This is a genomic window from Flavobacterium restrictum (genome assembly GCF_007097245.1).
GTDB classification, from domain to species: domain Bacteria; phylum Bacteroidota; class Bacteroidia; order Flavobacteriales; family Flavobacteriaceae; genus Flavobacterium; species Flavobacterium restrictum.
In genome coordinates, this window is record NZ_VJZT01000003.1 from 258,181 (window position 1) to 315,851 (window position 57,671).

A 57,671-nucleotide genomic window follows, 5' to 3' on the forward strand; every position below is an offset into this window, starting at 1 on the left:
CACGTTCATAAAAATAGATTGAAAGGAAATACTAGGGTTGAAAGGTTAGGAATTACAACAATTCATAATTCATAATTCACAATTCATAATAAATTGGGGGATTAGCTCAGCTGGCTAGAGCGCCTGCCTTGCACGCAGGAGGTCAACGGTTCGACTCCGTTATTCTCCACAAACGCTATTAGCCATTGGCTTTTAGTATTTAGCAAAAAGCCAAAGCCAAGTGCCAAAAGCCAATAGCTAAAATAAAGTTCATTGACATATTGAGATAAGAAATAATAAAAAGTAGAAAGCATTGTTTTTAGCCATTGGCTATTAGCAATTAGCTTGGAAGCTAGAGGCGAATAGCCAATAGCCAAGAGCTGTACAATAAGCAAAATAAGGGCGTATGGGGGATGCCTTGGCTCTCAGAGGCGATGAAAGGCGTGATAAGCTGCGAAAAGCTACGGGGACGGGCACACACCGATTGATCCGTAGATACCTGAATGGGGCAACCCACTATGTTGAAGACATAGTACACCGATAGGTGGGCAAACCCGCTGAACTGAAACATCTAAGTAGGCGGAGGAGAAGAAAACAAAAGTGATTCCGTAAGTAGTGGCGAGCGAACGCGGATTAGCCCAAACCAGAGTTGTTACGGCAATTTTGGGGTTGTAGGACCACGACATTTTATGCACAAAGAATTAGAATCTACTGGAAAGTAGAGCCAAAGAGAGTGATAGCCTCGTATAAGTAATAAGTGTAATAGATAGTGGTATCCTGAGTAGGGCGGGACACGAGAAATCCTGTCTGAATTTGGCGGGACCATCCGCTAAGGCTAAATACTCCTGAGAGACCGATAGTGAACCAGTACCGTGAGGGAAAGGTGAAAAGAACCGTGAATAACGGAGTGAAATAGATCCTGAAACCATACGCTTACAAGCGGTCGGAGCCCTTTCGTGGGGTGACGGCGTGCCTTTTGCATAATGAGCCTACGAGTTAACGTTGCTGGCAAGGTTAAGTGGTTAAGCCACGGATCCGTAGCGAAAGCGAGTCTGAATAGGGCGCTTTAGTCAGTAGTGTTAGACGCGAAACCGTGTGATCTACCCATGGGCAGGATGAAGCGCTGGTAACACAGTGTGGAGGTCCGAACCGGTTGACGTTGAAAAGTCTTCGGATGACCTGTGGGTAGGGGTGAAAGGCCAATCAAACTCGGAAATAGCTCGTACTCCCCGAAATGCATTTAGGTGCAGCGTCGTGGTTTAGTTATATAGAGGTAGAGCTACTGATTGGATGCGGGGGCTTCACCGCCTACCAATTCCTGACAAACTCCGAATGCTATATAATATACACGACAGTGAGGGCTTGGGTGCTAAGGTCCAAGTCCGAGAGGGAAAGAACCCAGACCATCAGCTAAGGTCCCCAAATATATGTTAAGTTGAAAGAACGAGGTTTGTCTGCCCAGACAGCTAGGATGTTGGCTTGGAAGCAGCCATTCATTTAAAGAGTGCGTAACAGCTCACTAGTCGAGCGGACGAGCATGGATAATAATCGGGCATAAACATATTACCGAAGCTATGGATTTTGTATTTATTTACAAAGTGGTAGGGGAGCATTCTATCAGGGTAGAAGGTTTTTCGTAAGGAGAGCTGGACTGGATAGAAAAGAAAATGTAGGCATAAGTAACGATAATGCGGGCGAGAAACCCGCACACCGAAAGACTAAGGTTTCCACAGCTATGCTAATCAGCTGTGGGTTAGTCGGGACCTAAGGCGAACCCGAAAGGGACAGTCGATGGACAACGGGTTAATATTCCCGTACTAGTTATAATTGTGATGGGGTGACGGAGTGATGAAAGCGCCGCGAACTGACGGAATAGTTCGTTGAAGTACCTACCTATAAGACCCGCAGGCAAATCCACGGGTTTTGGGGAAATACGATAGTACTCGGAGACTTCGGTTAAAGAGATAGTGCGCCTAAGGGCTTCCAAGAAAAACCTCTAAACTTCAGATTATAAGTACCCGTACCGCAAACCGACACAGGTAGTCGAGGAGAGAATCCTAAGGTGCTCGAGAGATTCATGGCTAAGGAATTAGGCAAAATAGACCCGTAACTTCGGGAGAAGGGTCGCCAGCAGCAATGCTGGCCGCAGTGAAGAGGTCCAGGCGACTGTTTATCAAAAACACAGGGCTCTGCAAAATCGTAAGATGAAGTATAGGGCCTGACACCTGCCCGGTGCTGGAAGGTTAAGTGGAGATGTTATGGGCAACCAGAAGCATTGAAATGAAGCCCCAGTAAACGGCGGCCGTAACTATAACGGTCCTAAGGTAGCGAAATTCCTTGTCGGGTAAGTTCCGACCTGCACGAATGGTGTAACGATCTGGACACTGTCTCAGCCATGAGCTCGGTGAAATTGTAGTAACGGTGAAGATGCCGTTTACCCGCAGTGGGACGAAAAGACCCTGTGCACCTTTACTATAGCTTAGTATTGACCTTGGATAAATGATGTGTAGGATAGGTTGGAGACTGTGAAGTGGCGTCGCTAGGCGTTGTGGAGTCATTGTTGAAATACAACCCTTTGTTTATCTGAGGCCTAACCCCATTTTGTGGGGGACATTGCTTGGTGGGTAGTTTGACTGGGGTGGTCGCCTCCAAAAGAGTAACGGAGGCTTCTAAAGGTTCCCTCAGTACGCTTGGTAACCGTGCGTAGAGTGCAATGGCATAAGGGAGCTTGACTGAGAGACATACAGGTCGATCAGGTACGAAAGTAGAGCATAGTGATCCGGTGGTTCCGCATGGAAGGGCCATCGCTCAAAGGATAAAAGGTACGCCGGGGATAACAGGCTGATCTCCCCCAAGAGCTCATATCGACGGGGGGGTTTGGCACCTCGATGTCGGCTCGTCACATCCTGGGGCTGGAGAAGGTCCCAAGGGTTGGGCTGTTCGCCCATTAAAGTGGCACGCGAGCTGGGTTCAGAACGTCGTGAGACAGTTCGGTCTCTATCTACTGTGGGCGCAAGAAATTTGAGTGGATCTGATTCTAGTACGAGAGGACCGAATTGGACAAACCTCTGGTGTATCTGTTGTTCCGCCAGGAGCATGGCAGAGTAGCTACGTTTGGAAGGGATAAGCGCTGAAAGCATATAAGCGCGAAACCCACCACAAGATGAGATTTCTTTTAAGGATCGTGGGAGATGACCACGTTGATAGGCTATAGATGTAAAGGCAGTAATGTCATAGTCGAGTAGTACTAATAATCCGTAAGCTTATGTACACCCTTTTCCCCACATTACGGTGTGGGGGAGAAACTTTCTAGATCCTTACAGGATGACAATTTATATTCTTTATCTCAATATGTTAAGATATTATTGCAATTACGAGTTCGAAATTACGAATTACGACTTGCAAATGATTGCCCAAAGCAATTATAACCTCTTAAGGTGGTTATTGCGGCGGGGCTCACCTCTTCCCATCCCGAACAGAGTAGTTAAGCCCGCCTGCGCAGATGGTACTGCAGTTATGTGGGAGAGTATGTCGTCGCCTTTCTTTAGAAAAACCCCTCATCAAATGATGAGGGTTTTTTTGTTTTATAGCTATGACTGGCAACCGGATCGTTGTGTACTTCGTATCAATCCCAAAACCTGTGGAGCGATAAAAATTAAGCATAAATAGTAGTTAATCTAAAAAGGAAGAATTCTATATTTCTGACTCCTCTAAATTGAGATCTAAATGCTTTTATTTTAGTATTGAATGATTACTTACGATGTATTTGTACTCCTGTCATCAAAATAATTTAATATGGTTTGGGGATGATTCATTATGGTTGTACAAGAAATGACGACTTCTAGCCAGTAATGGAATAAGAGTATCCCTATTGGTAAAGACTTTGGATTTGAAACCTTTGATTGTTTTTCTTGACTTTTTCCATAGCTTCATTTTCCTGATCTATTGCTTTCCACTGGTATTTGGTTCTTATTTTTTTAAACACTGCTGTAGCTGTTTTTAAACGTGAATTTAGTAAAGAAGTATTACGAATTCCAAAATTAAATAAAACTAATCAGTAAAACGATTGGTAACATGAGTTGCGTTTGGTAAATATTTCTTGGCAATTAGTCACATATTTTCTGCCATATTTAGAGTGATTTGTGTGACTAGTTTTTTTTTAAAAGAGGCTTTTTCAATGATTGCAATTACCGTTTCGGTGTAAGTTGTAACCATTGCTACTTTAGCTCTTTTTCTATCTTTGGCAACTTTGTTTGTTAAAATGGTATATTCCATTGTATAAGGAGGTTTTGTCTATTGATGAACATTTTCAATATTTCTAGAGGAAAGCTGCCATTTTTTTGCCTATTTTTTTAATACCAAATTTTAAAATCGCCTAAAAATCCTTGTATTGATTTTGTAAATTTTTACTGCTAATACCATAGAATGAGCTTATGGCATTGCAATCATTTTCTTGGAATGCATTGATTTTTTAAATAAATAAGTTCTTTATTTTAGTATTTGGTTTGTAAAATTAAATCAGACAGTGATTAGATTAATTATTTATTATTCAATTGTATAGTTTTTTGTATCTATTTCGCTTAATGAAAAATAACCTAGCGGATAATTGGTTGTCGTCGTGGTATTAATTATATTTCCTCGAACAGTTGCTGGTGGAGATTGAAATGGACTCCCGCCTGTATTTCCTGCAATGCTGACTAATACGCTCATGTAATTAAAGTATTGTTTAGATATCCCAAAATGGGTGATTTCGAGTTTATCGCCTGCTTTTAAATTGTCATTCTGCGAAATACTGAAAAATTCATTGCCATCAAAAAAAGCATCTTCATCCGTATAATAATTAGATTTTAACTGATTAGAATAGACATATTTGTACAAATAATAGTTAGCCTCACTAGCGGGGTCATTATAAAAAGCTTTGATTTCTATGTCTTTACCTGTAAAACCACCTTGATTATTTTGTACAATTTTGGTTATTGGTGTTACTGCTTTTAATGTTTCGGTAGCGGTGTAGGTTTCGTTTTTATTGATGATAGTTAAGGTGTAAGTTTCGTTAAGTACAGGCTTAAAATTAGAACATACGTATTCGCCCGTTTTTGGAATTTCTACAAATGTAAAAACGGTATTACTACTGTTGGTAACCCGAACGATTGCTCCAGAAACTTTTGGAACTTCCGTGCTATAAAAATCTGTTGTGGTGGTTAATTTAATCTTCTGTTTGCTTCCAGAAGTACCTTTTTGCCAGTTGATAGCTGCCTCAACCACTAGTTTTGGTGCGGCTGTATCTAAATCCAAAGGAATTACTTCTTCGCAACTAAAGAGCATTAAGGCAAGTATACTGATGAGTAATACTGTTATTTTTTTCATGTAAATTAAAATTTAAAATTATAACTAACTGCGGGTACAATACCAAAAATGGATGTTTTTACAGCTTCGTTACTGCCGGTATCTACATTTTGTCTGAAATTGATTGAAGCTGCGTTTTTACGATTATAAATGTTGTAAATACTAAAAACCCATTCGCCTTTGCAGTTTCGATTTGCATTTTTTCGAGGCGTTAATGTGGCAGCAATGTCAAGGTGGTGGTAAGTGGGAAGGCGATTTTCGTTTCGCAAACCATAACTAGGAACTGTTATTCCCAAGTACTCGTATTGTCCCTCTGGATAGGTTACTGGCTGCCCCGTTTGAAGGGCAAAATTAGCACCAAAAGACCATTTTTCGTTCAACGTATAGGAACTGGTAATAGCAATATTGTGCAATTTATCGTAAACGGAATTGTACCATTGTCCGTTGTTAATCCCCGATTCTATTGGTGTTCTACCTGGGGTTTGTTGTTGTGATTTGGATAAGGTGTACGAAATCCAACCGTTGAGTTTGCCTTCGTTTTTCTTGAGTATGATTTCGAGACCGTAAGCACGCATTCTTCCGTTTAAAATTACTTGCTCAATCGCTTTGTTAGCAATCAAATTTGCCCCATCAATATAATCGAGTCTGTTCTTTATTTTTTTGTAATAGGTTTCTACTTCCAAGGAATAGGCGCCTTCTTTGAAATTTTTGAAATAACCCAATGCTACCTGATCTCCTATTTGAGGTTGAATATACTTGTCGCTTGGAGTCCAAACATCGAGTGGAGTAGGCGAGGAAGTATTCGAAATTAATTGTAAATATTGTACCAAGCGGTTGTAACTGGCTTTTACGGATTGGTCATCATTGAATTGATACACTGCCGAAAAGCGGGGTTCTAGGTAATTGAAACTTTTGATTACTTTGTTTTTATCATAAAATTGTGTGCTCGTGGGTGTTGCTTTTTCATAAAGTTGCAAATCCGAATTGAATGTGACAGGATTGTTGTTCTCGTAACTATTTACTGTTGAAGCACCCAAACGATAAAACATACTGTAACGAAGACCATAGGAAAGTGTTATTTTTTTTGAAATATCTTGATCGGCACTAATATACAAGGCGGGTTCAAAAGCGTATTTTTTGTCCAATTGATCGGCATTAATTCCCGATTCAGCAGTAGAAGGGACAATTGTTCCTGGATTAAAATCATAATAAATGGCATTGACACCATAATTGAGTTTGAATTTATCCGAAAGATAATGCTTAAAATCGTATTTAATATTGTAGTTTTTGATGCCTGAATCCCATTTGAATCCAACAAAATCTAAATCCAAACCATAATAATAATCGCTATAAATTAAGGATAAATTTGAAAATAGCTTTTCCGAAAATAGGTGATTCCAACGTAAGTTTAGCGTTGCATTCCCATAAATGTTGGTAAAACTTTTGTTGAGACTAAAAACATCTCGACCAAAATAACCCGATAAATACAAATTATTATTTGGATTGAGTTTGTAGCTTAATTTCGTATTCAGATCATAAAAATAGGCAGAATTGTCTTTTTGGTCTTTGGATAATTTCAGGAATAAATGCGCATAAGAGGCTCGTCCGCCAATTAAGAATGATCCTTTATCCTTGACCAATGGGCCTTCGGCTAGGATTCTACTGGTGATGAGTCCGATACCACCATTTACATGAAAACCTTTGCTATTACCATCTTTTTGATAAATGTCTAAAACAGAGGACGCTCTTCCACCAAAACGAGCTGGAATACCGCCTTTGTATAGTTTTAAATCCTTAATAGCATCTGGATTAAAAACCGAGAAAAACCCAAAAACGTGTGAGGAATTAAAAATGGTAGCCTCATCTAATAAAATTAAATTTTGATCGGCACCGCCACCTCGAACATTAAATCCCGAAGCGCCTTCGCCAGCATTAGTAACTCCTGGAAGCAATAAAATAGATTTGATTACATCGACTTCGCCAAGGACAACTGGCATTTTTTTGATAGTCGCAATCGAGAGTTTATTGACGCTCATTTCTGGTTTTCGGATGTCCGTTTTTGTCCGATCATTGGTAACTATGACTTCTTTCAATACATTTTCCTCGCTATTTAATTGGAAGTTGTATTTGGTATTTTGATTCAAATCGACAATCTGTTTTATCGTTTGAAAACCCAATGCGGAAATTTCAATTTCGTAACTATCTTTTGGAACCGTAATCGAATAAAAACCATATTCATTGGTGGTTACACCTGATTTTAATTTGGGAATAAAAACGTTGACTCCTATCAGGGTTTCGTTGCTGTTCTTGTCGGTAATTGTTCCGCTTAAGGTTGTTTTTTGCTTGTTTATTTCGGCAGTATTTTTTTCTTGCGAAAAAAGAACTGTAAAAATTAATGACAAAAAGGTTGCGTAAATGTATTTTGGTTTCAAATTCATGCCATTTTTATTAATTTATAAAGTAAACGATTCTTTGCTAGATTTGTTACAAAAACAAATGTTAAGGTAAGGTTAATGCATTCAAAGAGGAACTCAAAGGTACTTTTTTTAAAGATGTTATGAGATTGCCATCCAATTACTTTCTACCAATAGTTATTTTTTTTGGAATGTTTTTTTTTATTTGGTCTTTAAAATAGTATGCAATAGAAGTATGGAAACTTTAAGCAATTAATTTGATATTATAATTTTTCGGTAGCGTTTTTCTTTTTTAGAACGCCACTCACACGATACAATAAAAAGATGGATAGTAGCGAGATAAAAATAATAATAATTCCCAATGTATCGTAATGTTCTAGTGGGCTCCATTTGTTTTTTTGTACCACAATTGTTCCTGCAAAAGCAGCTGCAATACCTCCTGCTATTTGTTGCAATGAGGAGTTAATACTCATAAAAGCACCTCTATCTTCGGCAACAGGAATTGCGGTTACTAGTGCTGTAGACGGTACCATACGACTCATAATTCCCATCATCATTAGTACATTTAAAATGGCAACTAACCATAGTGGCGTCTCCCCAAGATTAGTATAAATACCTATCATAACCATTGCCCAAATGGAGGCAAATGCAAATATTTTGAACTTGTCTATTGTATCGCTTAATTTCCCTATTAACGGCATTACAATCAATGAGGACAAGCCCGCAATCATAAATATTATAGGCAATTGTTGTTGGGTAATGTGCAAATTATTAATGGCAAATGCACTACCAAAAGGCATCATCATAAAGCCACCAATCGAGAGTAAAGCGGTAGCTGTAAACCCAATTCGGTATTCCTTTTTGGCAATAGTGTGCATCAAATGGGTAAACGCTGATTTTTCTTGTTGAATAGCGAGATGTGCAGTAATAGGTTTTAATTTAAGGGCAATTGCAACCGCAACAATTCCTGCCATTGCGGCTACCCATAAAAACGGGGCGTGCCAACCCCAAGCATTGGCAAGATATAGCCCAATTGGGATGCCTAAAATTTGGCTTGCACCAAAACCCATTTGCACAAAACCCATAACCCGACCTCGTTGATGAATTGTAAACAAATCAGCAACTATAGCCATAGAAATCGAACCAATTACACCGCCAAATAATCCTGTGACGATTCGTGCAATCAATAATAAAGGATAGGAAGTGACTATGCCACATAGAATTGTACCAGAGATAAAACCAATATAGAAAAACAATAAGAGTTTTTTTCGGTCAAATTTATCAGCGAATCCTGCTGTGAGTAATCCCGAAATTCCAGCGCTAAACGCATAAGCCGAAACCACTAAACCAAAACTGGAGGGTTTTAAATCGAGTGTTTTCATTAAAATATCGCCCAATGGGGACATGACCATAAAATCCAGTATTACAGTAAATTGCGTTACGGCTAGTATAAAAACAGCAAATTTTTGATAGCCTGTAAATGGGATTGCTTGTGGTTTTTGTTCTTTCATTTTTTGTATGATTATTGTAAAGGTTTACACTCAAAATCGTGAAGATTTAGGAGTGTTATTATTTGTTCTTCGGATAGGGTTTCGCTTACAATTCGTAACACACAATCGATGTCTTCTTGGTCAATATTCCATTCTAAAACTGCTGGATTTTTATCCAATGGGGACATTATTTTTTGCTTGTCCGTTTCTGTTTTTATATTGGTCACAAATACCAATATGTTCTCTAAAGATTTTTCCATAGTTGATTTTTTTAGGGAGTCAATGCTTTTAGTACCAATTCGAATGTTTCGTCTGCTATTGTTTGAGTGAGTTTAAAGGGGCCTCCGCCAAAATTCTTGCCTTCGTTTTCAAAACGCAATAATGAGTACAAAGGGCCATAGGCAATACTCCAAAATACTTCTACTGATACGGGAAGTAATTCTTTCTTGGCAATTGCATTTTTAAAAAAGGAATTCATTATGATTTTGAAATCGGATAAGCTTTCTTCCAGAATGTAGTCTCTGTAACTCGAGTGACTCAAGAGTTCCCAACAAGCTACATGCAACGGGTATTTTAATGCAAATCGTGCTCTGTTTTCCCACTGTTTGCGTAAACCTTCTTTAAAAGGCATAGTTGGCGAAAAATCTTTTCCCATTTCACTAAAGAAACTATGTCCAATTTCGATTCCTATTTTTTTTATCAAGTCGTCTTTATCCGTATAATAAATGTACAGAGTGGCTACAGATACACCGCTTTCTTTGGCCAAGCGATTCATTCCAAATCCTTCAATGCCCAGTTTTACAAGTATTTCAATAGCTTTTTGTTTTACAATCTCCTCTTTGTTGGTATCTCTTGTTCGCATGGTTTTTATTTTAAACGAGACAAAAATAATAATTATAAATGAATGTTCGTTTATTTATAAAAAAATAATTTAATTTTAAGAAAGATAGGGGGGAATCGTTCAGTACAAATGCTTTAAAACAAAAAGTTAGCCACGAATTTCACAACCTCAAAAACTGCACAAATTCAGCAACAGAGGAAGAAATTCGTGTAATTTAATTTTAATTACAATCAAATTCGTGATTATTTGTGAAATTCGGGACTAAAAATCTATAAAGGCGTTTGTCCTTTATAATAGTATTGGTTCGCCAAATGCGCAACAGAAACAAATTTTGTTGCGCATTTATTATGGTTTATAAAAGTATGTTAAACTGCTTTTTTACCATGGGCTTATTCCTGTTTCATCCTCAATGTCGTTGCTGAAATATTTTCCAGTTGGATCATTTTCGCCCGTAAGGGTATGTTTAATGATGAAGCTTGCTGCACTTTCGACTGTTCCAGGACCACTAAAATGGTTAAAATCGGTTGCGGTGTAACCTGGGTCGATTGCATTTACTTTGAACCCCAAATCTTTAAGTTCATACGACAATACAATAGTGTAAGCGTTCAAAGCGGCCTTTGAAGTTCCGTAGCTTGCGGTTTTAAAAGGATAGTACTTCCAATTTGGGTCGCTGTGTAAGGTCAATGAGCCCAATCCCGATGTGATATTGCTGATTCTTGGGCTATCGGACTTTTTGAGCAATTCTAAAAATGCTTGTGTAACACTGATTACGCCAAAAAAATTAATATCGAATACTTTTTGAATGTCTTCAATGGAGGTGTCCAATGTGTGTTGTGGGTTTGTGCCAAGAATTCCCGCATTGTTGATTAAAATATCCAATTTGCTTTGCTCTTTTTCCACTATGGTTTTGGCAGACAAAATAGAATCAATACTAGTCACATCAATTTGAATTGCTTTGATGTTTTTATACCCATTTTCGGTTAATTCTTTTACAACTGCTTCGCCTTTTTCAAGGTCACGAGTACCTAAATAAACGAATAATCCTTTTTCTGAAAGTTGTTTTGCTGTTTCCAAGCCAATGCTTCTATTGGCTCCTGTAATTAATACGGTTTTCATTTTTATCATTTTAAAATTAATGAGGCAAAATTGCAACCTTTAATAAGCAAATCATTTGTCATTTGGCAAAAAGCAATTTATCGAATGTTTTTTCTAATTCGGCTCAACGATGATTGCGTAATTCCGAGATACGACGACACGTAAGAAAGCGGAACCCGATTGACAACATTGGGATATATTTCCAGAAATTTTAAATAACGCTCCGTAGCATCTTCGGTAACCAATGGACTTCTTCGTGCTACTTTTTGCATCAAAGCTTTTGAAATGATTTTATGTACAATCGTATCCCAGCCCACGATAGTATCGAGCAGTTCCTGCCAATCGGTTTTTGAAAAAACTAGTAGCCTGCAATCCGTAACGGCTTGCACATAAGCCGAGGAGCAAATCTCATTGTCAAAACTCTCAAAATCTACGACAAGATTGTTTTCTTCGATGAAATATTTGGTGACTTCCTCGCCTTTGTTATTGTAGTAGCAAACACGGGTTATTCCGTCTATAACAAAGCCTACTTGTCGAGAAATTTTGCCGGCTTCCGAAAAGTACTCGTCTTTTTGAAGGTTTAATTCTGTTGCTTTCTTTGCAATTAAGTCGATTTGTTGTGGGTTTAAATTTCCAAATTGCAGTAAGTATTCTATAAGTGTTTTCATTTTGGAAAGGTATTTAAAGTTTTTTTTACTGTATTTGTCATTTGGCAAAAAAGTTTTTGAGATTTATGGAATGCCGTCTAAATTTTTAAATGCGAACAATTAGTATTGGTATAAATCAATTGATAATTCTAATTTTTTTATTGTAACGTTTTTGTTAAAAAAGTAATTACCTTTAATCGAATGGGTTCTGCATCGAACAAAACGCCATAATGAGGAGCGTCCTTAACAATAATAACTTCGTTTGATACGCCAGAAAGTGTTAGCCAAGAACTTAATAATATCGATTCATTAGGCGGAACGGATTCGTCTTTTTCGCCATGAATAATTAAAAAAGGGGGATCATTTTTATCTACATAGGTTACGGGATTGGCAATTTTTGCTAAATCAGGTCTTGCTATTGGCGAGGCACCTAATAGGACTGCTTCGGGGGATTTAGAGTTGTCTATTCCGCCTTTTGCCATTGCTTGACTTATTAATTCGGATGGACCATAAAAATCAACAACCGCTTTTATTTTGAATGATTTTTTAGCATTTGGAGTGATGAAAGTGGTGATTCCATTGTTTTGCGAAAGTGCCAATAGCGAAGCCAAATGCCCGCCTGCCGAAAATCCTATGATTCCAAATTTGTTTCGGTCAAGATGGTAGGTATTGGCATTTTGGTACAAATACTCAACTGCCAGATTACAATCTTGAATTTGAGCCGGAAAAATGGCTTGTGTACTTTGTCTATAATCAATAGAAGCTATTGCGAAACCACTTTTCAAAAGGGCTTGAATGGTGTTTTTCATATAATTCATATCGGCATATTTATCGTTCATCATCCATGCGCCTCCATGTACCCAAATGATGAGTGGTAGGTTTGCTTTGGCGTTAGCTGGCAAATAAATATCTAGCTTGTGTTTTTGCAAAGTATCATGGACATATGCAATGTTGCTGTGCAAAATTGTGCCTTGTGGAAACAAATCGAGAACTGGATTTGTTGATTGCGCCAAAGCGAAAATTGAAAAAAAGAGCAGTATGCTCGTGACACGTGTGGTTTTAAAATTCATAGTGTTTGGTTTTTTAATTGTAAATGTATTTTTTTTGATTGCAAATGGAATGATAATTAAATGAATCATATAATGCTTGTATTTCTTAATTTAAAAGGATAAATCATAATTTTAGAAATTCTAGTTTGCCTCCAACAATAAAGTTTCAAAATAGAATTCCCCCAAAAAAAAAGACAACCGTTTCCAGTTGTCTTCATAAGTATAGTATTATTTGAATTAAGCTATTTTAGCTAAAATGGCTTTAAAAGTAGCACTCGGACGCATTGCTTTTTCGGTCAATTCAGGATTAGGTTGGTAATGACCACCTATGGCTTGCGGTTTGCCTTGGGCGCCAATTAATTCCGCATTTATTTTTGTTTCATTTTGTTCAAAATCAGTAGCGATTGGTATGAAAATAGCTTTCAAATCAGCATTTTTGTCTTGTGCAGCCAAGGCTTCGGCCCAGTACATTGTTAAATAGAAATGAGAACCACGATTGTCAATTTCACCTATTTTACGGGCTGGAGATTTATCGTTTGCCAAGAATTTTTCGGTAGCTACATCTAGCGTTTCGGCTAGAATAAGGGCTTTGGCGTTGTTTAACGTTTGTCCTAAATGTTCTAATGAAGCCCCTAAAGCAAGAAATTCGCCTAACGAATCCCAACGCAAATAGCCTTCTGCCGAAAATTGTTCTACGTGTTTTGGAGCGGATCCACCAGCGCCAGTTTCGAACAATCCACCACCATTCATTAACGGAACGATAGACAACATTTTGGCAGAGGTTCCCACTTCAAGAATTGGGAATAAATCCGTCAAATAATCACGCAATACATTTCCTGTTACGGATATGGTGTCTAATCCTTTGATGATACGCTCTAATGTATAATTTGTGGCTTCGATAGGATTTAAAATCTGAATGTCTAAACCAGTTGTATCATAATCGTTCAGGTATTTTTTTACTTTAATGATTAGCTCTCTGTCATGCGCTCTTTGGTCGTCTAACCAAAAAACGGCAGGAGTGTCAGACAAACGAGCTCTGTTTACAGCAAGTTTTACCCAGTCCTGAATAGGAGCATCTTTGGCTTGACACATTCTAAAAATATCTTTGGCTTCAACGGTTTGTTCCATAAGGATAGTGCCATTGGTGTCAACCACACGCACCACTCCGTCTGCTTTCATTTGGAATGTTTTGTCATGAGAACCGTATTCTTCGGCTTTTTGAGCCATCAAACCTACGTTAGGAACACTTCCCATAGTTGTTGGGTCAAAAGCACCGTGTTTTTTACAAAAATCAATTGTTGCGGTATACACTCCAGCATAACAACGGTCTGGAATAATAGCTACAGTATCTTGTTGCTTTCCGTCTTTATTATACATTTGCCCGGATGTGCGAATCATGGCAGGCATTGACGCATCTACAATCACATCCGATGGAACTTGCAAATTGGTAATTCCTTTATCCGAATTTACCATGGCTAATGCAGGGCCATTTTCGATGGCTTGGTTAATGGCTGCTTCTACAGCTGCTTGCAAAGGATTTCCAGCAATTTTGGCATAAATATCGCCTAAACCATTTCGGGTGTCGATATTTAATTCGGTAAATAAAGCGGCATATTTTTCGAAAACTGCGGCAAAATAGACTTCAACAATAGCTCCAAAAATAATAGGATCCGATACCTTCATCATGGTTGCTTTCAAGTGAACCGAAAGTAATATGTTTTTTTCCTTGGCAGCAGCAATGGTTTTTGCAACAAAACTTTTCAAAGCGTTCAAGTTCATTACAGAGCTGTCGATAATTTCTTCGGCTTTTAATGGTGTGCTAGCTTTAAGAACTGTTGTCGTACCATCTTTCGCTACGAATTCAATTTTTACATCAGTAGGTTCTGCTACAGTAATCGATTTTTCGCTTCCGTAAAAATCCCCGCTTTCCATAGACGCTACGTATGTTTTGGAATCAGCTGACCATGCTCCCATGGAATGTGGGTTTGCTTTAGCATAATTTTTTACCGCTTTTGGAGCTCTTCGATCCGAGTTTCCTTCGCGTAAAACGGGATTTACAGCGGAACCTAAAATTTTAGAATACTTATTTTTGATACTTTTTTCTTCGTCATTTTGTGGTTCTTCAGGGTAATTAGGCAATGCGTAACCGTGCGATTGTAACTCGGCAATAGCAGCTTTTAATTGCGGTACCGATGCCGAAACATTGGGTAATTTTATAATATTTGCTTCTGGAGTTGTAGCCAGTTGTCCTAATTCTAATAAGGAATCTCCTGTTCGTTGGTCTTCTTTTAAAAATTCAGGAAAGTTAGCAATAATACGTCCTGCAAGAGAAATATCTCGGGTTTCAATTTCTATATCCGAAGTGGCTGTAAAGGCTTGAACGATTGGTAAAAAAGAATAAGTTGCCAATAAAGGCGCTTCATCAGTAAGGGTGTAAAAAATTTTTGCTTTTTGTGTCATTTTTTTATTTTTATAATCTAAATCAAGGTTAATAGTATCTTATTTTAGTTTTTTATAAAAAAATAAGGCGAACAAAGATATGAAAATCAGTTCTAAAAGGATGCTGATTCCTTAAGAAAAACACGAATTTTAAGATTAATAACGTGTTATTCGGAATTTGTTATTTTTATAAGCCTTAAAATCACAAATCGTGAATTTTGGAACTAAATTCCAAAAAAAAAGTCCCGACAATGTCAGGACTTTTATAATAAAAAGAGGAATTACTATCTTCTTTTATCTTTAATTTTTGCTTTTTTACCAGTAAGTTCTCTAAAATAGAAAATTCTAGCTCTACGAACAGCACCTTTTTTGTTGATTTCAACTTTTTGTAACGCTGGCAAGTTTACTGGGAAGATACGCTCTACTCCAATTGCACCTGACATTTTACGGATTGTAAAAGTTTCTGTATTAGCAGAACCTCTTCTTTGAATTACAACTCCTTTAAAAAACTGTGTTCTTGTTTTTTCGCCCTCTTTAATTTCGTAGTACACAGTTATTGTGTCTCCGGCTCCAAATACAGGGAAATCTTTTCTTGTTACAAATTCGTCTTTAACGAATTTCATTAAATCTGCCATGATAATTACTTTAATATGGTTGTAATAGAGCAACATTCACGGTTTTCGCCAGAGGTTGGTCTAATTTGGGTGCAAAAGTAGAGAATAATTTTGAGTTATGATATAAATTATAAATTTTTTATTAGCTTCTGACAAGGCTTTTAAAATTTAAAATGCAACATTTAAAATAAATTTTTAATCTTCAAGTAAATCCGGTCTTCTATTCTTGGTGTGTTCATAAGCCGTGTCTTCTCGCCATTTGTCAATTTTGGCAAAATGACCGCTCAATAAAACATCGGGGACTTTCCATCCTTTGTAATCGGCAGGTCTTGTATATATGGGACCAGAAAGCAATCCGTCTTGAAAACTATCCGTCAACGCCGATGTTTCGTCACTTAAAACACCCGGAATCAATCGGATTAAGGCATCGGATAAAACCAAAGCACCCAATTCGCCACCCGATAAAACATAATCGCCAATGGATATTTCTTTGGTAATAAAATGATCCCGAACCCGCTGATCTACTCCTTTATAATGCCCACACAAAATAATAATATTTTCGTACATGGACATCGTGTTGGCCATTTTCTGGTTCAATGTTTCGCCATCAGGTGACATATATATGATTTCGTCGTAGGTTCTCTCGCTTTTCAAGTGGGTGATACAAGCATCTATGGGTTGCACCGTCATGACCATTCCTGCGCCTCCGCCAAAAGGATAATCATCAACACTCTTTTGTTTATTGGTCGTATAATCCCGTAAATTATGAAAATGAACTTCCACAATTCCTTTGTCTATGGCGCGTTTCATAATCGAAGCTTCAAATGGACTTCGTAATAATTCGGGCAAAACGGTAACAATATCAATTCTCATTTTTTTATTTTATAAGATGCAAATGTACAAAGTTTTTTCTTGGAGCAGTTTTATAAACAAGTATTGGTATTCTTTTTATATGACTATCCACAAATACTATTAACACTACAATAACGGTAAACAGACTTTTACTAGAAAAATCTGTTTTTTTCGGTCTAAATCCATTTTCATTTCCTAAAATTGATACAAGTAGCGGACTGGTATAGCGTTTTAAATCGCAATGGAGAAAATGTTAATTATGAGGCACAACAAGTGTACTTTGCTTTTTTAAAGTACATTTATACCCTTAAATACAAACACCAGTATCATGCACCATTTTTCAAAAATCATCATGGCAACTTCTGTGTTTTTGATCGCTTCATGGCCAACAGAAACTCTTTTTGCTCAAAAGAATGCTATTAAAATGACAAATCCACTTTTACAAAAAAGTACCTTACAGTACCAAGCACCGCCTTTTAATACTATTAAAGACGAACATTTTAAACCAGCTTTTGAATATGGTTTAAAAATTCACGACCAAGAAATTCAAAAAATGGCTAGTAATCCTGCAAAACCAACTTTTCAAAATACCGTTTTGGCATTAGAAACTGCTGGAGTAGATTTGGTTCGAGCGCAAACTATTTTTTATAATTTAACAGGATCCAATACCAATTCAACCTTGCAAGCGGTCGAGGCAGAATATGCTCCCATTTTTTCGGCACATACGGATAAGATTTATCTAAACAGTACTTTGTATAAACGGTTTAAGTCTTTGAATTTGAATAGTTTGCATGGTGAAGACAAACGCTTAACGCAGTATTATTTGCAACAATTTGAATTAGCAGGAGCCAATTTATCCGATGCTGATAAGGTGAAGATGAAAAAAATAAACGAAGAATTAGCCACTTTGAGCACGTTGTACAGCAATAAATTACTAATTGCTCGTAAAAATGGAGCGGTACTATTTGATACTGCTGCTGATTTAGAGGGATTGAGTCTTGAGGAAATCGCTGCCGCAAAAGCCAAAGCGACGGAGACTGGTCACGACGGAAAATACGTGATAGGATTGCAAAATACGACCCAACAACCCGTTTTGCAAAGTTTGACCAACAGAGCTACTAGAGAAAAAATATTCAAAGCATCATGGTATCGTGCCGAAAAAAATGACGATGGAGACACTCGAGAAGTGCTCGAAAAAATGGCTCGCTTGCGTTTGCAAAAAGCCATTTTGATGGGTAAAAAAAGCTTTGCCGAATGGAAGTTGCAAGATCAAATGGCACAATCTCCGGCACCAGCAATGGACTTATTAGCCAAAATTGCTGTACCCGCTGTCGCCAAAGCCAAAATCGAAGCGCAAGAAATTCAAGCTATAATTGATGCTCAAAAAGGAGGTTTTAAATTGGAACCTTGGGATTGGGATTTTTACTCGGAGCAAGTTCGTAAAGCCAAATACGATTTGGACGAAAGTCAAATCAAACCATATTTTGAAATTACAGCCGTTTTAGAAAAAGGTGTTTTTTTTGCTGCCCAACAAATGTATGGGATTACTTTCCAAGAGCGTCACGATTTACCCGTGTACAATCCCGATGTAAAAGTGTATGAAGTATTCGACAATGATGGTGCGTCGATTGCGATTTATTATTTGGATTTTTATACGCGTGATAATAAAAACGGTGGGGCTTGGATGAGCAATTTTGTCAATCAATCCCATTATTTAAAACAAAAACCAGTAATTGTCAACGTTTATAATTTTGCCAAACCTATAAATGGCAATCCATCGCTCATTAGTTTTGATGATGTTACCACTATGTTTCACGAATTTGGGCATACCTTACACGGCTTGTTTGCCAACCAAAATTATGTTACACTTTCAGGAACTTCAGTGCCAAGAGATTATGTCGAATTTCCTTCGCAAATCAATGAGCATGCTGCTTTAGACCCTACAGTTTTAAAAAATTATGCCATTCATTACCAAACCAAAGAAGCGATTCCGCAAGCTTTGATTGACAAAATAAAAAATGCCGAAACCTTTAACAAAGGCTATCAAGTAACCGAGTTGTTAGCTGCTGCAACATTAGATATGGCGTGGCACAGTGTCGAGAAAGAATCTGATTTTAAACCCACATTAGCATTCGAAAAAGAAGCATTACAGCATTACGGACTTTTGGTTGACGCCGTTCCTACACGCTACCATACGCCGTATTTTGCTCACATTTGGGGCGGTGGATATTCAGCAGGATATTATGCTTATACTTGGTCTAAAACATTAGATTACAATGCTTTTGATTGGATGCAAACTCATGGCGGTATGACCAGAGCCAACGGGGAGCGTTTTCGTAAATACATTTTATCAGTAGGAAACAGTGTTGATTTGAATAAAGCCTTCAAGGATTTTATTGGTCACGACATGCAAATTGAACCTTATTTGCGAATTTCTGGTTTGTCTAATAAGAATTAAATTCGCTGGTTTTTGCTGTAAAAAAAATGACATTCCGTTATGAATGTCATTTTTTTTTTTTGTTAAACTCCAAATTGTCGCAAGTGATGATCGGCGTGCTTCCACATCAAAGCATCCCAATCTTCATAAGTCATTTTTCCCCAAAACGGATGATCCATAACTGTTATTGCCGTTTTTCCTTCGGTGGCAAAGCGGCTAATATTGGCAATAAATTCTAATTTGGTTTTCTCAAGTGCTTCGTTAGTAGTACTAATGAATTCTTTTGCAGTTGGCGAGCTCTTGCCCATTTCTCCACCATAAAGCACCTTTTTTTTAAGTATTTTGCCTAATAATTTCATCAGGAAATTGATTTTTATATCTATTTTTCCAAAAGCAAGATCACTTGCTAATGTACAATGTTTACACATTTGTGCTGCATTCATTTTTCCCCAAATGGCTTTGCTTTCGGGTGTTAATGAATGGATTCTAGCAATTATTTTTGCATTATCGGTTTTGTTGTAAATAGAACTCATCCTTTTTTTAATTTTGATTTAACTCAAAAATACAATTATACTGTATTCTTTCTGTAAATTATGTATTAAATTTGCACTTCAATAAAAAACAATTACAATGGAAAACGGAATATACGCTAAATTCAACACCGCCAAAGGGTCGATTTTAGTAAAACTAACACACGATTTGACACCAGGAACTGTAGGGAATTTTGTAGCACTTGCAGAAGGAAATATGGAAAACAAAGTAAAACCTCAAGGAACTAAATTCTATGATGGGTTGAAATTTCATAGAGTAATCCCTAATTTTATGATTCAAGGTGGTTGTCCTCAAGGTACAGGAACTGGAGATCCAGGGTATAAATTTGATGATGAATTCCATCCTTCATTAAAACATGATCGCCCAGGAGTACTTTCTATGGCAAATTCTGGGCCAGGTTCTAATGGTTCTCAATTCTTTATCACACACATTCCAACGGATTGGTTGGATAATAAACACACTGTTTTTGGTCACGTTATTGAAGGACAAGATGTGGTTGATGCCGTTGAAGGAAACGATGTTCTTGAAACTCTTGAAATCATTAGAGTAGGTGAAGAAGCTCAAAAATGGAATGCAATCGAAGCTTTTGTAGGTTTAAAAGGAGCACGTTTGAAAAAACAAGCCGCTTTAAAAGCCGAATCGGAAGCCAAAATGGAACAATTAGCCGCTGGTTTCGAGAAAACAGAAAGTGGTTTGCGTTACCAATTCATTCAACGTGGTGACGGTAAGCAGGCCGAAAGTGGTAAAACAGTTGCTGTTCACTACGAGGGTTCATTAGAAAATGGAAAAGTATTTGATTCGTCTTATCCACGCAAAAAACCAATCGAATTTCGTTTGGGTCAAGGACAAGTAATCGAAGGTTGGGACGAAGGTATTGCACTATTGAAAGTGGGAGATAAAGCCCGTTTTGTGATTCCATCTGATTTAGCTTACGGGCCAAGCGGTGCTGGAGGTGTTATCCCACCCAACGCTACTTTGATTTTTGACGTTGAATTAATGGACGTAAAATAAAATTTTCAATGCTTCTAGAAGCCTATTGAAATAAAAGAGAATCCCAGAACGGTATCGTTTTGGGATTTTTTTATATTTACAAATGAAATCAAACCCTACTGTTTTATGAATACAAATGAAACCGCTTCGTTAACGTGGCAAGAATTCGAAAGAGTCGAAATGCGAGTAGGAACCGTACTTGAAGTTCATGATTTTCCCGAAGCTCGAAAGCCAGCCTATCAATTGACAATCGATTTTGGAACTGAAATTGGCACTAGGAAAACATCGGCACAAATTACCCAACGCTACACCAAAGCCGATTTAGTAGGACGCCAAATTATAGCCGTTGTTAATTTCCCGAAAAAACAAATTGGGAAGTTTAGGAGCGAATGTTTAGTTCTTGGCGCAGTAGGCGAGGGCAGTGATGTGATTTTACTCGCTCCCGATTTTAAAATTGCGAACGGATTGCGGATTGGGTAACGCTACTATTGTTTATAAAATAGTAGTATTATTTGTTGATTCGATTCAAAATATCGTTCATCATCTCGATTTGTACTTTCTGAATTTCGATTAATTCGTGTTGTTGGTGCTGGATTAAATGATCTAATTTGTCGTGGAGCATTCTAATTTCCAATTCGGATTTAAGGTTAATCATATAATCTTTTTTGGCACGATCCCGGTCTTTTTCTTCTTGTCGGTTTTGACTCATCATAATAACAGGAGCTTGCAAAGCGGCAAGGCAGGACAAAATCAAGTTCAATAAAATAAAAGGATACGGATCAAAGCCTTTGTTGAGTAACAAATAAATATTAGCCAAAATCCACAACAAAATAAAAATGCCAAAAAGGATTATAAATTTCCAGCTTCCGCCAAAAGCGGCTACTTGATCGGCTACTTTTTGTCCGTAAGTTCTCGTTTCAGGTTCGTCTTCAATTTTGCTAACCAAGGACGAATCTTCGTTCAAAGACCCTACAACGTGTTGTTCTAAACTGGAAAGTTCGTCAATTTCGGCCAGTAAATAGTTCGAAATGTATTTTTCACGGTAAATATTCAATTCCCGAATGGCAATAAATGAGTTACTTTTAAAATCAGGATGATCAGCCATCAACAGCCCTAAAATAGGATTTTGAATTGCGCTTCCAGCAATTTTTTCGGCAATAGGAAATTCAATCCCCGAAAGGGCGCTTTTAAAAGTAGTATTGGTTTTCATTTTGATGTATTTATGGCTAAACTACGCAATTAATTTCTTTCGGTAGGTTTAAAAAAAAATAACTACCACAAGAGTCCCTTTTGATTCTGAATCTTCAAAATTTCTTTCCACAATTAGAGCATTTTTTCTAAAAAAAACGCCTTACTTTTACAGCTTTGATTTACTAATTAAAATTTTATAATCGTGACCAAAGATCAGATTATCCAAAATATTCGAGTCCACAAGAGCCACTTGACCATCAATTATGGAATCAAGACCAAAACCGAAGCCTTTACCGAAAAGTTATTCTACGCGCTATTCGATTCGAATGCGTCCTTGAGTGAAAGCATTGACGAAATAGAAAAACAATTTAAAGAAATTGCAAAAATCGCTTGCAAAAAACCCGAGGATTTATGCGAATGTGCTTGGGATAATTTTTTAGAAAAACTGCCTTCGGTACTAGAAAAATTAAACCAAGATGCCGCTTATATCCTAGCCAATGATCCCGCTTCAAACGGAATCGAAGAGGTTTATTTGGCCTACCCTGGTTTTTACGCCATAGCTATTTATAGATTGAGTCACGAATTGTATGTACTCGATTTACTCTTGTTTTCTAGGTTAATGAGCGAATATGCACATCGCATTACGGGAACTGATATTCATGCTGGTGCAACAATAGCTTCGCCATTTTTTATTGATCATGCCACAGGAATCGTCATAGGTGAAACTACCGTAATCGAGAAAAATGTAAAAATATACCAAGGCGTAACGCTGGGTGCTTTGAGCGTGAGCAAAGACATGAAAAACGCCAAAAGACATCCAACGGTCGAGAAAAATGTATGCCTTTATGCAAATGCTACCATTCTAGGTGGCGCCACCGTAATAGGTAAAAACAGTATTGTAGGTGGTAATGCGTGGGTGACCAAATCAATTCCTGCAGATTCGATTGTTCTCAATACCACCACAACCGAAGTCAAAATTAAAGAAAAGCACTAAAGCATGAAATCATATCGATTACTTGACCTAATAGGCAACACACCATTGGTCGAAAGCATTCATTTGAATACCAATAAAAACGTAACCCTTTTGCTAAAACTCGAAGGAAATAATCCGGGTGGCAGTGTAAAAGATCGTGCAGCATACAACATGATTGCCGCTGCAGTAGCAAGAGGTGACATCAAAAAAGGCGACAAACTAATAGAAGCAACCAGCGGTAACACCGGAATTGCATTAGCTATGATTGCCCAATTATTTGACCTAGAAATCGAGCTCGTACTGCCCGAAGATTCCACCATAGAGCGCACCCAAACCATGCGAGCCTATGGCGCAACGGTAACGCTAACGCCTGCAAATGTGGGCATCATAGGCTCACGAGATTATGCCGATAAAAAAGTGACCGAAGAAGGCTATATCATGTTGAACCAATTTGCTAATGCCGACAATTGGAAAGCGCATTACAAAACCACAGGACCCGAAATATGGAATGATACCGGGGGGCGCGTTACCCATTTTGTATCGGCAATGGGAACTACAGGAACAATTATGGGTACTTCTACCTATTTGAAAGAACAAAACCCAGCCATTCAAATCATTGGTGCACAACCTAGCGATGGCTCTCAAATACCGGGAATCCGAAAATGGCCTCAAGAATATCTGCCCAAAATTTTTGATGCCTCAAAAGTAGACACCATCATTGAAGTTACCGAGGCCGAAGCCCGAATAATGACTAAACGATTGGCGCAAGAAGAAGGTGTTTTTGCAGGAATGAGCAGTGGAGGATCTGTTGCGGCAGCCTTAAAAATTGCCAACCAAATAGAATCAGGAGTCATTGTTGCTATCATTTGTGATCGAGGCGACCGTTATTTGTCTTCGGATTTATTTGATTAATTGAAAATGATAAAGGGATTTAAAAGCTGCTTACGGTACTTTTTGTTCCCAATAAAATTGAGGAATATGCACCATTGGTCCAGCGAAAGCAAATACCAAAAAGAGAATCTAAAAGAAGTACTTTCGCCTAATAATCCCAACAAAATTGTGTTTATGGGCGATTCGATAACCGAATTTTGGTCGACAATCAATCCTGATTTTTTTGAAGGAAAACCATACATCAATAGAGGTATTAGCGGTCAAACCACCCCTCAAATGGTGGCACGTTTCAAAGCAGATGTCATTGCTTTACAGCCCAAAATTGTCGTCCTTTTGGCAGGAATTAATGATATTGCAGGAAATACTGGCCCGTCAACGCTGACTATGATTACTGATAATCTCTTTGCAATGGCGGAAATCGCTCGGACCAATGGGATCAGAGTCATTTTGTGTGCTGTACTGCCCGCTTTTGATTTCCCTTGGAGACCCAATCAACATCCTATTCCCAAAATAATCGCTTTGAACCAAAGCATTTACGCTTACGCAAAAACCAACCAAATCGAATATGTTGACTATTATTCGGCTATGGTAAACGAACAAAAAGGATTGCAAGCCCATTTTTCTAATGATGGTGTGCATCCCAATACAAAGGGTTATCGTGTTATGGAACCTTTGGTCGAAAAAGCAATTACCCGCGTTTTAGAACTAAACTAACTCATCAAAAAAAACAACCAAAAATGGAGTATCGTCAACTAGGAAAAACAAATTTTAATATCTCCGAGATTGCACTTGGCACCTGGCAAGTAGGCGGAAAATGGGGATCTCCCTTTAATAACACAACTGCCGATGCTTTGCTGAATACTGCAATAGACAACGGCGTGAACTTTATAGACACCGCCGATGTTTATGAAAACGGTTTGAGCGAAACCGCCGTAGGTCGAGTGGTTCGCTCCCGTTCAGAACGAATTTATGTGGCCACAAAATGCGGACGACACATTAATCCGCACGTAAATGAAGGCTACCAACCTCAAGTACTCCGAAAATTTATAGAAGATAGTTTGCAAAGAACAGGACTCGAAACATTAGATTTAGTGCAACTGCACTGCCCTCCCAATGCTGTTTTTTACAGACCCGAAATTTTTGAATTGTTTGACCGTTTAAAAACCGAAGGCAAGATTTTAAATTTAGGCGTAAGTGTCGAAAAAGTGGAAGAAGCCTTGAAAGCTATCGAATATGAAAATGTAACCACCGTCCAAATTATTTTCAACCTTTTTAGACAACGTCCAGCCGAATTATTTTTTAAAGAAGCTGCAAAACGAAACATTGGGATAATAGCGAGAGTCCCTTTGGCCAGTGGCTTATTAACCGGATTATTTGATGCCAAAACTACTTTTGAACCACAAGATCATCGGAATTTTAATAGAGAAGGCGCCGCTTTTGACAAAGGCGAAACCTTTTCTGGAATCAATTACGATTTGGGTCTAAAAGCTGTTCAAGCCCTGAAAGACTTGTTTCCAGAAACCACCAATCTGGCTCCAATTGCTTTGCAATGGATTTTGAGTCATCCAGAAATAAGTTGCATAATCCCCGGCGCATCAAGTCCTAATCAGGTGTTGTCTAATGTGTCAATGTACGATGCTGCGCCTTTGACTCCCGAACAAATTAATGCCATGAACGCAATCTATCAAAAATACATTAAGCCCCAAGTACATCAGCTTTGGTAATATTGTTGCTTTTTTTTTGAACAGACGCAACCTTTTACAAAAACAGTTCTCTTACAAGAAACTAAACTAGTTATGAAAAAAGTATACCTTGTTTTCCTTTGTATGAGTTGCCTCTTTTTGAGTTGTTCCAATGACGATAGCACACAAGAAAAAGAACAGCAAAATCTCGATAAAATGTATGCCGCTATCATTTCGGATTCTATGGTCAATGCAACTCCATGCACGAATCCAGCCGAATGAAATTTTGTAGTCGCAACCAGCAATGCTTGTGGTGCAAATGGGGGATATATTCTGTATTCATTAAAAATTAACGTTGCTGATTTTTTAAAAAAAATAGAAAATTACACCAAAGCAACTCAAGAATTCAATGCTAAATGGGGAATTGTTTCCACTTGTCATATAATTGCTCCTCCTACAGGCGTTGATTGTGTAAACAGAAAACCAACATTAATTTTTGATGTCGTTCATTAAGTAAGCCTTTTTTAATACCGTTTTCAATAACATGATTTAAAGTAAAAATCAAAATGGCGTGCAAATAAAATCACTTTGTCTTAAAAAAAAAAGAATTAAAATCCATAAATAAAACCAAAGTCTTATTTTTGCGCTATGGCAAAGAAAAATACAGACAAAGTTGTCTTTCATCAAATAAAAGTCCTTGATGCTGGTGCAAAAGGCGTATCGGTTGCAAAAGCTCCCGACGGAAAAGTAGTTTTTATCCCAAATGTTGTTCCTGGGGATGTGGTAGATGTGCAAACTTTCAAGAAACGAAAAGCGTATTACGAAGGAAAAGCGGTTCACTTTCATGAACTATCAACGCATCGAGTGGATCCTATTTGCGAGCATTTTGGGGTTTGTGGTGGTTGCAAATGGCAAAATATGAACTACAATCAGCAATTATTCTATAAGCAAAATGAGGTAAAAAATCATTTGCAACGCATTGGAAAAATAGAAATCCCTGAATTTGAACCTATTTTGGGTTCCGAGAAACAGTTTTTTTATAGAAACAAAATGGAATTTTCGTTCTCAAACAGCCGTTGGTTGACCGAGGAAGAAATAGGAAGCGAAGCCGATTTAGGCAATAGAAATGCGCTTGGTTTCCACATTCCAAAAATGTGGGACAAGATTTTGGACATCAACAAATGCCATTTGCAGGAAGACCCTTCAAATGCCATTCGGAATGAAGTTCGGGCTTTTGCCAATGCCAATAATTTGACATTTTTCAATCCAAGAGCGCACGAAGGGTTGTTGCGCACCTTAATGTTGCGCACCGCTTCAACGGGCGAAATTATGGTTTTGATTCAGTTTTTCGAAAATGATAAAGCCAGTAGAGAGTTGCTTTTAGACCATCTTTACGAGAAATTTCCACAAATTACCTCACTACAATATGTGGTAAATAATAAGGCAAACGATACGCTTTACGACACCAATATTAAATTATACAAAGGCAGAGATTATATTCTCGAAGAAATGGAAGGCTTGAAATTTAGCATTAACGCCAAATCTTTTTACCAAACCAACTCGGATCAAGCATACGAATTATATAAAATTACTCGAGATTTTGCTGGATTAACAGGTACTGAAACCGTGTATGATTTATATACTGGAACAGGCACTATTGCCCAATTTGTGTCCAAAAAAGCGAAAAAAGTAATTGGTGTAGAAAGTGTACCTGAAGCGATTCTGGATGCCAAAGCTAATGCGCAACGCAACAATATTACCAATTGCGAGTTTTATGTAGGAGATATGAAAGTGGTTTTTAACGAAAGTTTCATCGCACAACACGGCAAACCCGATGTGATTATTACCGATCCACCAAGAGACGGAATGCACAAAGACGTAATTGACCAAATCCTGAAAATTGAACCCGCAAGAGTGGTATATGTAAGCTGTAACTCGGCTACACAAGCACGGGATTTAGCTTTAATGGACGAAAAATACAAAGTTACTCGGGTGCGTCCTGTGGATATGTTTCCGCAAACACATCACGTAGAAAATGTAGTCCTTTTGGAAAGAAGATAGGATTTTTTGATTGCAGATTTTAACTATTGAAATTGCCATTGAAATTGCCATTGATATTGAAATTGATATTGAAATTGCCATTGAAATTGCCATTGAAATTGCCATCGTTCCATTTTAAAAAAAAATATGAAAAAAATAGTCTTACTTGTTTTTATAGCAGCCCTTTCGTTTTCCAGTTGCGAGAAAGACGACATTTGCGATGCCAACACACCAACAACTCCACGGTTGGTGATTGACTTTTATGACATCAATATCCCGTCTTCCAAAAAAAGTGTGACTAATTTAAAAGTAGTTGGCGCAGGTATGACAGATGGCATTATTTTTAATACCAGCGGTACAGCGATTACAAAATACCTCACTAGCGGCAACACCATTTCGATTCCGCTAAAAATAGATGCCGATGCTACCAGCTATAGTTTTACCTTAAATTCAGGAAATACCAATACCGCTTTGATAAATCTGGACAATATCAAAATCGAGTATACCAGAACCAATGTGTATGTTTCTAGAGCCTGTGGTTTCAAAACGGTATTTACTTTGAATCCCATAAATCCTATCACACTTACCGATGGGGCTGTGCCAGATCAAAAATGGATAAAATACATATCAGTAGAAAAAAGCAATATAGACACCGAAAATGAAACACATCTTAAAGTATTTTTTTAGTATTTGCCTAATATTGTCTTTGTTTTTGGCGCAAGCCCAAGAAAAGCCAACACTAGAAACCACTAGAACCCAAGAATTACTGCCGCTAAAGCCAAAACAAGAAATCGAAAAACTTCCTGAAGCCAAAAAAGCAGTTGAAATCCCACCCAAAACAGATCGTTATGGAGTTCGAGTTGGTGTTGATTTATTCAAATTGACAAGGGCTTTATATGATAAAAATTATAAAGGAATTGAATTTACAGGCGATTATCGGTTGACCAAAAAATACTATTTGGCTGCCGAAATAGGAAGCGAAAATAAAACCACCGATGATGATCGTTTGAACACAACTGCCAAAGGTTCCTATCTAAAAGTAGGGTTTGATTACAATGCGTATGAAAACTGGTTGGATATGGAAAATGTCATTTCGATTGGGATGCGTTATGGTTTTAGCAGTTTTAGTCAAGAGCTTAATAGCTACAAAATATACAATCCTAATCCGTATTGGGTAGAAGTTCCCGCCTTAACCGAAGGTCAAAAATACAGTGGCTTATCGGCCAGTTGGGTCGAAATTGTTACGGGAGTAAAAGCCAGGGTTTTTAATAATGTTTTTATGGGATTTAGTTTCAGGATGAATGTTTTGGTTACCAATAAACAGCCCAGCAGTAATTTCGAAAACTTATACATTCCCGGATTTAATCGCACTTACAATGGAAATTTTGGAGCGGGATTTAATTACACCGTTTCCTATTTAATTCCTATTTACAAGAAGAAAGTAAAAACAGAAACACCCAAAACTCCAATCAAAAAATAAAAAAAGAGGCACATAACAGTACTAGTTATTTGCCTCTTTTTTTTGGATTAGAACAAAATTTTTATCCTATTTCTTTTACTTCTTTTATAAAAATCCATTTCATAAATAGTTTTTCACCCTCTTTGGTTTTAACTGATTGAAATTTGGGCGACAAAAGTGTACCCACAACAAAGGCAGTCATAGAAATCCAAATTCCTGTTACATTCGTGTAAGTCCCAACTAGGTAGCGAAACGAAATAAATAATATGGCAAAACAGCCCATATTGAATAAAAAAGCGCGTATTTGTAATTTAGTCATTGTGTTTCATTTTAGATTTTAATCGTAACTCAATTCGTCTTCTTCAGGAACTACTTGACTTGAATCGTCAAGTCGTGGCAAAGAAAATTTGGTTCTCTTGCTTCCTTCATACATCTCGTATTTTACCAATCTGGCTTCTAAACTGGCGTTAAAAAGTTTGATTTTTCGGGAAGGTTTTAGACCTACATATTTCAAAGCTTCGAGATTGGCGGTAATAAACCAGGCATTGGTACCGGGATAATTTTTCTTTAAAGTATCGCCAATATTCTTGTAAAATTCTTCCATGTGGATATCCAAACGCTCATCATACGGCGGATTGAAAACCATATGTAATTTGCCTTGTGTTGTTTTTTCGGTGTCAAAAAAGTTCTTTTCGGTTATCGAAATGTATTCGTCAAGATTGGCATTTTTGATGTTATCCTTGGCTTTTTGAATCGCAGATGGCGCTTTGTCAAAACCCTGAATAGTGTAATGAAACTCGCGAACGCGTTTGAGTAAACTATCAGTAATATTGTCAAATAAGGTGTTGTCCCAATCGTTCCATTTTTCGAAAGCAAATTCCTTACGGTTGATGTTTGCAGGAATATTACAGGCAATCATCGCCGCTTCGGCAAGGAACGTTCCAGAGCCACACATAGGATCCAAGAAATCACCTTGACCATCCCAGCCCGAAAGCAATAGGATTCCTGCTGCCAAAACCTCGTTGATAGGAGCAATATTGGTAGCCGTACGATACCCACGCTGGTGCAATGAATTCCCAGAAGTGTCTAAAGCTACCGAAACTTGGTCTTTGTCGATATGAATATTTATTCGCAAATCAGGATGAATTTTATCAATACTTGGTCGTTGTCCGGTGCGTTCTCTAAACTGATCCGCAATGGCATCTTTACATTTTTGCGAGACAAATTCCGAGTGATTAAAATACTCCGAGTGTACGGTGGCATCAATCACAAAGGTTTGATTGGCATTCAATAATTTAGACCAATTCACACCCGAAATCCCTTTGTATAACGCTTGTTCGTTATTGGCTTTAAAAAAATAAATAGGTTTTAAGATTTTCAAAGCGGTACGCAAGGACAAATTTGCCTTATACATAAAGCCTTTGTCGCCTTTAAAACTTACCATTCGTACGCCTTGCTCCACGTTTTGTGCCCCCAACATCTGCAATTCTTTTGCTAGAATTTCTTCAAAACCAAAAAAGGTTTTGGCAACCATTTTAAAATTATTTTCCATTGTAAAATCAAGTATTCGTTGCAAAAATACACTAAATTTGCGGGACTTGAATTAATTGAAAAAGAATAAATGTCTGAAATAGAAAATACACCAAACGACAACCAGCAACCCATAACCCAGAGTTGGTTCACTTCTTGGTTCGATTCGCCTTACTACCACATCCTTTATAAAGAACGCAATTACAGGGAAGCCCAACTGTTTATGGACACGCTTACCCATTACCTCAACCTTCCCGAAAAAGCAAAAGTATTGGATTTGGCTTGTGGCAAAGGGAGGCATTCGATTTATTTGAATCAATTGGGATTTGATGTTTTGGGAGCTGATTTGTCCGAAAACAGCATTGCCGAAGCGTCAAAAAACAACAATGCCACTTTGCATTTTGAAGTGCACGATATGCGGGAACCATTTGATAAAAAATACGATGCCATTTTTAATTTATTTACCAGTTTTGGCTATTTCGAAAACGAGGCTGATAATCTAACAACCCTAAAAGCCATCAAAGAGAGTTTGACTGAATATGGGTTTGCCGTAATCGATTTTATGAACGTCAATCAAGTCATAGATACACTCGTTCCCGAGGAAACCAAAACCGTTGATGCAATTGTTTTTCATATCAAACGCTATCTAAAAGACGGACATATTTACAAAGAAATTGACTTTGAGGACAATGGACAACAATTTCACTTCACCGAAAAAGTAAGAGCCCTAACTCTGGCCGATTTTCAACAAATGATGGATGAAGCGGGGATTTATTTACTCGATATTTTTGGGGATTACAAACTAAAAAAATTCCATAAAACCGACAGCGAACGATTGATTCTGATTTTTAAATAAGTAAAGGTTTTGAAATAAACCAGACAGAAAAGGGCAAAAGAACGAGAAAAATTGTCTGGTTTATTTTGAAACATTTACTAACCAATTCAACGGTTAAACGAATACACAAAAATGAATTATATTTTACCATTCTTATCGGTTCTTTTGGGATACATCATCGCCTTGGTGGTGCAACCAAAAGACAAAACAAACCTGAAATTACTACTGGCTTTTAGTGGTTCCTTCCTGTTATCCTTAACGGTGATGCACTTATTACCGGACGTTTACGAGAAACAGCAGCCCAATATAGGACTTTTTATCATGCTTGGAATTTTGTTCCAAATAGTACTAGAGTTTTTCTCGAAAGGAGCGGAACACGGACACGTACACGGAAGCCAAAAAATGAATCAAATTCCGTGGTTGCTTTTTATAAGTCTTTGTATTCATGCGTTTTTAGAAGGTTTTCCGGTGGGACATCATCACGATTTAGCCATAGGAATTGCTATTCATCACTTGCCTATTGCGATTATTTTGACAACCTTTTTTAGCCATGCTGGTTTAGACAAAAAAGCCATTTTTGCCTTCATGATTACCTTTGCCATCATGACGCCTCTAGGAACACTTGCTTCTAATTATTTGCCACAATTAAATGCGTATTACGGTCAAATTACTGCTGTTGTCATTGGGATTTTATTTCATATTTCGTCAACCATAATCTTTGAAAGTAGCGAAGGACATAAGTTTAATATTGCCAAGGTTTCGATGATTATTTTAGGCATTGGATTGGCGTATTTTGTGTAGCTACAAAGACGCAAAGACACAAATTTTTAGTGTTTTTATTAACGTCCAACTTTAGCTGAAGGTAAAGCAGAAAACAATTCAAAATTATTGAAATGCTGAATAGTTAGCTTTTATTTAACTATCGTTTAAACCTAACTTTTTCTTAAAAAAAAGTGATACCTACCTGTTTTTGTTTAATTTTATAAAAAAAACACGATGAAAAAAGTAGTACTCGCAAGTTGCGCCCTTTTCCTTTTTGCCATTTCAATTCAAGCACAAATGAAACAAACCATTTATCAGTTCAAAGTAGAAGATTTATCCGGAAAAACATTTGATTTCGCTTCCTTAAAAGGCAAAAAAGTCTTGATTGTCAATACCGCTTCCAAGTGTGGTTATACCCCACAATACGAGCAATTAGAAGCTTTGTACAAACAATACAAAGACAAAGGTTTTGTAATAGTAGGCTTTCCCGCCAATAATTTTGCCTCCCAAGAGCCTGGCACCAATGCTGAAATAGCCACTTTTTGTAAATTAAATTATGGGGTTTCATTCCCTATGATGAGCAAAGTATCTGTAAAAGGATCGGATATGGCGCCTATTTATCAATTTTTGACTCAAAAAGCCAAAAACGGGTTGAAAGATTCTAAAGTAGAATGGAATTTTCAAAAATATTTAATCAACGAAAAAGGAGAACTCGAGCAAGTATACCTGTCAGGAGTAACACCAACCGATGACAAAATTGTGAATTGGGTAAAAAGTTAGTATTACAAAATGTAGTCTATAAAAAAAGAGTTTGTACATCAAACTCTTTTTTTATGGGTTTACGGGAACACACTTTCTGTGGGGTAACAAACCGTTATCCTTTTGCAATAATCTCTTTAACGGTGGCTTCGTAGTTGCGAATGCTTTTTGCTTTTTTGATGTTTTTATGCACCTTATGCGGATTAGAAAACGTAGCCGAGAAATACTCCCATAAATGATGCATTTTTAATAAAATATGCGTCGATCCTGATAAAGATTCGCTGTATCCTTCGTACAAGGTATCGTGAAATGCACTAAAAACTTCCATTTTATTTTGGGGATACGCCACCGTATCGTTTTTGATCATGCTAGGCAAAAAAGGATCTGCAATCAATCCCCGTCCTATCATCCAATGGTCAATGGAGGGAAAACGCTCTTGCATTTCCTTAAATTTAGCCACCGATGTAATGTCGCCATTGTAATACAATTTATGTTTGGTGTTGTCAATACAAGCTTGAAACGCATCTAGATGCACGCCACCTTTGTAGAGTTGCTTGCCCAATCGGGCGTGAATGGCAATGTTTTTTATAGGATATTGATCTAAAACGGGTAAAACATCCAGTATTTCTTGGCTATTTTCGTATCCCAATCGCATTTTCATCGATACAATAATATCCGATTGGGAATGGGCTTTTTCTAGAACAGCATTGATTTTATCCGGACTTCCAATCAATCCAGATCCCATACCTGACTTTGTAACCATAGGATACGGACATCCTAAATTCCAGTTCAACTCTTTGTATCCTAGTTGTTTGACGTAATTAGCGACAAACAAAAACTCCTCGGCATCATTGGTAATCACTTGCGGAATTACTTCTAAATCCGTATTGTTTTCCGGAAGTAAGTCCCGCTCGTAGGAGGATTTAATGACTAACTTTCCGTTCAACCGAATGTACGGGGAATAAAAAGTATCGATTCCTCCAAAGTATTTATTTTGGGCATTACGAAAACGAAAATCGGTAAATCCTTGTAAAGGTGAAGAAAGTAAAGTGAAACTCATAATGGATATAAAAGTCGCAAAGATACCATTCTTTATGCGGTTTGCACAGGGCAAAATCACGCCTTTAAAAAAAATCAAGTATCCCTAAAATTTCGAATTCAGTACAACATTGATTTTTTTCAAAGAATAATTCAAAATGTTAATTATAAAAATTAACTTGCAGTACAGTTGTTTCATGTAGCAAATGAAAAAAAGTAGGAACTAAAGTGGGTTCCTATAAAACTAATTCGAATTTGTTCCCCGAACGAAAGGGAGTGGGTAAAAGTATTGGATAAATAAACACAGCATCAAATGAATTATAAAACCAGTATCAGTTTTAGAAAAGAAACCTTAACAAAGCTTTTGAATGCAATAATTATGCAGGAAACTGAAATTATTCAAGCCTTGCAGGATGATTTTAAAAAACCAGCATTTGAAGCCGTTTTAACCGAAACCAATTATGTCATCACCGAACTAAAAGCCACTATAAAAAAATTACGAAAGTGGACACAACCCAAAAGAGTAATGCCTTCGCTGCTTAATTTTCCTTCTACGGATTACATTCACAGCGAGCCTTACGGGAAAGTGTTGATTATTGCGCCTTGGAATTATCCGTTTCAACTGGCGCTATGCCCGCTGGTGGCAGCCGTGGCAGCAGGAAATCAAGTGGTTTTGAAACCATCGGAGCTAACTCCAAAAACCGCTGCAATCATCACCACTATAATCGAAAAAGTGTTCCATATCAATCATGTTGAAGTGCAAGAAGGCGGCATTGAAGTGGCTCAAAAATTACTTTCACAGCGTTGGGATTATATTTTTTTTACAGGAAGTGTAGCCGTTGGCAAAATTGTGGCGGCAGCGGCGGCAGTGCATTTGACACCTGTAACGCTAGAACTTGGGGGCAAAAACCCCTGTATCATTGATGAAACAGCCAATCTAAAATTAGCAGCCAAACGTATTGTTTGGGGAAAATTTATCAATGCAGGACAAACCTGTATTGCACCCGATTATATTTTGATTCAAAAAAATATGAAAAGCCATTTCATATCGTATTTACAAAACGAAATTACCAAAGCCTATGGCGAAAATCCAAAACTATCACCTGATTTTGCTCGAATTGTGAATGAGAAAAACTGGCTTCGATTGGTCAATAGAATTACGCCTGAAAAAGTAGTTTTTGGAGGTCAGTCGGATATTGAGGATTGCTATATTGCGCCTACGATTATCGAGGAAAATGACCTTGAAAGCTTGCTGATGGAAGAGGAGATTTTTGGCCCCATCTTGCCCATTTTAACCTATGAAAAGGAATCTGAAATCGAAACGATACTTTCTAAATATGAAAAACCATTGGCGCTTTATGTTTTTACAGACAGTAAAACTTTTGCCAAAAAAATAATTCGGAATTTTTCTTTTGGTGGTGGTTGTATCAATGATACGGTCGTGCATTTTTCAAACAATCGATTGCCTTTTGGCGGTGTGGGTCATAGTGGCATGGGAGCGTATCACGGACGCTTGAGTTTTGATACTTTTTCGCATAAAAAAAGCATTGTCAAAAAAGCAACCTGGCTCGACATTCCATTGCGGTATGCCCCGTATAATGGAAAACTAAAAAGCATCAAAAAAATACTAAACTGGCTTTAAAAAGCAGTTCTAAAAAGTGTAAAATTCTTTTTGAAATCCCATAAATAAACTTTAAAAACTAAAACCCAACAACAAATGACAACAGAAGAAAGAATTCAAGAAATAAAAACGATTGGCTACACACTAGACTTTTCAAAAGTTTTTACTCATGCTTTCGAAAACTATAAAAAAATTGCACTTTACGCTGGATTGGTGCTATTGGTTTTTACAATTATACTGGGTTTCACGGCTGGATTTGGTTTTGTATATGCTTATGGAGCCGAAAACATGAACGAAAATTGGGCTAAAAATTATGAATTACGATTACTTTCTAATGATAATATTGCTGTTTATTTCTTGGGTTCAGTGCTGTTTACAAGTCTATTGAGCCCGTTTACAGCAGGTTTTTTTAAGATGGCACATTGCGCAGATGAGGATTCGGAATTTCATGTTGCTACCTTTTTTGAGTTTTATAAACCTGCTTATTTTGTTCGGATTTTTGCTACTACTTTTTTGATTACGTTTTTTACCACAGGGATCTCGTTGTTTTGCAATAAAACAGGGCACCCACTTTTAGGGGCATTACTCAATTTGCCAATTAACTTTTTCACGATGTTAACCATTCCGTTAGTAATTTTTGGAAACTTAAAAGCGCTTGATGCCATAAAAAACAGTTTTATGATAATTGCTAAACAACCCATGGTGATTCTGTCTCTTATTATTGTTGCTATTATTGGAGCTTGTCTTGGATTTATTGGGTGTTGTATTGGTATCTTATTTACAATTCCTTTTATATATTCCATGAATTATGCTTTGTACAGCGAAATCGTTGGATTTGAAGAAGCACAAAACCAAGAAGAATTTGATTTTACAAAAAATTAACAGTATCTTGTTGCTTGAAACAAATCAAATTATTCCTTATTTAATTTCAAACTATTTTCTATGGTATTGTGCTATAGTATTTTACTTGATTTATTTGCTGAATTCGCCTTTTCACATGGGTCGATGCAATGGTTGTATGCTGGCAATTTCCAGTTAATAACGAGATTGATTTTCAACAATTCGGTGGTTTTGTTTTTTGTACTTTTAGTACTTGGTTTTTTATTAGTTTATCATTTCTTGAGGATTAGAATTCAACTGAATAGTGATTTTATAGATCAAAAAATCAATACGTACAATAAGGAATACCAGTTGTATTTATTGGTTTTTGGGCTCCTGATTCCTATTGCAGAACTTGTTTTTCAACTTTTTAAATTTAGACCTCAAAATTTAGTCTCACCCAATGTATTGTTTGGTGTTTTTTTGATAATTTGTTATTTTTTATCAAAAAAACTAAAATGTATTTACCACAAAACACAGTTTATTTTTAGTACATCCTATATCATTTTCTTTTTTTATGTCATCTTTTACTTGGTATTTTTTGAGAATGACATTTTATATTTGGTTGCTTTTTTTATCCTGTTTTTCTTTTCTTATGATTTAATTCGTCCTAATAAATTGTACTGGTTATTCGCCATTGCTATTTTGACGTATTTTATAATAATAATGGTCTTTTTTGATTTCATTGACTCAAAAACGGTGTTGTTACTATTTGTTTTCACAGCCATCATCATGTCAATGAATTACATAAAAAACATCACCTCTCGAAAAGTTTCCAAAGAATCAAAATTTGCTTATGAGATTGTAAACAAAGGAAATTCGCTAACTATTGCTTCGAATCGAAAAGGAGAAATTGTTTTTTGTAGCGAAACCATAACCGACATTTTAGGCTATAAACCTAATGATGTTATGGGAAATGGGTTTTGGAAATTGACCGAAGATGCTGAATTTATTGGCGAAAGTTACCACAACGACTATATTGATAATCGAATGTATATTCGGAAATTAAAATGTAAAAATGGGGAATTCAAATACATTCAATGGAAGGATAAAAAGTTTTCAGAAGATTTGGTTATTGGCATTGGACAAGATGTTACGGAACAAATTCTAGTAAAAGATAAATACAAACATTTAGTTCAAAACGCCAATGATCTTATATTTGAAGTGGACGATGATGGCAATTTTACATTCGTTAATAACTTTACCGTTAAGGTTTTAGGCTATCAAGAGGAGGAAATTATTACTAGAAATTATTCGGAATTCATTCAAGAGGATTACATCGCCGAAATGATGGTTTTTTATCAAAACTTGGAAGCGGTAGAAAATGATTTCCCTATCATTGAAATTCCGTTGGTAAAAAAATCGGGCAAAGAATTATGGCTTTCCCTAAAAGTAATTATTCGTCGAAACGATTTAGGCAAAGTCATAGGTTACTCCGGAATAGGACGAGATGTAACCAAACTCAAAAATGTTGAATTTCAAAACAGTATTCGTCAAGAAAAAATTGAAGCCTATAATGCCACAACAAAAAAATTATCCCTTACCAACTTTAAAAAATATGATAGTATAAACAGCGTCATTCAATTGATCATTGAAGCTGCAGCAAAAACGACTAAATGCAATAGAGTGAGTTACTGGAATTACTCTGAAACTATTATTTCATGCGAAAACTTATACCAGCTTGACACCAATGAATACGCTAAAAAAATTATTTTAAAGAAAGAAAAATTTCCTATTTATTTTGAATCAATAAAAACACAACCGCAAATTAGTGCTCCAGATGTTTTTAATCAATGGGAAATATCTGAATTTACTGGAAACTATTTTTTGATAAACAATGTCAAATCTATGCTTGATATTCCCATTTTTATAAATGGCAATATAACTGGAATTATCAGTTTTGAAGCTACGTTTGCCAAAAGGAAATGGGATAACGAAGATATTAATTTTGCTAGATCAATAGCCGACATTATTTCGTTAGCGATAGCCTCACAAATGCAACTTGATGTTGAGAAAAAATTAAAAACCAAAAGCGACTTATTAGCCGAAATGGCATTGTGTACCGAAGTTTTTTTATTGAGCAAAAACATCCATGAAATGTTCATTGAGACTTTTGAAATAATGGGAAAAGCAACAAAATCTGATCATTTATATTATTATGAAAAAGATTTTGAAACCAATTTGATAAGCCAAAAATACAAATGGTCCAAAAATGGAGTAACCCTGCAAATCACTCCTTTGCAGAATTTTACCGATGATAATTTAAGAGAAATTGTATTACAAGCCAACAAGAAAAAAGCATTCAAGACTATTGTTCGCAAACAAAAAGATTCGTTCTTGAAACAATTATTGGTTGCAAACGAAATCAAATCTATTTTAATTGTACCCATTTATTTCAAGGGTAAATTTTCGGGATTTATAGGAATGGATGATTGTGAAAATGAAAAAAAATGGTCCGAGGAAGAAATATTCATTCTTCAGACCTTGGCTTCCAATATTTCATCGGCTTTAGAAAGAAATAGAAATGAACAAATTATTCATGAAAGCGAAGAGAAATTTAAGTTAATTGCTAAAACAATTCCTGGTACCGTTTACTTGTCAAAATTTGATGCTTTTTCTACCAAAGTATACCTTAACGATGAAATAGAAAAACTGACAGGCTATACCAAGCAGGAATTTATAACCAATAAGCTCTCATTCCTATCACTAATTCATCCCGACGATAAAAAACACACCATAGAAGACCAACAAAATGACTTATTGAGTGGAAAACCCATACATACAAAATACCGCATCAAACGAAAAACTGGCGAGTACATTTGGGTAGAAGAGTTTGGTGATGCTATCAAGAAAGAAGGCGTTATCGAATATGTTGGGGGTGTATATTTTGATATTACAAAGCAAAAAGAAACCGAAGAAATTGTTAAAGAAAAACAGTTAGCCGAAGCTGCAAACAAAGCAAAATCCGACTTTTTGGCAAACATGAGCCATGAAATTAGAACACCTTTGAACGGAATTATAGGATTTACTGATTTGTTAATGAAAACGAGTTTAGGACGTACACAACAAAAATACATGATTACCGTCAATCAATCCGCACATTCCCTGCTGGACATTATTAACGATATTCTTGATTTTTCAAAAATAGAAGCCGGAAAACTCGATTTATTTATAGAAGAACATGACGTTAAAGAAGTTTTAAGTCAAATTATAGATTTAATCCTTTACGAATCCAACCAAAAGAAGCTAAACTTTGAATTAAAAATAGCCTCCAATGTTCCGAAATATTTTTGGATAGACATTGTACGTATCAAACAAATATTAATTAATTTATTATCGAATGCGATAAAATTTACGGATCAAGGAACTATAAAACTAGAAGTTTCCGTTGTGAATACAGATAATAATGGCAAAGAAACGATTCGTTTTGCGGTGATTGATACTGGTATTGGGATTTTGGAAAAAAATAAAATAAAAATATTTCAAGCTTTTTCGCAAGAAGACAGTTCTACCACCAAAAAATTTGGAGGTACCGGTTTGGGATTAACAATCTCAAATCAGCTTTTAGGATTAATGAACAGTAAGTTGCAACTAGAAAGCGAAATTGGTAGCGGAAGCACCTTTTATTTTGATGTTGATTTAAAAACCTCAAATAAGCATACACCTGTTCAGAAGCAAATTCATGCAGCCAAAAGTATCGAAAAAAACAAAGAATTAGAAACCAATCATTCGATTCAAAAATTGAAAATAATGGTAGTGGAGGACAATAAAATAAACCTTTTATTGCTAAAAACAATTTTGAAAAACTTGTATAGCGATGTTCAAATAATGGAATGTTTGAATGGGAAAGAAGCGGTAGAACAATTTGAGATGGAAGTACCAAACCTTATTTTTATGGACATACAAATGCCTGTAATGAATGGCTACGAAGCCACAAAAGCAATTCGTTCTATGACAAATGGTGCTACAATTCCCATTATAGCCATTACAGCAGGCACCGAAAAAGAGGAAAAAGAAAAATGTATAGCCGCAGGAATGAGTGATTACATTCCCAAACCTATAATAAAAGGTATAATTGAAGATACGCTTCAAAAATGGATTAACTAAAATTTTAAAAAATAATTAACATTAAAATATAAAATTATGAAATGGATAGGAAGAAGACAAAGTGATAACGTTGACGATCGTAGAGGCATGTCAGGCGGGAAAGCCGTAATTGGTGGTGGAATAATAGGAATTATTGTTTTGTTATTAAACGTTTTTGGTGGCGAAAACGGACAAATGATTGGCAATATCCTACAGCAAACCCAAGGGCAACAAACCACACCAACCGAAGCAACAGCCCTAACACCCGAAGAAATCAAAGAAGGCGAATTTGTAAAAACGCTTTTGGCAGACAATGAAGATGTGTGGACCAAAATATTTGCCGAAAATAATCTCACTTTTGAAGCCCCAAAGTTAGTCTTGTTTAGCGGTCAAGTACAAACAGCTTGCGGTGGCGCGAGTTCCGCATCGGGGCCTTTTTATTGTCCTGGCGACAAAATAATCTATATGGATATGACTTTCTTTGAGGAACTCCGAACCAAATTTGGTGCTCAAGGTGGTGATTTTGCAGTGGCTTATGTTTTGGCTCACGAGTTTGGACATCACATTCAAACTTTATTGGGAACTTCAAGCAAAATGCGTCAAGCGCAAGAAGGAAAAAGTGAAGCCGAAGCCAATAAATTATCAGTAGCACTCGAGTTGCAAGCTGATTTTTATGCGGGACTTTGGACACACTACAACGAAAAGCAAAATCACATGCTCGAATCAGGCGATATAGAAGAGGCCTTAAGTGCCGCAAATGCGGTAGGCGACGATGCCATTCAGAAAAAAATGCAAGGACAAGTAGTACCAGATTCCTTTACACACGGCACTTCCGAGCAAAGAATGTATTGGTTTAATCGTGGTTTTGAAACGGGTGATATCAAAAAAGGGGATACGTTTGCGGAGCTTTTTTAATAAAGTAAATTAAGCTTCAAAAATAATATTTAAATAATTATGTATTATCATTTTCGAAAAGCAGATGCCATAGATATTCCTGAAATTTGGGCTATTTTGCAACAAGCTATTATAAGAAGAAGAAATGACGGTAGCACGCAATGGCAAGATGGCTATCCAAACCTCGAAGTTATAAATAAGGATATTGAAAATGGTCATGGCTATGTTTTGACCAAAGGAGAAAATACCATTGGATATTGTGCTATCCTAATCAATGATGAACCTGAATACCTAAAAATTGAAGGAAACTGGCTCACCAATACCGATTTTGTTGTTTTTCACCGAGTGGCAATTTCCGAAAAGTATTTAGGGCAACATTTATCTAAAAAAATCATTGAATTTATCGAAGATTTTGCTCTTAAAATGAATATTAAAAGTTTAAAAGCAGACACCAATCACGATAATTTTGCAATGATGAAAATCTTTGAAAAATCAGGTTTTACTTTCTGTGGTATAGTACATTTTAGAGGAAGTCCACGACGAGCTTATGAGAAAGTACTTGCATAATGGCTATTTGTGAAACAAAATCCAACAATCAAAATCACATCCATAAAAATTAGAAGTATCTTTGTACCCAATTAAAGAAGCACTCGAAATAGATAGTGTTTACTTCAGCAACACCATTTATGTCATTTAACTCATTAGGATTATCGGATGCTTTATTAAAAGCCATCAGCAAAAAAGGATACACAACCCCTTCTCCAATTCAACAAAAAGCAATTCCACCCATTCTAGAAGGAAAAGATGTACTCGCATCTGCACAAACAGGAACAGGAAAAACAGCAGGTTTCACACTACCTATATTGCAATTATTATCGCAAGGAAAACACTTGAGTCACAGGCCTATTCGTGCCTTAATATTAACACCAACTCGAGAATTGGCAGCTCAAATACTAGCTAATATAAAGGAATACAGTGAGTTTGTAGATTTACGCTCTGCTGTAATTTTTGGCGGTGTAAACCAAAATCCACAAGTGGCTCAATTGCGTCAAGGTGTAGATATTTTGGTAGCCACTCCAGGTCGATTAATCGATTTGCAAAATCAAGGTTTACTAACTTTATCTAAAGTAGAAATCCTAGTTTTGGACGAAGCCGATCGAATGCTCGATATGGGATTTTTACGAGATATTGAACGTGTTATGAAAGTATTGCCTGCAAAAAGACAAAACTTGTTATTTTCGGCAACCTTTTCAAAAGACATAAAGAAATTAGCAATGGGGATTTTGCACCATCCAGTCCAAGTGGAAGCCACCCCAGAAAATACAACCGTGGATGCCATTATCCAAAAAGTATATCCTTGCGCCAAAGAGAAAAAAACAGAATTAATCATTAAATTGATTACCGAAGGCAACTGGAAACAAATTTTAGTTTTTACGCGTACCAAACAAGGCGCCAATAAGTTGACCGAAAGCATGATTAGTGCTGGTATTAAAGCAGCAGCTATTCACGGAAATAAAGGACAAGGTGCACGAACCAAAGCTTTAGCTGGTTTTAAAAACGGAAGCCTAACCGCTTTGGTAGCTACAGATATTGCCGCTCGAGGTTTGGACATTCCGTTATTGCCGCATGTTATTAATTTTGAATTGCCTAATATTCCAGAGGATTATGTGCATCGAATTGGTAGAACCGGTCGCGCAGGGGCAAGTGGAGAAGCTATTTCGTTATTTAGTCCAGACGAAACGATTTTTTTACGAGATATAGAAAAATTAGTTGGCTTGAAATTGCCCAAAGAAAACAGTAAAGGTTTTGAACCTGATCCCAACGCTTCTACTGAACCTATTAAACAAGGTCAAGGCAGAGTGCAACGTAATTCGACCCCCAAAAAACCCAAAACCGATACTACCATTAGAAGCAGTAACAATAGTTTTGGACCAAGACGTCCGCAACAAAATAATGACAGACGTTCTAGTAAGTAATTGTAGTTTGATAAACATGATTTTGATGTGAACCTACTTGAAACCAGTGTAATTCGTAATTGGTAGTAAAACACGGTTCCGTATTTTCTGTTAAAAACAGCTATAAAAAGTGGAAAATAAAGAGAAAATATGGGCTAGTTGTCCCAAATGTAAAGGACTTGGCAAAAAAAATAGAGGTATCAGTAAAAAAACTAGAGACCGCTACCAGATAGAACTCGATCAATTCGAGAAATCAAATGGAGAGGGAACTGCTCCTGTTTACCCAAAGGGACATTTATACAGCTGTTTGTACTGTCACGGATGTGGTTTAGTACCAGCAACTAGCCCTCCTAAACCCGATGACGAAAACTACCCCCATATTGCTATCATTGGCGGTGGCATTGGTGGTGTGGCATTGGCAGTAGCCTGTTTGCACCGAGGAATTCCCTTTACACTTTATGAACGCGACCCCAACTTTGATGCAAGATCTCAAGGTTATGGACTCACGTTGCAACAAGCCAGTAAAGCCATTGAAGGATTAGGGATTTTTAATCCAGAGGGAGGCGTTTTCTCAACAAAACATTTGGTTCATACTACTGAAGGAAAGGTAATAGGCGAATGGGGAGTACGAAAATGGTTGACCGAGGATAAAAAATCGCTTACAAAACGGAGTAATATACACATAGCGAGGCAGGCTTTGCGATTCGCAATGTTAGAGCAACTAGGCGGACATAAAGCCGTGCAATGGGGACATCAGTTGGTCGATTTTAAGGAGTCTAAAGAGAATGGTATTGCCATCAACTTTAATGTGAATGGCGATATTAAATCGGCAAAGGCTGACCTTATCGTTGGTGCCGATGGCATTCGAAGTACCGTACGCAGATTGCTCATTGGCGAAGAAAAAACACCGTTACGTTATCTGGATTGCATCGTTATATTAGGGATTTGCCCTTTGAAATCGCTGGAAGACGTTAGCAGTTCGCTCCTTGATTCGGCTACCGTATTTCAAACTGCCAATGGCAAGGAACGAATCTACATTATGCCTTTTACAGCCAACTCGGTAATGTGGCAATTGAGTTTTCCAATGTCCGAAAACGACGCCAAGGAATTAAGTGCTCAAGGTACTCAAAAACTCAAGGAAGAAGCCAGTAAGAGAACACTCTGGCACACTCCAGTACCACAAATTGTAGCGGCTACACCAGAAAATCATATTTCGGGTTATCCCGTTTATGACCGAGAATTACTTCCTTCCGAATTATTAGAAAACGCAGGACAAGCCACCCTAATTGGAGATGCAGCTCACCCCATGAGTCCCTTCAAAGGGCAAGGAGCAAACCAAGCACTACTGGATGCTATTCAACTCGCTAGAAGTATTAGCAAAGGATGTGGTTCTAAATCGCAATGGCAAAAAAGAGGTCTTCGAGAGACTGTTTTAAAACAATTTGAAACCGATATGTTAGAACGAACAGCTACTAAAGTAAAAGATTCCGCCTCCGCCGCCCAGTTCCTACATTCCGAAATAGTGCTTCAAGAAGCCGACCAACCTAGAGGAAGAAAACTAAAGAATAAAGAGGGATAACAGCTCCGCAAAGTCTCCGACTTTGATGTAGTGATTTTCGGTTTTCAACCGATTTTATTTTGGATTGTTTAATTTATATCCCAGTCACAGACTGACGAACGCATCCTCAAAGTCAGAGACTTTGCCGAGCTGGCAAGAATTACTATTTAAATATATAATACGCTCCGCAAAGTCTCCGACTTTGAGGATGTGAAAAAAGGTCTCCGACCTTCGTTACCAATTATAAATAGTATTAATCGATTGTGGTTTCAAAACAGCTATTACTGGATTGTCTACTTTTGTAATGGCTATAATTCCATTATCTTCAACATAATTAGAAGCACTGGAATAGATATAATGAGAAGCTTTGGCAACAATTCCTGCACGAACAGGATTCAAATGAATATAATCCAATTTCGACCAAAAGAACTTTTCTGAAAAAATTTCTTCGGGATGATTTCCATATTGCCAAAACTGATATTTTTCATTTCGGCTATGACTTTTACAAGCAAATTCAAAACGTTTCAGCATCCAATCCGCTCTGCTTTCTGGTTCAGTTTCAATTTTATTCAAAATGGTCTTTGCCGTAAACTTCTTGAAATCCCGAATCAAATCGGATAACTTACTGTTTTCTGACTGAATGATTAAATGAATGTGATTGGACATAATTACAAATCCATACAAAATCATTCCTTTGTTTTTGATACAAAAATCTAGACTTTCGATAATGCTATCTTTATAATTTTTTCTAGAAAAAACATCAACCCAGTCCACAACCGTTGCAGTTATAAAATGCGCTTTGGATTGATCTCGAATTAGGAATCCTTCTTTCTCTTTCATTTTGTCTTTTTTAAGGTCAGTCAGAGACTGAAAATCACCACCTCAAAGTCGGAGACTTTGCGGAGCGTATTATATATTTAAACAGTAATTCTTGCCCGCTCCGCAAAGTCTCCGACTTTGAGGATGCGTTCGTCAGTCTGTGACTGACATAAAATTAAACAATCCAAAATAAAATCGGTTGAACACCAAAAATCACCACCTCAAAGTCGGAGACTTTGCGGAGCGCATAACAAATAATACTACCCCAACCATCCATCACGATCCAAGCTTCTATACTGAATCGCTTCTGCAATATGTCCTGAAACTACGATAGGAGCTGCTTCTAAATCTGCAATAGTTCGGGCTACTTTCAGTATTCTATCAAAAGCACGAGCGGAAAGATTCAGGCGTTCCATGGCGGTTTTTAGTAGTTGCAAGGAATCGTCATCTAGTGCGCAGTACTCCCGAATTTGTTTCGAACTCATTTGCGCATTGTAATGAATAGTATCAAAAAGTTCAAATCGTTGCGTTTGAATTTCTCGGGCTGCGGTAACTCGTTTTCTTATTTCTACGCTACTTTCTCCATTTCTTTTTTCGGTTAATTTATCAAAAGGAACAGGCGTTACTTCAATATGAATATCAATCCTATCTAATAATGGTCCCGAAATTTTACTCAAATAACGGGTCATTTCATGTGGTGAAGAAGTTTGTGGCGAATCGGGATCGTTAAAAAAACCACTTGGACTCGGGTTCATACTCGCTACCAACATAAATGACGAAGGATAGGTTATGGTAAATTTCGCTCTCGAAATGGTTACTTCCCGATCTTCTAATGGTTGTCGCATTACCTCCAACACTTCTCGTTTAAATTCGGGCAATTCATCCAAAAACAAAACACCATTGTGTGCTAACGAAATTTCTCCAGGTTGTGGATAACTGCCGCCTCCCACAAGCGCCACCGACGAAGCCGTATGATGCGGACTACGAAACGGTCGCTGGTTCATTAATCCTGCATCTTTTACTTTTCCTGCAACACTGTGAATTTTGGTAGTTTCTAATGCTTCTCGCAAAGTCATTGGTGGCAAAATACTCGGTAATCGTTTGGCTATCATAGTTTTTCCGGAACCTGGTGGGCCTATCAAAATAATATTATGTCCACCAGCAGCCGCAATTTCCATACAACGCTTTATGGATTCTTGCCCGCGAACCTCGGAAAAATCGAACTCTGGAAAATCCAAAGTTTTATAAAATTCATCCCTTGTATTAATTATCGTGGGTTCAATTGTCCCTTTTCCTTCAAAAAAATCAATGACTTCTAATACATTTTCCACTCCGTAAACGTCAAGACCTGCTACAATAGCCGCTTCTTTTACGTTTTGTTTGGGCAAGAAAAAACCTTTAAAACCTTCTTCTTTGGCTTTAATAGCAATAGGAAGTGCTCCTTTTATAGGTTGCAAACTTCCGTCGAGAGATAACTCTCCCATTATTATATACTTGCCAACCTCATCCGATTTGATTTGTGCTGAAGCAGCGAGAATGCCTATGGCAAGGGTCAAATCATAGGCGGAACCTTCTTTGCGTAAATCGGCTGGTGCCATGTTGATAGTGATTTTTTTACCGGGCATGCCGTAGCCATTATTCTTGAGTGCCGCTGCAATGCGATAACTACTTTCTTTAATAGCATTGTCAGGTAAACCAACTAAATGGTAACCAATCCCTTTATCCATATTCACCTCTACGGTAATCGTGGTGGCTTCAACTCCAAAAACGGCACTTCCAAAAACTTTAACTAGCATAGTAATTATTTTTGGAATAAAAGTAAGACAAAAAACAAAACGATAACGTCAATTGTCTTATTAATTCATTTCTTTCGAAAAAATCCTTTTGCAATACTTAAAAAAAACAGCAGCTATTAAAGTGGGTATTCCTTTTTATCCGATGGAAAAACCAAACCTATTTGATTGCGTACAGCATCAACAATTGCCATAAGTTCCAAACTATTTTGGTGTGACCAAAGCGTGCTTTCTATTCTGTTTTGAGCAATGCAAGTATGGCATTCTTCTATTTCATAAGCATATCCTTTGCCTTTGGTTGGCCATTTGAATTTGGTCTTTTGATTGTCTTTTACAACCGTATACGATTGGGTCATGAACCAAGGTGAGTTGAGATTAATCCTACCTTCGCTACCGCTTATGGTTGCTTTTAAGTTTGAAGTCGACAAAAAACTACAATGCAATACCGCTTGTGCCTGCTCATAATCAAGGATAATAGTCGTTTGTACATCAGCGCCAGTGGGATGAAAATGTGCTTTTGCCGTAATTTCTTTGGGGATTCCCAATATCAAATACGCCAAAAATAAGGGATAAACCCCAATGTCCAGCAGTGCACCGCCTCCCAATTGCAAATCGGTCATGCGGTTATTTTCGAGATTTTCGACCGCAAAAGCAAAATCAGCATTGATGTATTTTATTGTTCCTATTTCGCCTTTTTCAATTTTATGAAACGCTTCCCGAACCGCTGGATTAAAACGAGTCCAAAATGCTTCCATAAAAAATACACCATATTTTCTAGAAGTTTCAACCATTAAGAGCGCATCAAGGTGCCGCATGGCAATTGGTTTTTCACAAAGAACGTGCTTGTTATGTTGCATCGCTTTAATGGCGAATTCGGCATGCGAATTGTGAGGCGTGGCAATATAAATAATAGTTATTTCATCGTCCTGCATCAAGTCGTCGTAAGTACCGTATGCTTTGGGGCAATCAAATTCAGTTGCAAAAGCAGTTGCTTTATCTAAATTTCTGGAGGCGACAGCAGCTAATTGGGCGTTCTCGACAAGCTGTAATGCAGTTGCAAATTGATGCGCAATTTTACCTAGGCCAATGATTCCCCACTTAATTTTTGTTTTCATAAGTATTTTGTAATAAGTACATTTTTGATTTTAATTCAAACAAAGAATGCACGGATTTCAGGAGTGTTTTAAAATTATGCAGCAATAGATTTGTTAAAACTCGAATTTTAAGGCAAATTACTAAAATTGTTGCATTAAAACGTTGCTTTTGGTTTAATTTTGGGGACTCAACTTAACAACATTGCAACATGGGATTATTTAACGCCATACTTGGCAACGCCTCCGAAGTTTCTTTAGAAAACGTGTCCAAAGAATATGAACCAATATTAATAGACGGAGAAAGTATCGAAAAAGCATACAAACTCATCAAAGACATGTTTGTTTTTACGAACAAAAGATTAATCTTGGCCGAAAAACAATTGGTTGGCTCAAAAGTAGAATACCTTTCGATTCCGTATTCGAGTATTAAAAAATTCTCAAAAGAAAGCGCTGGTATATTAGATTTAGATGCCGAATTGAAAATATGGCTGAACCACGATGCTACTCCAATTGTAAAACAATTTGGCAAAGGAGGGAACAACATCAACGAAGTCTACAAAATATTAAGTCAGCACATTTTAAAATAATCGTGCAAAGAACAAATTTCAAGGAGCTAAATAGTATTATTCTATTTAGCTCCTTTTGGTTTATAGCCTAATTGCTTTTTTTGGCAAGAAAATTATAAATCATATTTTTAATAGTTTGAAAAAAAAGTTCAAAAAACAAGTTTGAAATAAAATCCAACATTAATAAATTGTAAAATTTCACATCCATTTGTAGCATACCCGTAAAATTTAGGGGGGTAAATTAGAAATATCGCAAAAATTAATTTTTATTTATGATTTTTTATAGGGGTTTGAAATGATTTTATATTTTTATCAAAATTTAAAACTAAAAACTAAAAACTATGCGAAAGATTATTTTAAGTGTGATATTGATCACAATTCTGGTACTATCCGTTTTTTCAATCTATTTATTTCCGGAAGTAACAACATTAGGAGCACACGTTGTGGCCTTGAAACTTGACACTGGAGATACAGCTTGGATGATTGTTGCCACAGCTTTGGTACTTATTATGACACCAGGACTTGGTTTCTTTTACGGTGGTATGGTTGGAAAAAAGAATGTTATTAGCACGATGCTACAAAGTTTCATGGCAATGGTTATTGTAACTGTGCTGTGGGTAGTAGTTGGTTTTGGATTGTGTTTTGGCCCATCAATAGGTGGATTTATAGGAGATCCAACCTCAAATATGTTTTTCCAAGGCGTAAGTGCCAACACCGCTTGGGAATTAGCACCTACAATTCCAATGTTATTGTTTGCTTTCTTTCAAGCTAAATTTGCTATTATTACTCCTGCCTTAATTACTGGAGCGTTTGCAGAGCGTGTTCGTTTTTGGGCATACTTGTTATTCATGGTATTATTTATATTAGTAGTATACGCACCATTGTGCCACATGACTTGGCATCCTGATGGAATATTCTTCAAAATGGGAGTATTAGACTTCGCAGGTGGAACAGTAGTTCACATGAGTGCAGGTTGGGCTGCCCTTGCAGGAGCTATATTTTTAGGAAAAAGAAAAGTACAAAAAGTAAACCCAGCACGTATCACTTATGTGTTACTTGGAACAGGTTTATTATGGTTTGGATGGTTTGGTTTCAACGCAGGATCTGCTGTGGGAGCAGGAAGTCTTGCTGCACAAGCATTAGGAACAACTACTGTAGCTGCTGCTGCTGCTGCAATGGCTTGGGTATTTCTTGATAAAATTTTAGGTCATAAATTATCAGCAATGGGTGCTTGTATTGGTGCCGTTGTAGGATTAGTAGCTATCACACCTGCTGCTGGTTTCGTATCAATTCCATCAGCAATTGCTATTGGAGCCATTGGAGCCATTGTAAGTAACCTAGTAGTGAGTAAATTTCCTAAAGGAAAAATTGATGATGCTTTAGATGTATTTGCTTGTCATGGTGTAGGTGGTATGGTTGGTATGTTATTGACAGGTGTATTTGCATCAAAATCAGTAAATGCAATTGTAGGTGACAACCAAGGATTAATATATGGTGATGCTACTTTGTTTTTAATTCAATTAAAAGCGCTTGTACTTGTTTCTATATTTGCTTTCTCTGTATCCTATGCTTTATTCTTTATTGTTAACAAAATCACTCCTTTAAGAGTTAGTGAAGACAAAGAAGAATTAGGACTTGATATCTCACAACACGGAGAATACTTGTAGAACTCCTTTCTCAAAATAATTAAAACACTCTAAAAATTCGTTTTTAGAGTGTTTTTTTATTAAAAAATGTAGCAAGATTAAGATCCTAAAAATCGCTTTTCAAAAAATGAATTGCATTTGAAATGAAATCAAAATATAGCTATCCATTAGAAGCCGGTTTAAAAACTCGAATCGAAAGGGTTGCACTTTATGAAAATTTATAAGATTTCCTAATTATAACAATTTTTTTCAATGATACCGTTTTTTCAAAAGCATTTGAAAAACCTGAAATTGTATAATAGGGAGTCATTGAGTTTGTTGACTCGGAGGAAGAAATTGAAAAACAAGAGCCAATTAGAACGTTTTTTTTCGAATAACTATTTACTCAATAAGATTGTATTAAACCCTTCTTTTTTAGATTTAAAACATGTTGTATATTCGATTTTATAAAATCTGGTTTCGAATAAAAACAACCTTATGTAGCTCAAAAACAGGTTAAAACTATATGTTTTAGTACCTCTCGTTTATAGCATTTAAAACTTTTTTAAAAACAAATTGCACCAAATTTCCAACAATTAATTTGTGAAAATTGGTGCAATTTTTTCGTTAAAATTTAGCTTTTCAATCTTGAAGACTTTAAGTCTATAGATTCGGTTCGGTTGAAATTTACTTTTAACTTTTAAAACAATTGTGTCAAACTGTTTTTTATTTATTGTCCAAAAGAGTATCTAAAACTTCAGATTCGGTGCCGTTTGGAAATGGAATTTTAAGCATTTGCGAAAGCGTAGGGGCAATTTGTGTAATGTATTTTTTAGTATGTAATTCGCCTTTTGGCACATGCCAGCCATAAAAAATTAAGGGTACATGCGTATCGTAACTATTTGGAGTTCCGTGAGTTGTTCCTGTGGATTGGTATTCCATATACCCCGCTTTGTCTAAAATAACAAGATCGCCGTTTTGTTTGGGATCATATCCTCTAGCTATAAAACTCAAAAAATAATCACTCCCTGATGAGGTCAAAATTTCTTCTTCGGTGTAGACTCTTTTTACTTGTTCTTGGGTCATCAAGAAGTCTTTAAAACTTTGTTTTACTTTAGTCAGTTCTAATCCTTTTTCTAGAATGATTTTGGTATCAAAAAAAACATTAAAATTAGAATAATCCAAAACAAGATTAACTCCAAAAGTGTCTAATGAATACTTTTTTAAGGCATCAACAATGTCCTTTGCAGGAATGTTTTTGACATTGTATTTATTGTCTTTGAGGTAATTAGGGTTTTCGGCACCTGCATGATCCGCAGTCAAAAAAAGTAGGTAATTGTCTTTACCCACCGTTTTATCTAAATAAGTCAAGAAAGTAGCTAATGTTTCATCCAATCGCAAATAGGTATCCTGTAACTCCATAGAACGCGGGCCAAAGGTATGTCCCACATAATCTGTAGACGAAAAACTAACGGTCAAAAAGTCCGTAATTTCATCTTGACCCAACGCTTCTTTATCAATGGTTCGCATAGCCAATTCTGCCAAAAGATCATTCCCAAAAGGAGTCGTCCGGATTACATCGGCTCCTTTTTCTTTATAAATAGAACTTAAATTATACGGGAAAACGGGGCCTGTTGTTTTGTCTATTTTACCTTCGTAGCTATTGTCATCAGGGAGACTTTCGTTATAAGTATCTAAAGGTTTTAACAAACTCCAACCCTTATCAATGTAGGACATGTAGTGTTTTTCGAGATTGAATTGAGTGACCCAATCTGGTAGTTTTTGACCATAAAAAGTGCTCGAAATAAAATCTCCCGTTTTGGTATACCAGAAAGCCCAATTGGCAAAATGACCTGCTGGCAAAATCGCTCCACGATCCTTCAAGCTCAATCCAATTACTTTTCCTTTAAAATTGGTTGCCATTCGTAGTTCATCCGTAATTGTGGTACTCAATAAATTTTTTGGAGACATAGCACCTTCTTTTTCCGTTCCTGCAACGAGAGTCGTTACCGTGGCATCATCAGTGCAATACATATATTTTCCAATGGCTTTATTGAACCAATCGTTCCCTACAATACCGTGAGTTGCGGGAGTGGTACCGGTGTAAATGGAGGCGTGACCTGGTGCCGTGTATGTAGGCACATAATTGTAGTGCATGTTGTGAAAGGTATAGCCATTATTGAGTAATCTCTTAAATCCATTGGCAGAAAAATCATCCGAAAAGCGGTATAAGTATTCCATTTTCATTTGATCGACTACAATTCCAACCACTAATTTAGGGCGTTTTTGAGCTTGAAGTGTAAACAAACTAACCAAGAGCAAAGGCAAAAGTATTTTTTTCATAAATATTTTTTTGTGGTTACAAAAATACATAATAAAACTATGATTGTTTGAAAAGAAACTGCAAGCAACACGAATTAATCATTTCGTAACCTAGGAGCTCGATGATGAGAAAATTTGAGTTCATCAAGCTTTTGGTTTATTCTAGATTAAGTTTATATGTAATCGATTTTTTTTGGTTATTCTTTTATAAACTTCATGGTTGAACTTCCTTTGTCGGTACTCATTTTTAAGAAATAATTCCCTGTAGTTAATTTTGAAACATCTAGTTTTGAAACACTTTGCGCATTTGGTACAGCGATTTTGATTTGTACTGTATATAATTCCATTCTGATAGTATAACTGTTTTTAATACTAAATTAAATTCATTATTAGGATTATTTGAATACCAACTTGATGAAAATCCATTTCAATTATCTAATGTGTTTTCAAATTTATCAAACGAATTGCATATTGTAAGAGTTCGAGATTTGAATGGATGCACCAATTTGAGTAAAGAAATTTTTATTCTTGGATATCCTAAATTCTTCACCCCAAATGGAGATGGTGTCAACGAAACATGGAATATCAATGGATTTGATTCCTATGCAAATGAAAAAATTTATATTTTTGATCGTTATGGTAAATTATTGAAACAAATAAATTCTAAAATGCTTGGTTGGGACGGTACCTATAATGGTCATCCTTTACCATCAAGTGATTATTGGTTTAAGGTTGTTTATTTTAAAGATGGAATTAGCAAAGAATTTAATTCTCATTTTTCTTTAAAACGATAAATAGTAGAATTTAGATTTTTAAACAGCCCTCATTATTTCTGGTTATTTATAGACATATTAGGCTAACTTATAAATCGTAGTTATTAAAAAATCAGCATTAGAAACGTGTCCCAATACTGATTTAATCGTATTTTTAATTAAAGGACAACTTACTGATTATACCCAAAACGTTTGAGCATATTGGCATTACTTCTCCAGTTTTTATTCACTTTTACGTACAATTCAATATGTATTTGTTTTCCAAAGAATTTCTCTAAATCGGCACGAGCTTCCATTCCCACTTTTTTCAAAGCTGCCCCTTTGTGACCAATGATAATTCCTTTTTGTGTGTCTCGTTCCACCATAATTAGGGAGCGAATTCGGATGATATTTTCATCTTCAAAGAACTCTTCGGTTACAATTTCTACGGCATACGGAATTTCTTTGCTGTAATTCAACAAGATTTTCTCACGAATGGTCTCGTTTACAAAGAACCGTTCAGGCTTGTCCGTCAATTGGTCTTTTGGGTAATAAGCGGGCGATTCTGGTAATAATTCGATTATTCTTTGAAAAACTTCTGGGACATTGAAATTTTGCAAAGCTGAAATGGGATATATTTCGGCGTTTGGCACTTTTTCTGTCCAAAAAGCCACTTGGGTTTCTAATTGTTCTTGATTAGAAGTATCAATTTTATTCAACAACAATAGAACAGGAATTGTAGAATGAATAATTTTATTAAAAAAAGCTTCGTCTTTCAGCTCTTGTTCGCCAATTTCCACCATGTAAATCAGGATATCAGCATCCTCAAATGCCGATTTCACGAAATTCATCATCGATTCCTGCATTTCGTAAGCAGGTTTGATAATTCCAGGTGTGTCGGACAAGATCATTTGGAAATCTTCTCCGTTTACAATTCCCAGAATTCTATGACGAGTTGTTTGTGCTTTTGACGTAATTATGGATAATCTTTCTCCAACAAAGGCATTCATTAACGTTGATTTCCCGACGTTTGGATTCCCTATGATGTTTACAAAACCTGCTTTATGTGACATTTATTATGTGATTTATTTTGCAAAGGTAGGCATATCAAGTCAATAGACGAAATAAAACATTTTTTAAAGTTTGTATTGCAAATTCAATATTTCATCGTACATTTGCACTCGAAACATCGCGGGATAGAGCAGTAGGCAGCTCGTCGGGCTCATAACCCGAAGGTCACAGGTTCGAGTCCTGTTCCCGCTACTAAAAAAGCTTCAGACATTTCTGAAGCTTTTTTTATTTAGAAACGATTTGTAATAGTTTGCATTTTACTTCCAAAAAGATGATTTGTATTTTTTTTAAACAATTCGCTTTCTCTACCTTTTTTATTAACTCATAAAACCTTTTACATAATCCTTGGTCAATTTTTCTTTTGGATTCAAAAGAACTTCCTCGGTGGGACCAAATTCAATTATTTCGCCCATATACACAAAACCAATATAATCCGAAACTCGTCTGGCTTGACGCAAAATGTGGGTGACCAAAACTATGGTGTATTTGTCTTTGAGTTGCAAAAACAATTCCTCAATAGCTTGTGTTGAAATTGGATCTAAAGCAGATGTGGGCTCGTCTCCCAAGATAATTTCAGGTTCAATGGCAAGTCCTCTAGCCAAGCACAATCGTTGTTGTTGCCCGATTGAAAGACGAGTGGCGGGTGATTTCAATCGGTCTTTTACTTCGTCCCAAAGATTCACATCACGAAGGTTTTTCTCCACAATTACATCCAATGCTGCCTTGCTGTAGTTTCCGTGAATGCGCTGACCATAAGCCACATTATCGTAGATGTTCATTGGCAACGGAAAAGGCCTTTGCGATAGCAATCCCATCTTTTTCCTGATATGGGTTACTTCAGCTTTTGGATCGTAAATATTTTCGCCATCGACCAAGACTTTTCCTCCCACTCGAACATCGGTTTGATTGTCAAGTAATCGGTTCATTGTTTTTAAAAGTGTTGTTTTTCCACAACCTGATGGCCCAATTAATGAGGTTACTTTCTTGTCAGGAATGTCCAGATTGATGTTTTTCAGGATATGGTTTTCGCCAATGTGAACGTTTAAATTTTGTATGCTGATATGAGGTTGAAGGATCATATTTTGTTTTTTGAAAGGTTTTTGCTAATTATTTTTGCAGTTATGCTAATGATTAAAACGATTATGGTAAGTACTACTGCTGCGGCATAAGCTCGGTTTTGTACTTCTTGAATGGGACTACTCAATTGAAAAAATATCGATAAGGGCAGTGTTGCCGCAGGTTGGTCTAATGATGTTGGAATACTATCTGTAAATCCTGCCGTAAAAAGTACGCAAGCGGCATCGCCAATGGCTCTTCCAAACGATAATAATATTGCTGTAAAAATTCCTGGAATAGATTGTCTCAAAACTATTTTTGCGGTTTCATAACGAGTGGCTCCAAGAGCATAAACCGAGTTTTTCATATCTTCGGGAACGACTCGTATGGCTTCATCCATTGCTCGGACTAATATGGGAATTATCATTAAAGTTACGGTTATAATTCCTGCCAATAACGAAGTTTTTAATCCCATATAAACCATAATCGCAAATCCAAAAGCTCCATAAACTATGGATGGAATGCCAAATAAAATATCATAACTCAATCGGGTAATATTGGCCAAAAACGAATTATTCTTCGCATAAATATTAATGTAAATCACAATTGGAATACTTACCAAAAGCCCCAATAGAGTGGAACCAACAGTGATATAAAGCGAACCAATAATAGCATTAAGAATTCCGCCTCCTTTGCCAATGTAAAATCCTCCTTCGGGTATTTTGGAAACCATATCCCAATTCAAAGAACCCAAACCTTTTGAAAATATCGTGTAGATAATCCAAAACAAAGTACTACTGATTAAAACCGTACTCATTATCATTAAAACTTTAAAAATATTTTCTTCTATTTTTCTCATTTGGAGTTGGTTTAGGTGGTACTTTTTTCGATTCGGAATAAAATAATTCTCGAAATAGCATTAAACAAAAAGATGATTACAAATAATAATAAAGCGGCAAACATTAAGGCCGAATCATACATTGGAATCGACATCATTTCGCCGTAATTATTGGCAATAAGCGCTGGTAAAGGATAACCCGAATCGAAAAGACTATGAGGGATTTGAGCCAAATTTCCGCAGACCATCAACACGGCTATCGTTTCACCAAAAGCCCTAGAAATGGCCAAAACTGTCGCTGCAATAATTCCAGCAACTGATTTTCGCAGTAATACTTTTTTGACAGTTTGCCATTGTGTTGCTCCAACAGATAAGGATGCATCTCGCAACTCTTGAGGAACATTATCAAAAACTTCGATCAAAATGCTGATAATGAGTGGGAAAATCATAATCGCCAAAACAACTCCTCCCGCCAAAACGGAATATCCTGTGGTAAATTCTACAAAATGAGGTGCGATATAATCTTGGATTAAGGGAACAATCACCAAAACGCCCCAAACTCCAAAAAGAACAGGCGGAATCCCCGACAATAATTCTATCAATGGCAGGACTAGTTTCCGAACCCGAAAATGCGCATATTCCGAAAGGTAAATTGCTGTAAGAAGCGACAATGGCAAAGCAATTACAATTGAAATTACCGTTACCCACAGCGTTCCCATTATAAAAGGATAAAACCCAAAAGCTTCCTTAAAGGGTTTCCATTCTGAAGAAAACAACAATTTCGATAACGAACTGCTGTCTAATATTGGGATGGATTTGTAATACAATCCCAATCCC

The 57,671-nt window shown here is 36.8% G+C and carries 50 protein-coding genes, 2 tRNA genes and 2 rRNA genes (1 of these 54 running past the window's edge); 28 read left to right on the top strand and 26 right to left on the bottom strand.

Features of this window, described 5'->3' with window-relative positions:
- Positions 1 to 95: 95 nt before the first annotated feature.
- From FNW21_RS04945 to rrf, 3 genes are all read left to right on the top strand, one after another.
- Positions 96 to 169 (top strand) — tRNA-Ala (locus FNW21_RS04945).
- A 195-nt stretch (positions 170 to 364) separates the two neighbouring features.
- Positions 365 to 3,250 (top strand): 23S ribosomal RNA (locus tag FNW21_RS04950).
- A gap of 162 nt (positions 3,251 to 3,412) precedes the next feature.
- Positions 3,413 to 3,522, top strand: a 5S ribosomal RNA gene (gene rrf / locus FNW21_RS04955).
- A 567-nt stretch (positions 3,523 to 4,089) separates the two neighbouring features.
- Here the strand turns inward: rrf and FNW21_RS16280 are convergent.
- From FNW21_RS16280 to trmD, 12 genes are all read right to left on the bottom strand, one after another.
- Positions 4,090 to 4,254, bottom strand: a complete 165-nt coding sequence (locus tag FNW21_RS16280) for a hypothetical protein (RefSeq protein WP_185963883.1) — start codon at positions 4,252 to 4,254, stop codon at positions 4,090 to 4,092.
- Positions 4,255 to 4,524: 270 nt separating this feature from the next.
- A complete protein-coding gene (locus FNW21_RS04965; protein WP_144255634.1) occupies positions 4,525 to 5,346 on the bottom strand; it encodes a DUF4249 domain-containing protein in 822 nt (273 codons plus the stop codon).
- 5 nt (positions 5,347 to 5,351) lie between these two features.
- On the bottom strand, positions 5,352 to 7,763 hold the full coding sequence (locus tag FNW21_RS04970; RefSeq protein ID WP_144255635.1) for a TonB-dependent receptor: 2,412 nt from the start codon (positions 7,761 to 7,763) through the stop codon (positions 5,352 to 5,354).
- 239 nt (positions 7,764 to 8,002) lie between these two features.
- Positions 8,003 to 9,250, bottom strand: a complete 1,248-nt coding sequence (locus FNW21_RS04975; protein ID WP_144255636.1) for an MFS transporter — start codon at positions 9,248 to 9,250, stop codon at positions 8,003 to 8,005.
- Positions 9,251 to 9,261: 11 nt separating this feature from the next.
- A complete protein-coding gene (locus FNW21_RS04980; RefSeq protein WP_144255637.1) occupies positions 9,262 to 9,489 on the bottom strand; it encodes a hypothetical protein in 228 nt (75 codons plus the stop codon).
- Positions 9,490 to 9,500: 11 nt separating this feature from the next.
- Positions 9,501 to 10,091, bottom strand: a complete 591-nt coding sequence (locus tag FNW21_RS04985) for a TetR/AcrR family transcriptional regulator (protein WP_144255638.1) — start codon at positions 10,089 to 10,091, stop codon at positions 9,501 to 9,503.
- A gap of 357 nt (positions 10,092 to 10,448) precedes the next feature.
- Positions 10,449 to 11,186, bottom strand: a complete 738-nt coding sequence (locus FNW21_RS04990) for an SDR family NAD(P)-dependent oxidoreductase (RefSeq protein WP_144255639.1) — start codon at positions 11,184 to 11,186, stop codon at positions 10,449 to 10,451.
- Positions 11,187 to 11,263: 77 nt separating this feature from the next.
- Entirely contained in the window at positions 11,264 to 11,833 is a 570-nt protein-coding gene (locus FNW21_RS04995) for a Crp/Fnr family transcriptional regulator (RefSeq protein WP_144255640.1), read from the bottom strand.
- Positions 11,834 to 11,970: 137 nt separating this feature from the next.
- Positions 11,971 to 12,882 (bottom strand): alpha/beta hydrolase, encoded by a 912-nt coding sequence (locus tag FNW21_RS05000; protein WP_144255641.1) that lies wholly within the window; start codon positions 12,880 to 12,882, stop codon positions 11,971 to 11,973.
- A 216-nt stretch (positions 12,883 to 13,098) separates the two neighbouring features.
- On the bottom strand, positions 13,099 to 15,321 hold the full coding sequence (locus tag FNW21_RS05005; RefSeq protein WP_144255642.1) for an NADP-dependent isocitrate dehydrogenase: 2,223 nt from the start codon (positions 15,319 to 15,321) through the stop codon (positions 13,099 to 13,101).
- Between the two features lie 263 nt (positions 15,322 to 15,584).
- The gene (gene rplS / locus FNW21_RS05010; RefSeq protein ID WP_144255643.1) at positions 15,585 to 15,935 is read right to left on the bottom strand and encodes a 50S ribosomal protein L19; all 351 of its coding nucleotides are present in this window, start codon (positions 15,933 to 15,935) and stop codon (positions 15,585 to 15,587) included.
- A gap of 174 nt (positions 15,936 to 16,109) precedes the next feature.
- Positions 16,110 to 16,787 (bottom strand): tRNA (guanosine(37)-N1)-methyltransferase TrmD, encoded by a 678-nt coding sequence (trmD, locus tag FNW21_RS05015; protein WP_144255644.1) that lies wholly within the window; start codon positions 16,785 to 16,787, stop codon positions 16,110 to 16,112.
- 307 nt (positions 16,788 to 17,094) lie between these two features.
- Between trmD and FNW21_RS05020 the strand changes: the two genes are divergently transcribed.
- Entirely contained in the window at positions 17,095 to 19,224 is a 2,130-nt protein-coding gene (locus FNW21_RS05020) for a M3 family metallopeptidase (RefSeq protein WP_144255645.1), read from the top strand.
- A 62-nt stretch (positions 19,225 to 19,286) separates the two neighbouring features.
- Here FNW21_RS05020 and FNW21_RS05025 read toward each other — a convergent pair whose 3' ends face one another.
- Positions 19,287 to 19,736: a DUF1569 domain-containing protein gene (locus tag FNW21_RS05025; RefSeq protein WP_144255646.1), complete on the bottom strand. Its 450-nt coding sequence runs from the start codon at positions 19,734 to 19,736 to the stop codon at positions 19,287 to 19,289.
- A 97-nt stretch (positions 19,737 to 19,833) separates the two neighbouring features.
- On the opposite strand from FNW21_RS05025, the gene FNW21_RS05030 reads away from it, so the two are divergent.
- Positions 19,834 to 20,766 carry a peptidylprolyl isomerase gene (locus FNW21_RS05030; RefSeq protein ID WP_144255647.1) on the top strand — a complete coding sequence of 311 codons (933 nt, stop codon included), beginning with the start codon at positions 19,834 to 19,836 and terminating at the stop codon, positions 20,764 to 20,766.
- A gap of 105 nt (positions 20,767 to 20,871) precedes the next feature.
- On the top strand, positions 20,872 to 21,225 hold the full coding sequence (locus tag FNW21_RS05035; protein ID WP_144255648.1) for a tRNA-binding protein: 354 nt from the start codon (positions 20,872 to 20,874) through the stop codon (positions 21,223 to 21,225).
- A 28-nt stretch (positions 21,226 to 21,253) separates the two neighbouring features.
- On the opposite strand, the gene FNW21_RS05040 is transcribed toward FNW21_RS05035, so the two are convergent.
- Entirely contained in the window at positions 21,254 to 21,955 is a 702-nt protein-coding gene (locus FNW21_RS05040; protein ID WP_144255649.1) for a DUF1003 domain-containing protein, read from the bottom strand.
- Between the two features lie 183 nt (positions 21,956 to 22,138).
- Between FNW21_RS05040 and epsC the strand changes: the two genes are divergently transcribed.
- From epsC to FNW21_RS05075, 8 genes are all read left to right on the top strand, one after another.
- On the top strand, positions 22,139 to 22,930 hold the full coding sequence (gene epsC / locus FNW21_RS05045; protein ID WP_144255650.1) for a serine O-acetyltransferase EpsC: 792 nt from the start codon (positions 22,139 to 22,141) through the stop codon (positions 22,928 to 22,930).
- A gap of 3 nt (positions 22,931 to 22,933) precedes the next feature.
- Positions 22,934 to 23,821: a cysteine synthase CysM gene (gene cysM, locus FNW21_RS05050; RefSeq protein ID WP_144255651.1), complete on the top strand. Its 888-nt coding sequence runs from the start codon at positions 22,934 to 22,936 to the stop codon at positions 23,819 to 23,821.
- A gap of 66 nt (positions 23,822 to 23,887) precedes the next feature.
- The gene (locus FNW21_RS05055; protein WP_221932048.1) at positions 23,888 to 24,514 is read left to right on the top strand and encodes an SGNH/GDSL hydrolase family protein; all 627 of its coding nucleotides are present in this window, start codon (positions 23,888 to 23,890) and stop codon (positions 24,512 to 24,514) included.
- Positions 24,515 to 24,537: 23 nt separating this feature from the next.
- A complete protein-coding gene (locus FNW21_RS05060; RefSeq protein WP_144255653.1) occupies positions 24,538 to 25,524 on the top strand; it encodes an aldo/keto reductase in 987 nt (328 codons plus the stop codon).
- Between the two features lie 72 nt (positions 25,525 to 25,596).
- Positions 25,597 to 25,764: a hypothetical protein gene (locus FNW21_RS16285; RefSeq protein WP_185963884.1), complete on the top strand. Its 168-nt coding sequence runs from the start codon at positions 25,597 to 25,599 to the stop codon at positions 25,762 to 25,764.
- A gap of 366 nt (positions 25,765 to 26,130) precedes the next feature.
- Positions 26,131 to 27,543, top strand: coding sequence for a 23S rRNA (uracil(1939)-C(5))-methyltransferase RlmD (gene rlmD, locus FNW21_RS05065; protein WP_144255654.1), 1,413 nt, complete (start codon positions 26,131 to 26,133; stop codon positions 27,541 to 27,543).
- Positions 27,544 to 27,669: 126 nt separating this feature from the next.
- Positions 27,670 to 28,209 (top strand): DUF6452 family protein, encoded by a 540-nt coding sequence (locus FNW21_RS05070; RefSeq protein WP_144255655.1) that lies wholly within the window; start codon positions 27,670 to 27,672, stop codon positions 28,207 to 28,209.
- Complete coding sequence (locus FNW21_RS05075) at positions 28,181 to 29,002, top strand: DUF6048 family protein (RefSeq protein ID WP_144255656.1); 822 nt, start codon at positions 28,181 to 28,183, stop codon at positions 29,000 to 29,002. Before FNW21_RS05070 ends, FNW21_RS05075 begins: the two co-directional genes overlap by 29 nt.
- Before the next feature lie 61 nt (positions 29,003 to 29,063).
- Here the strand turns inward: FNW21_RS05075 and FNW21_RS05080 are convergent, their stop codons facing one another.
- Together FNW21_RS05080 and FNW21_RS05085 are read right to left on the bottom strand one after the other, a co-directional pair.
- On the bottom strand, positions 29,064 to 29,300 hold the full coding sequence (locus FNW21_RS05080; RefSeq protein WP_144255657.1) for a hypothetical protein: 237 nt from the start codon (positions 29,298 to 29,300) through the stop codon (positions 29,064 to 29,066).
- An 18-nt stretch (positions 29,301 to 29,318) separates the two neighbouring features.
- On the bottom strand, positions 29,319 to 30,533 hold the full coding sequence (locus FNW21_RS05085; RefSeq protein WP_144255658.1) for a THUMP domain-containing class I SAM-dependent RNA methyltransferase: 1,215 nt from the start codon (positions 30,531 to 30,533) through the stop codon (positions 29,319 to 29,321).
- Positions 30,534 to 30,602: 69 nt separating this feature from the next.
- Here FNW21_RS05085 and FNW21_RS05090 point away from each other — a divergent pair, with 69 nt between their 5' ends.
- The 3 genes from FNW21_RS05090 (at position 30,603) to FNW21_RS05100 (ending at position 32,888) form a co-directional block, all read left to right on the top strand.
- The gene (locus tag FNW21_RS05090; RefSeq protein ID WP_144255659.1) at positions 30,603 to 31,367 is read left to right on the top strand and encodes a class I SAM-dependent DNA methyltransferase; all 765 of its coding nucleotides are present in this window, start codon (positions 30,603 to 30,605) and stop codon (positions 31,365 to 31,367) included.
- 111 nt (positions 31,368 to 31,478) lie between these two features.
- Positions 31,479 to 32,147: a ZIP family metal transporter gene (locus FNW21_RS05095; RefSeq protein ID WP_144255660.1), complete on the top strand. Its 669-nt coding sequence runs from the start codon at positions 31,479 to 31,481 to the stop codon at positions 32,145 to 32,147.
- A 195-nt stretch (positions 32,148 to 32,342) separates the two neighbouring features.
- Positions 32,343 to 32,888 carry a glutathione peroxidase gene (locus FNW21_RS05100; RefSeq protein ID WP_144255661.1) on the top strand — a complete coding sequence of 182 codons (546 nt, stop codon included), beginning with the start codon at positions 32,343 to 32,345 and terminating at the stop codon, positions 32,886 to 32,888.
- 94 nt (positions 32,889 to 32,982) lie between these two features.
- Here FNW21_RS05100 and FNW21_RS05105 read toward each other — a convergent pair whose 3' ends face one another.
- A complete protein-coding gene (locus tag FNW21_RS05105; protein ID WP_144255662.1) occupies positions 32,983 to 33,927 on the bottom strand; it encodes a tRNA dihydrouridine synthase in 945 nt (314 codons plus the stop codon).
- Positions 33,928 to 34,218: 291 nt separating this feature from the next.
- Between FNW21_RS05105 and FNW21_RS05110 the strand changes: the two genes are divergently transcribed.
- The 7 genes from FNW21_RS05110 (at position 34,219) to FNW21_RS05140 (ending at position 44,919) form a co-directional block, all read left to right on the top strand.
- Complete coding sequence (locus FNW21_RS05110; protein WP_144255663.1) at positions 34,219 to 35,547, top strand: aldehyde dehydrogenase; 1,329 nt, start codon at positions 34,219 to 34,221, stop codon at positions 35,545 to 35,547.
- A gap of 75 nt (positions 35,548 to 35,622) precedes the next feature.
- Positions 35,623 to 36,408 carry a DUF2189 domain-containing protein gene (locus FNW21_RS05115; RefSeq protein WP_144255664.1) on the top strand — a complete coding sequence of 262 codons (786 nt, stop codon included), beginning with the start codon at positions 35,623 to 35,625 and terminating at the stop codon, positions 36,406 to 36,408.
- Between the two features lie 60 nt (positions 36,409 to 36,468).
- Positions 36,469 to 40,512, top strand: a complete 4,044-nt coding sequence (locus FNW21_RS05120) for a PAS domain S-box protein (RefSeq protein ID WP_144255665.1) — start codon at positions 36,469 to 36,471, stop codon at positions 40,510 to 40,512.
- 36 nt (positions 40,513 to 40,548) lie between these two features.
- A complete protein-coding gene (ypfJ, locus tag FNW21_RS05125) occupies positions 40,549 to 41,406 on the top strand; it encodes a KPN_02809 family neutral zinc metallopeptidase (protein WP_144255666.1) in 858 nt (285 codons plus the stop codon).
- 39 nt (positions 41,407 to 41,445) lie between these two features.
- Positions 41,446 to 41,952 (top strand): GNAT family N-acetyltransferase, encoded by a 507-nt coding sequence (locus FNW21_RS05130; protein ID WP_144255667.1) that lies wholly within the window; start codon positions 41,446 to 41,448, stop codon positions 41,950 to 41,952.
- A 119-nt stretch (positions 41,953 to 42,071) separates the two neighbouring features.
- Positions 42,072 to 43,361: a DEAD/DEAH box helicase gene (locus FNW21_RS05135; RefSeq protein ID WP_144255668.1), complete on the top strand. Its 1,290-nt coding sequence runs from the start codon at positions 42,072 to 42,074 to the stop codon at positions 43,359 to 43,361.
- Positions 43,362 to 43,470: 109 nt separating this feature from the next.
- Entirely contained in the window at positions 43,471 to 44,919 is a 1,449-nt protein-coding gene (locus tag FNW21_RS05140) for an FAD-dependent oxidoreductase (RefSeq protein WP_144255669.1), read from the top strand.
- A 213-nt stretch (positions 44,920 to 45,132) separates the two neighbouring features.
- Here FNW21_RS05140 and FNW21_RS05145 read toward each other — a convergent pair whose 3' ends face one another.
- The 3 genes from FNW21_RS05145 to FNW21_RS05155 all read right to left on the bottom strand — a co-directional run bounded on the left by FNW21_RS05145 (position 45,133) and on the right by FNW21_RS05155 (position 48,625).
- The gene (locus tag FNW21_RS05145; protein WP_144255670.1) at positions 45,133 to 45,738 is read right to left on the bottom strand and encodes an REP-associated tyrosine transposase; all 606 of its coding nucleotides are present in this window, start codon (positions 45,736 to 45,738) and stop codon (positions 45,133 to 45,135) included.
- Positions 45,739 to 45,977: 239 nt separating this feature from the next.
- Positions 45,978 to 47,513 carry a YifB family Mg chelatase-like AAA ATPase gene (locus tag FNW21_RS05150; RefSeq protein WP_144255671.1) on the bottom strand — a complete coding sequence of 512 codons (1,536 nt, stop codon included), beginning with the start codon at positions 47,511 to 47,513 and terminating at the stop codon, positions 45,978 to 45,980.
- A gap of 116 nt (positions 47,514 to 47,629) precedes the next feature.
- The gene (locus tag FNW21_RS05155) at positions 47,630 to 48,625 is read right to left on the bottom strand and encodes a Gfo/Idh/MocA family protein (protein WP_144255672.1); all 996 of its coding nucleotides are present in this window, start codon (positions 48,623 to 48,625) and stop codon (positions 47,630 to 47,632) included.
- Between the two features lie 188 nt (positions 48,626 to 48,813).
- On the opposite strand from FNW21_RS05155, the gene FNW21_RS05160 reads away from it, so the two are divergent.
- Both FNW21_RS05160 and FNW21_RS05165 read left to right on the top strand, forming a co-directional pair.
- The gene (locus tag FNW21_RS05160) at positions 48,814 to 49,191 is read left to right on the top strand and encodes a PH domain-containing protein (RefSeq protein ID WP_144255673.1); all 378 of its coding nucleotides are present in this window, start codon (positions 48,814 to 48,816) and stop codon (positions 49,189 to 49,191) included.
- Positions 49,192 to 49,511: 320 nt separating this feature from the next.
- On the top strand, positions 49,512 to 50,837 hold the full coding sequence (locus FNW21_RS05165; protein ID WP_144255674.1) for an ammonium transporter: 1,326 nt from the start codon (positions 49,512 to 49,514) through the stop codon (positions 50,835 to 50,837).
- 684 nt (positions 50,838 to 51,521) lie between these two features.
- Here FNW21_RS05165 and pafA read toward each other — a convergent pair.
- Positions 51,522 to 53,138 carry an alkaline phosphatase PafA gene (pafA, locus tag FNW21_RS05170; protein ID WP_144255675.1) on the bottom strand — a complete coding sequence of 539 codons (1,617 nt, stop codon included), beginning with the start codon at positions 53,136 to 53,138 and terminating at the stop codon, positions 51,522 to 51,524.
- 176 nt (positions 53,139 to 53,314) lie between these two features.
- On the bottom strand, positions 53,315 to 53,488 hold the full coding sequence (locus FNW21_RS05175; protein WP_317129294.1) for a T9SS type A sorting domain-containing protein: 174 nt from the start codon (positions 53,486 to 53,488) through the stop codon (positions 53,315 to 53,317).
- 69 nt (positions 53,489 to 53,557) lie between these two features.
- Between FNW21_RS05175 and FNW21_RS05180 the strand changes: the two genes are divergently transcribed.
- Positions 53,558 to 53,911, top strand: a complete 354-nt coding sequence (locus FNW21_RS05180; protein ID WP_185963885.1) for a T9SS type B sorting domain-containing protein — start codon at positions 53,558 to 53,560, stop codon at positions 53,909 to 53,911.
- 149 nt (positions 53,912 to 54,060) lie between these two features.
- On the opposite strand, the gene era is transcribed toward FNW21_RS05180, so the two are convergent.
- The gene (gene era / locus FNW21_RS05185; protein ID WP_144255678.1) at positions 54,061 to 54,942 is read right to left on the bottom strand and encodes a GTPase Era; all 882 of its coding nucleotides are present in this window, start codon (positions 54,940 to 54,942) and stop codon (positions 54,061 to 54,063) included.
- 117 nt (positions 54,943 to 55,059) lie between these two features.
- Between era and FNW21_RS05190 the strand changes: the two genes are divergently transcribed.
- Positions 55,060 to 55,132 (top strand) — tRNA-Met (locus FNW21_RS05190).
- Between the two features lie 125 nt (positions 55,133 to 55,257).
- Here the strand turns inward: FNW21_RS05190 and FNW21_RS05195 are convergent.
- The 3 genes in view from FNW21_RS05195 to pstC are tightly spaced (at most 11 nt apart) and all read right to left on the bottom strand, a layout consistent with a single transcriptional unit that may run on beyond the window.
- Positions 55,258 to 56,019: a phosphate ABC transporter ATP-binding protein gene (locus tag FNW21_RS05195; protein WP_144255679.1), complete on the bottom strand. Its 762-nt coding sequence runs from the start codon at positions 56,017 to 56,019 to the stop codon at positions 55,258 to 55,260.
- Complete coding sequence (gene pstA, locus FNW21_RS05200; protein ID WP_144255680.1) at positions 56,016 to 56,855, bottom strand: phosphate ABC transporter permease PstA; 840 nt, start codon at positions 56,853 to 56,855, stop codon at positions 56,016 to 56,018. The genes FNW21_RS05195 and pstA overlap by 4 nt, the downstream gene beginning before the upstream one ends.
- 11 nt (positions 56,856 to 56,866) lie before the next feature.
- Positions 56,867 to 57,671, bottom strand: the 3' portion of a protein-coding gene (pstC, locus tag FNW21_RS05205; protein WP_144255681.1) for a phosphate ABC transporter permease subunit PstC. Its footprint extends 89 nt past the window's final position; 805 of the gene's 894 nt are visible here — the last part of the coding sequence; its start codon lies beyond the right edge, outside the window; it ends in the stop codon at positions 56,867 to 56,869.

Coding starts and splice junctions, on each gene's coding strand:
- FNW21_RS05055 (WP_221932048.1), top strand. CDS start 23,888: ATGCACCATTGGTCCAGCGAAAGCAAATACCAAAAAGAGAATCTAAAA.
- FNW21_RS05070 (WP_144255655.1), top strand. CDS start 27,670: ATGAAAAAAATAGTCTTACTTGTTTTTATAGCAGCCCTTTCGTTTTCC.
- FNW21_RS05020 (WP_144255645.1), top strand. CDS start 17,095: ATGCACCATTTTTCAAAAATCATCATGGCAACTTCTGTGTTTTTGATC.
- FNW21_RS04975 (WP_144255636.1), bottom strand. CDS start 9,250: ATGAAAGAACAAAAACCACAAGCAATCCCATTTACAGGCTATCAAAAA.
- FNW21_RS05150 (WP_144255671.1), bottom strand. CDS start 47,513: ATGCTAGTTAAAGTTTTTGGAAGTGCCGTTTTTGGAGTTGAAGCCACC.
- cysM (WP_144255651.1), top strand. CDS start 22,934: ATGAAATCATATCGATTACTTGACCTAATAGGCAACACACCATTGGTC.
- FNW21_RS05095 (WP_144255660.1), top strand. CDS start 31,479: ATGAATTATATTTTACCATTCTTATCGGTTCTTTTGGGATACATCATC.
- FNW21_RS05105 (WP_144255662.1), bottom strand. CDS start 33,927: ATGAGTTTCACTTTACTTTCTTCACCTTTACAAGGATTTACCGATTTT.
- ypfJ (WP_144255666.1), top strand. CDS start 40,549: ATGAAATGGATAGGAAGAAGACAAAGTGATAACGTTGACGATCGTAGA.
- FNW21_RS05130 (WP_144255667.1), top strand. CDS start 41,446: ATGTATTATCATTTTCGAAAAGCAGATGCCATAGATATTCCTGAAATT.
- FNW21_RS04985 (WP_144255638.1), bottom strand. CDS start 10,091: ATGCGAACAAGAGATACCAACAAAGAGGAGATTGTAAAACAAAAAGCT.
- rplS (WP_144255643.1), bottom strand. CDS start 15,935: ATGGCAGATTTAATGAAATTCGTTAAAGACGAATTTGTAACAAGAAAA.
- FNW21_RS05145 (WP_144255670.1), bottom strand. CDS start 45,738: ATGAAAGAGAAAGAAGGATTCCTAATTCGAGATCAATCCAAAGCGCAT.
- FNW21_RS05135 (WP_144255668.1), top strand. CDS start 42,072: ATGTCATTTAACTCATTAGGATTATCGGATGCTTTATTAAAAGCCATC.
- FNW21_RS04995 (WP_144255640.1), bottom strand. CDS start 11,833: ATGAAAACACTTATAGAATACTTACTGCAATTTGGAAATTTAAACCCA.
- FNW21_RS05035 (WP_144255648.1), top strand. CDS start 20,872: ATGAATACAAATGAAACCGCTTCGTTAACGTGGCAAGAATTCGAAAGA.
- FNW21_RS05040 (WP_144255649.1), bottom strand. CDS start 21,955: ATGAAAACCAATACTACTTTTAAAAGCGCCCTTTCGGGGATTGAATTT.
- era (WP_144255678.1), bottom strand. CDS start 54,942: ATGTCACATAAAGCAGGTTTTGTAAACATCATAGGGAATCCAAACGTC.
- FNW21_RS04990 (WP_144255639.1), bottom strand. CDS start 11,186: ATGAAAACCGTATTAATTACAGGAGCCAATAGAAGCATTGGCTTGGAA.
- FNW21_RS05090 (WP_144255659.1), top strand. CDS start 30,603: ATGTCTGAAATAGAAAATACACCAAACGACAACCAGCAACCCATAACC.
- FNW21_RS05160 (WP_144255673.1), top strand. CDS start 48,814: ATGGGATTATTTAACGCCATACTTGGCAACGCCTCCGAAGTTTCTTTA.
- FNW21_RS05085 (WP_144255658.1), bottom strand. CDS start 30,533: ATGGAAAATAATTTTAAAATGGTTGCCAAAACCTTTTTTGGTTTTGAA.
- FNW21_RS16285 (WP_185963884.1), top strand. CDS start 25,597: ATGAAAAAAGTATACCTTGTTTTCCTTTGTATGAGTTGCCTCTTTTTG.
- rlmD (WP_144255654.1), top strand. CDS start 26,131: ATGGCAAAGAAAAATACAGACAAAGTTGTCTTTCATCAAATAAAAGTC.
- FNW21_RS05110 (WP_144255663.1), top strand. CDS start 34,219: ATGAATTATAAAACCAGTATCAGTTTTAGAAAAGAAACCTTAACAAAG.
- FNW21_RS05030 (WP_144255647.1), top strand. CDS start 19,834: ATGGAAAACGGAATATACGCTAAATTCAACACCGCCAAAGGGTCGATT.
- FNW21_RS05025 (WP_144255646.1), bottom strand. CDS start 19,736: ATGAGTTCTATTTACAACAAAACCGATAATGCAAAAATAATTGCTAGA.
- FNW21_RS04980 (WP_144255637.1), bottom strand. CDS start 9,489: ATGGAAAAATCTTTAGAGAACATATTGGTATTTGTGACCAATATAAAA.
- FNW21_RS04970 (WP_144255635.1), bottom strand. CDS start 7,763: ATGAATTTGAAACCAAAATACATTTACGCAACCTTTTTGTCATTAATT.
- FNW21_RS04965 (WP_144255634.1), bottom strand. CDS start 5,346: ATGAAAAAAATAACAGTATTACTCATCAGTATACTTGCCTTAATGCTC.
- FNW21_RS05165 (WP_144255674.1), top strand. CDS start 49,512: ATGCGAAAGATTATTTTAAGTGTGATATTGATCACAATTCTGGTACTA.
- FNW21_RS05080 (WP_144255657.1), bottom strand. CDS start 29,300: ATGACTAAATTACAAATACGCGCTTTTTTATTCAATATGGGCTGTTTT.
- FNW21_RS05115 (WP_144255664.1), top strand. CDS start 35,623: ATGACAACAGAAGAAAGAATTCAAGAAATAAAAACGATTGGCTACACA.
- trmD (WP_144255644.1), bottom strand. CDS start 16,787: ATGAGAATTGATATTGTTACCGTTTTGCCCGAATTATTACGAAGTCCA.
- FNW21_RS05195 (WP_144255679.1), bottom strand. CDS start 56,019: ATGATCCTTCAACCTCATATCAGCATACAAAATTTAAACGTTCACATT.
- FNW21_RS05120 (WP_144255665.1), top strand. CDS start 36,469: ATGGTATTGTGCTATAGTATTTTACTTGATTTATTTGCTGAATTCGCC.
- FNW21_RS05005 (WP_144255642.1), bottom strand. CDS start 15,321: ATGACACAAAAAGCAAAAATTTTTTACACCCTTACTGATGAAGCGCCT.
- FNW21_RS05155 (WP_144255672.1), bottom strand. CDS start 48,625: ATGAAAACAAAAATTAAGTGGGGAATCATTGGCCTAGGTAAAATTGCG.
- FNW21_RS05100 (WP_144255661.1), top strand. CDS start 32,343: ATGAAAAAAGTAGTACTCGCAAGTTGCGCCCTTTTCCTTTTTGCCATT.
- FNW21_RS16280 (WP_185963883.1), bottom strand. CDS start 4,254: ATGGAATATACCATTTTAACAAACAAAGTTGCCAAAGATAGAAAAAGA.
- FNW21_RS05000 (WP_144255641.1), bottom strand. CDS start 12,882: ATGAATTTTAAAACCACACGTGTCACGAGCATACTGCTCTTTTTTTCA.
- FNW21_RS05060 (WP_144255653.1), top strand. CDS start 24,538: ATGGAGTATCGTCAACTAGGAAAAACAAATTTTAATATCTCCGAGATT.
- pstA (WP_144255680.1), bottom strand. CDS start 56,855: ATGAGAAAAATAGAAGAAAATATTTTTAAAGTTTTAATGATAATGAGT.
- FNW21_RS05075 (WP_144255656.1), top strand. CDS start 28,181: ATGAAACACATCTTAAAGTATTTTTTTAGTATTTGCCTAATATTGTCT.
- pafA (WP_144255675.1), bottom strand. CDS start 53,138: ATGAAAAAAATACTTTTGCCTTTGCTCTTGGTTAGTTTGTTTACACTT.